The organism is Seonamhaeicola maritimus (genome assembly GCF_008056315.1).
GTDB lineage: Bacteria > Bacteroidota > Bacteroidia > Flavobacteriales > Flavobacteriaceae > Seonamhaeicola > Seonamhaeicola maritimus.
This window is the reverse complement of record NZ_VRKQ01000008.1, coordinates 519,045-576,149: the sequence shown is the minus strand read 5'-3', so window position 1 is coordinate 576,149 and position 57,105 is coordinate 519,045. Positions and strand designations below refer to the sequence as shown.

The following is a 57,105-nucleotide window of genomic DNA, read 5'->3' as shown; positions in this document are numbered from 1 at the left end:
TGTCCCGCGGATGGAGAAATTTATGGACAATTACCCAATTCATCATTAGAAGATGTAGAAAAGGCTTATAATGCCGCCGAAACCGCTTTTAAGGAGTGGTCTCAAAAGCCAATTGAAGAGCGTAGTAGAATACTAATAAAAATCTCAGAATTATTAGAAGTCAATTTAGACCGATTTGCAGAAGCCGAAAGTAAAGACAACGGTAAACCTATAAGTTTAGCGAAAGCTATTGATATACCCAGAGCCTCTAGTAACTTTCGGTTTTTTGGGAATGCCATCACCCAATTTAGCAGTGAGAGTCATGAAAGTATTGGTCTAGATGCGGTGAATTATACACTGCGTCAGTCCATTGGCGTAGTTGGTTGTATTTCTCCTTGGAATCTCCCACTCTATTTGTTTACCTGGAAAATTGCTCCTGCTATTGCAACTGGAAATTGTGTTGTTGCAAAACCGAGCGAAGTAACACCCATGACCGCCTTTCTTTTAGGAGAAATTTGTACTGAAGCAGGTTTGCCAAACGGTGTTTTAAATATTGTTCATGGTTTAGGAAATCTTACAGGGCAAGCTATTATAGAACATCCTAATATTAAAGCCATTTCATTTACTGGAGGAACCTCAACAGGTGCTCAAATTGCCAAAGTAGCTGCCCCCATGTTTAAAAAGCTGTCTTTAGAATTAGGTGGCAAAAACCCAAATATCATTTTTGCAGATTGTGATTATGATGATATGCTGAGTACCACTGTTCGTTCGTCATTCGCTAATCAAGGGCAAATATGTTTATGCGGAAGCAGAATATTTGTTGAGAAGTCCATTTACAAAAAATTCAAATCCGATTTTGTTGAAAAAGTAAAGGCATTAAAAATTGGACATCCTTCTAACTCAGATACCGATATTGGTGCTTTAGTATCAAAACCGCATCTGGAAAAAGTAAAAAGCTACATTAATATTACAAAAGATGAAGGAGGAACCATTCTATGTGGTGGAAAACAAGTAACCATTGATGGCTATGAAAACGGATATTATTTCGAACCAACTATTATTGAAGTTCCAAATAATGAATGCAGATTAAATCAGGAAGAAATTTTCGGACCTATAGTAACTATAATGCCTTTGGACAATGAAGACCATGCTTTACAAATGGCTAATGATATTAAGTACGGGTTATCAGCTACGATTTGGACTAACAACTTAAAGCGCACTATGAGAATGAGTAGTAAATTACAGGCAGGTATTGTTTGGGTAAATACTTGGATGCTTCGTGATTTACGGACACCTTTTGGTGGTGTAAAAGCAAGCGGCGTTGGTAGAGAAGGTGGCTTTGAAGCTTTACGCTTTTTTACAGAAACTAAAAATGTATGTATAAAATACTAACAATATGAACTTAAACTTAAATAATAAAAATGCACTGGTTTGTGGCAGCACACAAGGCATTGGTAAAGCAACCGCCATGTTACTTGCTGCAGAAGGTGTTAACGTAACCTTGGTTGCCAGAAATAGAGAGAAACTAAAAGCGGTATTAGCAGAGTTACCTCAACATAGAAACCACAGTTACATTGTAGCAGATTTTTCAAATCCAAGAGAGTTACAAGAACAAGTCATTAAATTCATTGATGACAACCACGGTTTTCATATTGTGGTGAACAATACTGGCGGCCCAAGAAGTGGTGATATTTTAACAGCTAGTTTAGACGAATTTGAAAACGCTTTTACCATGCATATTAAATGCAATCATGTATTGGCACAGGCTACCATTCCGTTTATGAAAGAAGAAGGTTTTGGAAGAATTGTAAATATAATTTCAACATCTGTTAAGGAGCCTATTCCTGGGTTAGGTGTTAGTAACACTACAAGAGGTGCGGTTGGTAATTGGAGTAAAACATTATCTACCGAAGTTGCTCCTTTTGGAATAACTGTGAATAATGTATTACCGGGATTCACAGAGACAGAACGATTGAATGAGATAATTAACATAAAGGCCAATATTGAAGGTAGAACACCAGAAGACATGGCTGAAATAATGAAAAACTATGCGCCTGCTAAACGTTTTGCTAGTGCTGAGGAAGTAGCAAACGCCATAGTGTTTTTAGCAAGTGAAGCTGCTAGTTATATTACCGGAATTAACGTTCCTGTTGATGGTGGAAGAACAAAAAGTTTGTAACTTTAAACATAGCAAATAAACGCGTGAAGGATTGAGATATTTGTTGGAGCTCCTTGAAAAGAGCGACTGCCGAAAGCCTGACCTGAAAGGGCACGCCCAAAACATTTAAAAAGATGGGTAAAAAGAAATTAGTATCACCTTTAAATTTTAAAGATTGGATTGATGAAAACAGACACCTTTTAAAACCACCAGTGGGTAATAAATGCGTTTGGAAAGATGGTGAATATATTGTTATGGTTGTGGGCGGGCCTAATAGTAGAAAGGACTATCATTACAATGAAACACCTGAATTTTTCTATCAGGTTGAAGGTGATATGGTTTTAAAAATAATACATAAGGGTAAACCTGAAGACGTGCATATTAAGGAGGGCGATATTTATTTATTACCGGCTAAAGTGCCACATTCACCACAAAGAAGTGCTGACACCGTTGGGTTGGTTATTGAATATCCGCGTTCTAAAAAAATGAAAGATGCACTTGAGTGGTATTGTGAAAACTGTGATAATTTATTATACAGAAAGAAGTTTAAACTTGATGATATTGAAACCGATATGCCAGTGATTTTTGACAAGTATTATAGCAGCGAAAAAAAGCGAACTTGTAAAAAATGTGGTGCTAAAATGGCACCTCCTAAAACCCTTTAAGTTATTAAATGAAAAGAAAACTTAGAATAAACGGGCACTCGCATTTGCTTCCTTATCCGGAAGAAATACCCGATTACATGCAAGAGAAAGGTATTTTTTGGGTGGATAAAGACAGGAAATTTATGCTTCAAAAAGATTGGAGCAGGCCAGTTACAGATTCCTCTTTCTTTTTACATGAAAAATTAGAATGGATGGAACGGAACAAACTGGACCATGCTGTTGTTCTAAATCTTTCGCAACTTTACGGGAATGGTTTGCGCGTTGAAGAAATGAAAAAGGCATTACGTTTTCAAAACGATTTTAATGCAAAAATTCAACATGAACACCCAAGTAAATTCACTTGTGGTTTTGTGGTTCATCCTGGGTTTTTACGAAGTGCTTGTTGGGAAATTGAACGTTGTGTTGAAGAACATGGCCTACAATTACTTTGTTTACCAACGCATTATATGGACACCATTGGCACTTGGCGCAGCATTTATGATGAAGAAAACGAACCTATTTTTGAATTAGCAAATAAATACAATTTAGCCGTTGAAATTCACCCTTATGATGGTGAAAAATTTATTAAGTTAGAAAACACTTCATGGCGGTTTCACCTAATTTGGATGCTAGCGCAATGTGCAGATGCCTATCATTTTTTAACCCTAAATGGCTATCAGGAGAAATACCCGAATATGCGAACTTGTTTTGCTCATGGTGGCCAACTAGCCCAAATAAATTTGGGCAGACGCATACAAGGTTTTGACGGTAGACCTGATTTGTTTGAAGGCAAACATCACCCGAGAAAGGCCGTAGGGCATAAAAATATCTTTTTTGATACTTTGGTCCATGATACAGGAGGATTAGAATTACTTATTCGAAACCATGGTACTAAACAAGTTATTATGGGACTTGATGACCCATACCCTCTTGGTGAGATGGAAAGCGACCAGCAATCATCTTATCCTGGTAAAATTTTAGACTTAGCTATGAAAAGAGACATTATAAACCAAAAAGAATATAATGCTATTTGGGAAGATAATGTTATACAATGGCTTTGTGGGAATGATGAAGCCGCCAAGGAAAAATTAATTAAAAGGATTTTAGCTTAATGCACTTTATACCCGAAACACTTGACAATTATGTGGTTGCACATTCTGAAGATGAACCAAAACTATTGCAACAACTAACAAGAGAAACCTATCAAAAAATACTACAACCAAGAATGCTCAGTGGGCATTATCAAGGTAGGGTTTTAAGCATTATTTCTAAATTGGCAAATCCAAAGAACATATTGGAGATTGGGACTTACACAGGGTACTCCGCATTATGTTTAGCAGAAGGTATACAAACATCTGGAGAATTACACACCATTGATATTAATGAGGAGCTGGTTAATTTTCAGCGAATGTATTTTGACAAATCTGCTTATGGAAATCAAATTATTCAGCATTTAGGTAATGCTTTAGAAATTATTCCTAAACTTGATAAAACCTTTGATCTTATTTTTATTGATGCTGATAAAGAAAATTACCCGAATTATTTCAAAGTAATTATTGATAAGCTCAAACCTGGAGGTATTATTTTATCTGACAATGTACTTTGGAGTGGTAAAGTTCTTGAAGATTTAAAACCTGACGATATGGACACTAAGGCGCTAATTGAATACAATAAGCTTCTTAAAGATGACCCAAGAATTGAAACGGTTATTTTACCAATTAGAGATGGGTTGACTATTAGCAGAAAAAGGAATTCTTAACTTTTAAAGACATGACTAAATCAAAATTTTATTTAGTGGCTATTTTAGTATTATTTACCAGTTTTGGATTGCTTAATGCACAATCCTCATCACTTTTTAGTTATGAGGAATACATAAATACTGAAGGAGACAGTTTAAAATACAGGCAATTAATATCTGATTTTGCTATAGAAACTAAATACCCGCTAGTTGTCTTTTTACATGGATCTGGTGAGCGAGGTAATGATAATGAAGCCCAATTAAAATGGGGTGTTAAAAATTTTGCAATTAGTGAAATCATGTCGCATTATCCATGTATTGTAATTGCACCACAATGTCCTGAGGGAATGTCTTGGGGGAATTTTTATAGGGATTCAACTAAAACAAAGTTACTTAAACCAGAACCATCAAAGCCTATGAAACTCTTAATAGAACTGATTGATAAAACTATTAAAAATTTACCTGTTGACACCAATAGAATTTATATTACAGGACTTTCAATGGGAGGTGCAGGAACCTTCGATGCTATTACAAGGCATCCTGATTTGTTTGCTGCTGCAGTACCTGTTTGTGGACTTGGTGATACAACAAAAGCGTCTGAGATATCACATATTCCTATTTGGATATTTCAAGGTGCTAAAGATAGCTCCGTAAATGCCGTTATATCACAACAGATGGTGAATGCATTAACACATGCTGGAGCTTATCCTGACTACACACAATACCCAGAGACTGGTCATTTTTCTTGGATTGCTACTTATAGTGACAAAATGATGATGAACTGGCTATTTAATCAACGAAATAAATGATTGTCGTGTTAGGGATTGAAGCTAGTTAACATATAACGCAGAAAGCCCGACCTGATAAGGAAACGCCAAAATATTAAAACTTACGTTTTACTGAACCAGTAAAGTCATCAATATCGTCCTTTACCTTATCTAATTCCTTTTTAACATCTTTAGTAATACTGGTATCAATACCATGATTTTCAGCACTTTTGGTTATTTCATGCTTAATATCATTGGTTGCATCTTTTAGTGTACGCATACCTTTCCCTAAACCACGAGCAATTTCAGGAAGTTTGTCGGCTCCAAAAACCATAATAGCAATAAAGAGAATAAAAGCTATTTCTCCGCCGCTAATAAATAAAAATGTGGGTTGATATATCACAGCACAAATATAGTGAGTTGTTTTTATTAAAGAAATAAAAAAGTCGGCATTAATGCCGACCTTTTAAGATTTTTAAAAATGGAGACTAGCCCTTTACTTTATTTTTGAATTTTTCAAAATCATTTTCCTTAACTTCTTTAGGCCATGAATTGTTAGAAGTATCAATATCTGCAGTTTCTAACTTTGGGTCAACTATAACATTAACAATCTCTTTTTCTGAGGCAATAGCTTTTGTTACTTCATTATCATTAAATCTCCAGATCTGTGCTGGATATGTTTCTGTTTTCTTCGTCCCGTCTGCATACGTATATTCAACTATAATTGGCATAACTAAACCACCTGGTTTTTCAAAAGTAATGTTATAGAAAAAGTTAGGTGATTTAATGGTTTTTTGCTCCTCTGGAGTAAAATTATCCATGATATAATCTTTAACTGGAACTGAATTCTCAAAAAGTGTAGATGTTTTCATGTCATCTTTAAAGTCCTCACTTCCTTCTTCTACCATATAAACCAATGGTGGTAAACTCTTTAAGTTAGCACCTCTTTCTTTGGCCATATCTTTAATAAAAGTATTTGGTTCTGATGACACATAAAACTTCTTAATGTCTTTTACACCAATATCAACCCAGTCGGTGGTATAAAACCATCCTCTCCAAAACCAATCTAAATCAAATGCTGAAGCATCTTCCATAGTTCTAAAGAAATCCTCAGGTGTTGGGTGTTTAAACATCCATCGTCTTGAATATTCTTTAAAGGCATAATCAAATAAATCTTTGCCCATTACAGTTTCGCGCAATATATTTAATGCTGTTGCCGGTTTTCCATAGGCGTTATTTCCAAACTGGTAAGTATTAAGTCCTTTAGTCATTATAGGTGCAATGAAATCTTGATTCCCTCCCATGTATGGAACAATCAATTTAGCAGGTCCTCTATCTGATGGGAAATTTTCATGCTGAGGCGATAAAGCATCCGGATATTTTTTTCCAAAATCCTGTTCCGCAACATATTGAACAAAAGTATTTAACCCTTCATCCATCCATGTCCATTGACGCTCATCACTATTAACAATCATTGGAAAAAAGTTATGACCTACTTCATGAATAATAACTCCCATCATACCATACTTTACACGATCGCTATAAGTACCATCTTCTTTAGGACGACCATAATTCCAACAAATCATAGGGTATTCCATACCCTGACTTTTAGCATGTACAGAAATGGCCTTATGATAAGGATAATCAAAGGTCATTCTTGAATAAGATTCTAAGGTACTAGCAACTGCTTTAGTAGACCATTCTTCCCAAAGTGGATTTCCCTCTTTCGGATATAAGGATACCGCCATAACATCTTTCCCTCCTATTTTGACGGCCATCATATCTAAAATGAATTTTCTAGAAGTAGCAAAACCAAAATCACGAACATTTTCTGCTCTAAGTTTCCAAGTTTTAGTTTTTTCAGAAAAACCTTTTTCAGCTTCTTCGGCCTCATCTTGACTTACAATAATAACTGGTTTATCGTAAGACCTTTTGGCAGATTCATAGCGTTGCATCATCTCCTTTGAAAAAACTTCCTTACGGTTAACTAATACCCCTGTACCATCCAAAATATGATCTGCAGGCACAGTAATATCCACTTCATAATCACCGAATGGTAATGCAAACTCATCACGTCCCCAAAACTGAGAGTTTTGCCAACCTTCAACATCACTATAAACAGCCATTCTCGGGAAAAACTGAGCTATTACATAAGCTCTATTTCCATCTTTTTCGAAGAATTCATAACCAGAACGTCCGTCTTCATCAACATGGTTATTTATGTTATACCACCATTTAATTGAAAAGGAAAACTTATCACCTGAAGCCATTGGTTTTGGTAATTCAACACGCATCATAGTTCTATTAATTGTATAGGATAGTGATTTACCATTAGTATCACTAACTTGTTGAATATTAAAACCTCTTTCTAAAGGTGTTTTCATGAACTTAGCGGCAAATTCTCCTGGTCTCATAACTGGACGTACACCACTACCTTCTATTAAAGGTGATTTAGAATCTTTTGCTCTTTTGTTTTGATCTAACTGAACCCAAAGATATTTTAACTCATCAGGAGAATTGTTAGTATAAGTAATAGTCTCGAATCCAGAAATTCTTGCATTTTTATCATCTAAAACAATATCCATTTTATAGTCTGCCTGCTGCTGATAGTAAGAACTCCCAGGAGCGCCTGAAGCTGCTCTATACATATTAGGTGTGGAAAACTCATCATACAACTGCTTAAACTTATTATTGTTTATATGGCCAGTTTTCACCTCTTCAATTTCATTTTCTTGAGCAGATACCGCTACCGAAATAAAAATTATAGAAAGGAAATAATACTTTAGTGTTTTCATTTTCAAATTTTAATTTTTATTGAATATAAGATTTCTAATTGAAATAATTTATGACTAATTATCCCAAAAAACGAACGAAAATAACCAATTTAGATAGGTTTATCTTATTTTTAATTAAAATTTAACATCGCCTTATCTTTTTGAGAGACTAGGATAAAGCTTTTTTGTTTAGAATTTATTTTGGTTTTAACAATGTTTTGTTGGTCATCAAACATGTCAAACAAAACCTTATTAGTAATTTCAAATGATTCTATAATTTCTACATCTTCAATTTCTAAGTAACACCTAACTACATCTAAATCATACTCTTTTCCTATGAAGACAAGTTCTGATTCTACACCGTTAATCTTAACTTTTATTTTATCACTGAGATATCTCTCAATATACATTTCTGTTGTACGAGATTCATTTTTATCATCTAGAGTAATAGACTCATCATAACGCTCTCTAAGTAAATTTTCAAAATCATCAACAAAAATTCTAGTAATTATTTGAACCGATTGTTTTTCTTGAATATACTCAATTTGAGTAACGCTGATGTAGTATTTATGAATCCCAGTAAATGAAATCAACGGAATTATTAAAAATAAGAATAGTGGTTTAATAAACTTCATTTACATTTTTTTGCTAAAGTAAATATATTTGAGATTTCAAAAAGCATTCCAAATGATTAATCATTAGATAATTGAAGGTTTTTCTTGTATTTTTGAAGTTTTTCTTTTAAAAATTCGAATATTTCTAAATCTGACATTCCGCTGCAACGTTCCTTAAAATCAGGAGCTTCTGCGCAGAAATAGAAAAAATCCGTTCTTAAGCCCTCCTCTAGGTCATTAACTCCAAAAAAATCATCTGATAAATCAGATTTAATTTTTCTTAATAATTCTTGCCTATGCTCTAATTCAACCCGTTCTTTAAGCATTTTGGTTCTTCCTGAAATGCCATTCAAAATAGGGTTTAGAGGAAGACCTCCTGTTAACAAGCCTAAAAACATTAGTGGCTTAAATTCACCTGCCTCACTTAATCGTCTTTCACTTTGCGTAGCTATTTTACCTTTATAACCAGGAATTCCAACATCATAAAAATTAATTGGCCTATCATCATCAGCATTTTTAATATCAGAAATTAAATTCCCCGAAAGCACTTTACCAACAATAACTTCTTCTAACTCATTCACTTGTTCATCTAGTTGTAATAACATAGTTCTTGAAGTAATTATATCTTTCGAAATTATGACATTTTTGACACCTTGCTGAATAGATGAGAACTGAAGTGTATCATTAACTTTAGCAGTTATTCTAAAAGCGCCTTCTCTATTAGTAACAGTGAAAGATTTTGCTGTTTTATTAATAACATGGATGTTCTCTACGTCTGTTTTACTAATCACTCTACCTAAAATTTCTACAGACTGAGAAAAATTGATATTTGTAAAGAGAAGAAAAAATATGAGTAGATAACTATTCCTTCTTATCATGCTGTTCTTTTAAAAACTCCTCACTTTTTTCATATAGAAATTGTAAACATTTAATCTCATTTCCTTTTTTAAGAAGTTCTTTATCTAAATCTTGTGTGTCAACATACGCGATAAAAGCATCTACAAGGTCTAAAGGAATTTGAAACATTTCACTTATATATTCAGAAGAATAAATATCTACAAGTTCAACTGGTTTTTCAATTGAAAAAAAATCAGGCCTTTTGTATTTCTTGTTCTTATCACCAAAAACAAGTTTAGAGATTTTTTTTAAATCGAAACCGTTATATAATTCACCTTTACTTATTCTAGATTTTAAATCACCCTGAACAACTTTTTCATCAAATGCCTTTTCGTCATAATATTCAAAATCCACATTCATGCTCCCCATATTTAAAATCGTAGGCTTTAAATACTTTACATTAGCCACATCTGTGATTATATTCCCTGTAAGCCCTGAAGACAGCAAAACAGCATCTAACTTATGAATTTGTTCAACCAAATGAATTTTGAATTTCTTTGATCTTACTACATCTTCATTAACCGTTATAAAAATAGCCATAAATTGGAGGGCAGATATATTGATAATATCATTAAGAGCTACCTCCAAAGTAAATTCTCCTTTTTCGTCTGTTATAGTTCCTTCGTTAGACGAAGTATTAAAAATGGTAACACTTTCAACATCATTAGAAGTGGCATAAATTTTACCTTGAACCCTTACCCTTTCAATTGTTTGCGCTTCCAAATTGAAAACCACAAATAAAATGCCGAATAAAAGAACTATTTTTTTCATTTAAAGTTGGTTTGAACTATAAATTACGGTTTTCTAATCTTAAATAAAAGGAAAAACCATTCTAAACTTTTGTTAAAACATTCATTTGGCTAATTTTACTCACAAAGTAATTCTTAGTGGTCTAAATTAAAACCTATGAAAAACATACTCATTGCCAGTACCTCAACCATTCATGGAAGTAGTTATCTAGAATATATTCTAGACGATTTAGCAACTTTTTTTAAAGATACTGAAGAAATTTTATTTATTCCATATGCAAGACCTGGAGGAATTTTTTATGACGATTATACAAAAACGGCTCAAAAAGCTTTTTCTAAAATAAATGTTCGAGTAAAAGGTATCCATACATTTGAAAATCCTATCGAGGCTATAAGAAATGCTAAAGGCATTTTTACTGGAGGTGGCAACACATTTATTTTAATCAATATGCTTTATAAAAATAATTTAGTTGAGGTATTAAGAGAAGTAGTAAACAATGGCACTCACTATTTAGGAACTAGCGCAGGAAGTAACATTTGTGGGTTAACTATTAGAACCACAAATGACATGCCCATTATTTACCCTCCAAGCTTTGATGCTTTAAAATTAGTGCCCTTTAATATTAATCCTCATTATTTAGATCCTGATATAAATAGTAAACATATGGGTGAAACCCGTGAAACCAGAATAAAGGAGTTTCATAATTTCAACACGCAACCAGTTATTGGTTTAAGAGAAGGCAGCTGGTTACATGTTAAAAATGATTCTATCTTATTGAAAGGTAAATTATCTGCCAGAGTATTTGAAGTAGAAAAAGCACCTTATGAAGTTGAATCTGGAACCGAACTAAATGGTTTAAAATAAAAAAAGACCTCATCTTTTGGATGAAGTCTTTTGAGCGGGAGACCAGGTTCGAACTGGCGACATTCAGCTTGGAAGGCTGACGCTCTACCAACTGAGCTACTCCCGCATTACGGTTGCAAATATATGCAATCTAATAACTGAAAAGCAAGAAAAAATTACAACTTTTTTAAAAAATGATACCCTAGTATTTTAAAGTCTTCATTGAAGTAAAACTTATGAGACTGATAGTTACTTACATAGGTGTTTAGTTCGATTGCTTCGTAACCTTTTTGTTTAGAATAATTATAAATCCAATCAAAAAACTGTCTGCCCAGTCCTTGCCCCCTATAGGCTTCATCTATGTAAACATGATCTGGTTCTACACTTTTACCAGAATAATGTCTTGTACAAAACCATAAGCCACTAACACCTATCAACTTATCATTATCATATATTACAGCGCATTCATAATTTTGTATAATCATTTCTGAGAAACGTTTACTCAAAACATTTTTAGTAATTCTCCCTTCATTAAGTTTATGTACCAGAGGAACTACTAAACTAATTTTTTCCTTCTCTAATATTTTAAATTCAAAAGACATACAAATCAAATTTAGGTGTATAACAAAAGTAAGTGACTTTTGTTAAAATAGGTGTCTAATTAATACTTTCAATAAGATTTAATATAATGATTAAGTATATTTTGTAAATTTAGTACACTAGTTTTAAAATTATGAGAGGAAGAAATCTTAAAGTCAGGTTATTAATAGGTGCTGCCATTGCTGTTTTTTTTATTTTAAAAAGATGTAGTCAACAAGAAGTAAATCCATACACAGGAAGAACACAAACAATTTCTATGACTCCTGATAAAGAAATTGCTATTGGATTACAGAGCGCTCCGCAAATGGCGCAACAACATGGAGGATTACACCCAAATACTCAGTATCAAGCATTAGTTGATAATGTTGGCAATAAACTAGTAAACAGTAGTATTGCAAAAAAAACACCGTATAATTACGAGTTTCACCTACTTGCTGACGAAAAAACCATAAATGCATTTGCACTTCCAGGAGGGCAAATATTTATTACTCAAGCCTTGTTTTCGAAGTTAGAGAATGAAGATCAGTTAGCAGGTGTTTTAGGGCATGAAATAGGACACGTTTTAGGAAGGCATAGTGCTGAACGAATTGCGGAAAGCGAATACTGGCAAGGTCTGGTTACTGCAGGTTCTGTTGGTGCAGACATGGGTGGTTTAGTTGGAGGTATTGGTCAACAAAAACTTTTAACAAATGGTAGAGATGATGAATTAGAAAGCGATGATCTTGGTGTTCTTTTTATGATAAAAGCTGGATACAACCCAGAAGAAATGATAGGTGTTATGGAAATTTTGAAAGCCGCCGCTGGACCAAATAGAGTTCCAGAATTTCAAAGTACACATCCTGACCCAGATAATAGAATAGAAAAAATTAAAGAAGCCATTAGAAAACATAAAAATCAATAACAAAAAAAAGCCTTTCAAAATGAAAGGCTTTTTTGAGTGACTAACTCAAAATAATTATTTTAACGTTATAATTACTTTTTCTTTTTCTTTTTTAATGTCTCTTTAATAATCGTTGCAGCGTCGTCTGCTCCATGTAACTCAGCATATTTTGCTGCAGTGTAACTTTTATTAGAACATCTTAACTTTAAATTAGCTCCTTTTGAAATTAAAAGATTCAAAATTTCCGTACGATTAAACTTTGCAGCGTACATTGCTGGTGTCATTCCGTTTGACCTCTCGTTAACATCTGCTCCTCTTTCAATTAATTTTTGAACAGTATCAAAATCGCCTTTGGCAATAGAAACACAAAATGAATTTACTTTAAAGAAATACTCTGATGTACTATTTTCAATAGTTGAAGTGGCTGGAGTAGCATTAACCGAAAAAACGGCAACGCACAAAGCAAGTGCTGTGGTAATGATTGTTTTTTTCATGATGAAAGATTTTAAGTTTGATTAAAATGATTTGTTTTTTGATATACTAAAGAGACGATATTTTTTTCAATCTGTTACACCAAAATTCACAAATAACACTTTTTTAACTTTTATTTCACAAAGTATTAACGAAAACGTTTTCTTTTATAAATATTCGAAAAAGCCTTAAAAAATAAGGTATTTCAGAGGTTTTTATAGGTTTCCTTTTAACAAACTTCTGTATCTTTGCCTTGTTTTAAAATTTAACAAAAAAATGAATAAAAAAGTTATTTTAATGATTCTTGATGGATGGGGAAATTCTCCTGATCCTAAAGTTTCTGCTATAGATCATGCCAATACTCCTTTTATAGATTCTCTTTATACAAAATACCCATATGCCACTTTAAGAACTGATGGTCTTCATGTTGGATTACCTGAAGGACAAATGGGAAATAGTGAAGTTGGACACATGAATCTTGGTGCTGGAAGAATTGTATATCAAGATTTGGTAAAAGTTAATTTAGCGGTTGAAAATAAAACGCTTAATAACGAAAAAGTATTAGTTGAAGCTTTTAACTATGCTAAAGAAAACAATAAAGATGTTCATTTTTTAGGTTTATTAAGTAACGGTGGTGTACACTCACATATTAATCATCTATTTGGTTTGTTAGATGCTGCCAATGAATTTGGTTTAACAAACACATATGTTCACGGATTTACTGATGGTAGAGATGTTGACCCAAAATCTGGATTAGGATTTGTAACAGATTTAGAAACCCATTTAGAAAAAACCAATGGTAAACTGGCTTCTGTTACTGGGCGTTATTATGCCATGGATAGAGATAAGCGTTGGGAACGTGTAAAATTAGCTTATGAAGCTATTGTTAATGGAGCAGGTGAAAAATCTACGAACATGGCAGAATCTATTCAAAATAGTTATGATGCCAATGTTACAGATGAGTTTATAAATCCTATTATTCAGGTTGATGAAAATAATGAACCTGTTGGAAAAGTAAAAGAAGGTGACGTTATAATATTTTTCAATTTTAGAACAGACCGAGGGAGAGAGTTAACAGAAACCTTATCTCAAAAAGATTTCCCTGAGTTTGACATGAAGAAACTAGACTTACATTATGTCACACTTACAAACTATGATGACACCTATGATAATGTCAACGTCATTTTCAATAAAGAAAACTTAACCGAAACGCTTGGTGAAGTTTTAGAAAAGAACAATAAAAAACAAATTAGAATTGCTGAAACTGAGAAATACCCTCATGTTACTTTCTTCTTTTCTGGTGGACGTGAAAAACCTTTCGATGGTGAACAGCGTATTTTAAGAAATTCTCCAAAAGTAGCAACCTACGACTTGAAGCCAGAAATGAGTGCTTATGAATTAAGAGATGCTTTAGTTCCTGAATTAGAAAAAGGTGAAGTTGATTTTGTATGCTTAAACTTCGCAAACGGAGATATGGTGGGTCATACAGGTGTTATGGAAGCTGCAATTAAAGCTTGTGAAGCTGTTGACGAATGTGTGAAAGACGTCATCTCTACAGCTTTAGAAAATAATTATTCTACTTTGTTAATTGCCGATCATGGAAACTGTGAAACTATGGTTAACCCAGATGGGTCTCCACACACAGCACATACAACTAATCCTGTTCCGGTTATCTTGATTGACAATAATTTAACCGAAATTAAAGATGGAATATTAGGAGATATGGCTCCAACCATTTTAGATCTTATGGGTGTTGAACAACCTGAAGCTATGACACGTCATTCACTGGTATAAAGACTTGTTAAATATAAACTATTAAGACCCCTACTTTATAAGTAGGGTTTTTGTTTTAATATAGCATCAGAAAAATAATGTACTTTTGTATAGATTCAAGTCCACTATCTAAATGAAATTTGACCAACACTTAATTATTGCTGTAGATTTTGATGGTACTATAGTTGAAGATGCTTACCCTAAAATTGGGAAGCCACAATTATTTGCCTTCGAAACATTAAAAAAATTACAAGATGAAGGCCATAGGTTAATTTTATGGACATACAGACATGGTTTAAAACTTCATGAGGCTGTTGCTTTTTGTAAAGAAAACGGTATTCATTTTTACGCAATAAACAGCAGTTTCCCTGAGGAACAATTCAAAAATGATGCTAGTAGAAAAATTAATGCAGACATATTTATTGATGATAGAAACTTTGGAGGATTCCCTGGCTGGGGTGAAATCTACCAAGAATTAACTAATACTGCTCCTCCTAAAATTGAAAAGAAAAAAGGTTTTTTCGGACTTTTTAAATAATTCTATATTAATTCAAAATATGCCTTATCTATAGATTCTCTATGATCAGGATGTGCAATATTTACTAGTGCTTTAACCCGTTCTTTAATTGTTTTTCCATATAGATTAGCCACTCCATATTCTGTAACAATATAGTGTACATGAGCACGTGTGGTTACAACTCCAGCCCCAGGTTTTAAGCAAGGTACTATTCTACTAATCCCTTTCCTAGTTATTGAAGGTAATGCAATAATGGCTTTTCCTCCTTCACTTAAAGATGCTCCCCTTATATAATCCATTTGTCCGCCTACACCTGAAAACATTTTAGACCCAATAGAGTCTGCACATACTTGTCCGGTAACATCAACTTCAATAGCAGAATTTATTGCCACCATTTTTGGGTTTTGTTTTATAATATAAACATCGTTCACAAAATCACATGCACGCATTTCAACAAAAGGGTTATCATCCACATAATCATATAAGCGCTTAGACCCAATAAGAAACGTAGTTAAGGCTCTACCTGGACTAATGTATTTATGGTTACCATTTATAACATCATTTAAAATTAAATCAATAACGCCATCAGAAAACATTTCAGTATGTAATCCCAATCCTTTGTGGTTTGTAAGGCAAGATAAAACAGCATTTGGAATACTACCTATGCCCATCTGCAAGGTACTATTGTCTTCTATCAAATTAGCAACATAGCTTCCTATTTTTGTCTCTGTTTCTGTAGGAGTTATAGCTTCATGAATAGGAATTGGTTCATCACATTCAACAAACAAATCTATTTCACTACAATGAATAATACCATCACCATGGGTTCTAGGCATTTGTTTATTTACTTGGGCAATTACAATTTTAGCATTGTCTATAGCCGCTAAGGAAGCCTCGACCGAAACACCTAATGAGCAATACCCATGTTTATCTGGTACAGAAACATGAATAAGTGCCACATCCAACGGTAAAATATTTCTTTTAAACAACAACGGTAATTCACTTAAAAAAACTGGCGTGTAGGAGCCATTACCTTCAGATAATGTATGACGTACATTCTTCCCAATAAAAAATGAATTTACATGAAAACTATCTCTATAATCTGGATTGGCATAAGGCGCTTCTCCTTCAACATGCAAATGACATACTTCAACATTTCTCAATTCATCATGTCTATTAGTCATAGCATTGATTAGTAATTGAGGGGCCGCAGCGGCAGCCTGAACATACACTCTGTCGTTACTTTTAATAACCTCAACTGCCTCATGAACATTTACAACTCTATACATAATATTTGGGTTTAATAGAGAAAGATAATCACATTAAAAATGAAAAAAAATGAAAAAAGTCATATAACCAATAATAAAGTAACAGTTATGAATTTTAAGTATCTTTGCCATTATTTTTTTGAAGCATGGTAGTAGTAAAAACGAGAGAAGAAATTGAATTAATGCGCGAAAGTGCTCTAATTGTATCTAAAACCTTAGGTGTTCTTGCAAAAGAAATTAAACCAGGGGTTACCACCTTACAATTAGACAAAATTGCCGAAGAACATATACGAGATCATGGTGCAGAACCTGGATTTTTAGGTTTATATGATTTTCCTAACACTCTTTGTATGAGCCCTAATGAACAAGTGGTTCATGGTATTCCTAATGGAACACCATTAGAAGAAGGTGATATTATATCTATTGATTGTGGTGCCTTAAAAAATGGTTTTTATGGAGATCATGCTTATACTTTTGCCATTGGAAATATAGATTCTGAAATAGAAAAATTACTTCAAATTACTAAAGAATCTCTTTATGTTGGTATAAGAGAGTTTAAAGCAAACAACCGGGTAGGAGATGTTGGCTATGCCATTCAGCATTATTGTGAAGCTCATGGTTATGGTGTTGTAAGAGAATTGGTTGGTCATGGATTAGGAAAAAAAATGCATGAAGACCCAGAGATGCCCAACTACGGAAGACGGGGTAAAGGCAAAAAGTTTGTGGAGGGTATGGTAGTTGCTATTGAACCTATGATTAATATGGGAACTCATAAAATTAAACAACATAGAGATGGTTGGACCATTACGACTTTAGATAAAAAACCGAGTGCTCACTTTGAACACGACGTGGCATTGGTAAATGGTAAACCAGAATTGCTTTCAACCTTTGCCTATATATACGAAGCATTGGGAATTGAAAGTAATGAGGAAGCAGAATTTCGTCAAGAAGCTCTTGTGCTTTAAATACAATGAAAAAACTTTTCAAGATTGTTCTAAACATCATCCCAAGGCCTTTACTTATTAGGTTAAGCTATGTGGTTAGACCAATTTTAGCATTCTTTCTAAAAGGAAATAAATTCACCGACCCAATTGATGGTAAAAGTTTTAAATCATTTTTACCGTATGGCTACGGTACACAGCGTAATAACGTACTATCGCCCTCTACCCTTTCTTTGGAAAGACATCGATTATTGTGGTTATATCTAAAAAATGAAACAGATTTGTTTTCAACAAGTTCAACTTTTAAGGTGCTTCATTTTGCTCCAGAACAAGCTTTTTATAAGCGATTTAGAAAGCTTCAACATTTAGATTATATAACGACAGATTTATATTCTCCTTTGGCTGATGTAAAAGCAGATATTTGTAACCTACCGTTTGATAATGATTCATTCGACATCATTTTATGCAATCATGTTTTAGAGCATATTCCAAATGACACTAAAGCCATGAAAGAATTGTACAGGGTGATGAAAACTGATGGTATGGGAATTTTTCAAATTCCTCAAGATTTGTCAAGAAAAACAACTTTTGAGGATGATTCTATTACTGACAAAAAGGAACGTGCTAAAATCTTTGGACAATACGATCATGTTCGCGTTTATGGGCGTGATTATTTTGATAAACTAAGAAACATTGGGTTTAATGTTGAAGAAGTTAATTATACAACTAACTTTTCAGAAGAAGAGATTGAAAGGTATTGTTTAGCTAAAGGAGAGATTATTCCTGTTGTTCGTAAATAACGTTAATAAATCATGTCACAAAACATTATAATTATAACAGGAGCCATATTTGGAATGTTATCTGTAATTTTTGGTGCATTTGGAGCACATGCCCTAAAGAAAACACTTTCAAATGAACAATTAAAAAGTTTTGAAACGGGGGTGAAATATCAAATGTATCACGCCATTGTTTTGCTAGTACTGGGTTTTAATTCGGAATATACTTCACAGTCAATTTATTGGTGTTTTAGTATAGGCATTTTATTATTCTCGTTTAGCATTTACGGATTAGTTTTGAGTGATGCTAAGGGAAAGAAAATACGTTTTTTAGGTCCTATTACACCTATAGGTGGTTTACTATTAATAGTAGGCTGGGTTTTAATTATTATCAATTCAATTTAGAATTATTCCTCAGGAAATCTGTTTAAAGAAAGGGTTTCAAATTCTTTCTTTTCATTTTCAAAAATCAAAAATACTTTTAGTTCTTGGTGTTGCTTTAAAAAAGCTTTCACCTTATCAATTCCCATAGCTTTAAAAGCAGTGGCATAGGCATCGGCAGTCATACAGTTATCAGCTATAACAGAAACACTTAATAAATTGGTTTTACTAGAATATCCGGTACTAGTATCAATAATATGTGAATAGCTGTTACCGTTTTCATCCACCTTAAACTTTCGGTATGTTCCAGAGGTTGCCATAGCGGCATCTTTCAATATAATAGCTTTTAAAATAGATTGCTTATCATCAAAATGTGGTTTTTCAACACCTACTTTCCATGGTGCTTTCTTTTCTTTATTCTTCCCTTTTACTCTAATTTCACCACCAATCTCAACCAAATAATTATTAATTCCTTTTTCTTCTAAAAATTCACCAATAACATCTACCCCATATCCTTTAGCTATTGCATTAAACTCCAAATAAATATTTGAGTGTTCTTTTATAACTTTTCCATTGCTTAAATGCGTTTTACTAAATCCAACAAATTGCATTAAACTTTCAATTTTCAAGCTATCTAACTCCTTGATTGCTTCATCTGCCCCAAAACTCCATGCGTTTACAACATTACCTATTGTAGGATCAAAAGCACCATCAGTAACCTCAAATATCTCTTTAGACTTAAGGTAAACTTTTTTAAAATGTTCATCGATTTCTACATATTCATTTCTGTTTAACTTTGAAATATCTGAATTCACCTGATAAGTAGACAATGATTTATTTAGCACATAAAACAAACTATCAAATTGTTTTTGATAATCTACCTCAGAATCATAAATAGCGGAATATGACGTTCCAAAAACAACACCGGAAAGCTTGGTATTTTTGATATCATTACTGCATCCAACAAGTAAAAGCGAAAAAAAACAGTAAAAAAAAGTATTCTTCATTCTAATTCAAATTAGTTTCAACAACCTGTATGCCATTATATTCTAAAAGATAATCCTTATCTAAATAAATTGGAAGTTGTTCACCATTGGGGTTTCCTAATCCCACACCCGCATATAGCACCTTGGCATCTTTTTCTCTGGCATGCTTTTTAAATGTCTCCATCCAAACTATATCATAATTATTAGGATTATCTGGCAATACTACGGCTTTGACAATCACAAAATAGTACTGTTTATTTTTGTCTATACATACAAACTGCGGATGTTTTTTAAGCTGACTATTTACTGCTATAAATTCAAAACCACGTTTTTCTAAATCTTTGCCAACATGGTTCATGGCTAAATTATGTAATTCCTGCTCTGAAAGTGCTTTACTCATGCTGCAAAAATAACACTTAAATACATCATAAAAAATTGCTTAACTTTAACTATTGGCAACCATTTTAAAAATAAATAGTTACCAAATCATTAATCAATCCAACTAATCAATGACTTTGTTTTTTAAAAGACTCAAAAGGGTGTATCTTCAATTAACTACCCTTATTCTAATTATCCTTCTTGCTTGTAGCTGTAAAAAACAAGAAAGCCAAAAAAGTTCAATAGATTTTGAAATTTCTCCAGATTCATTAGAGGTTCTATTCCCAAATGAAATTTCATCGCATTTAACCCAACGAGATTTTGCCTTATCTCCTGATAAAAATGAGGTTATTTACACCTTGGGAGATCAAAAAGAGACGAAACGAGTATTAGTTAGTATGATAAGAGAAAATGGTATATGGAGCAAGAAAACCATGCTACCCTTTTGCGGTAGTTATCAAGACATTGAACCTTCCTTTTCACCATATGGCTCATATTTATTCTTTGCGTCTACTAGACCCATTTACGGAGATTCTACAAGAACCGATTATAATATTTGGGTAAGTAAAAAGGAAAATAATGTATGGCAAGATCCTATTGCATTAGATTCAACAATTAATTCAAAGGGGCAAGAATATTTTCCTTCGGTTACGAATTCTGGCAATATATACTTTACAGCTTCTAGACCAGAAGGTTTAGGATTAGAAGACATCTATGTTAGCGAGTTTAAAAATGAGACCTATCAAAATCCGAAGGTGTTAGACTCTACTATAAACTCAAAATCCTATGAATTTAATGCTTTTGTAAATCCAGATGAAAATTTAATTATTTATAGCTCCTATGGAAGACCTGATGGTTTGGGTGGTGGTGATCTTTATTACAGCACAAAAAACTCTAAAGGCCATTGGAATCCTGCTAAAAACTTTGGAGAACCCATAAACTCTGACAAACTAGACTTTTGTCCATTTTATTATGCCCAAACAGGCACGTTATACTTTTCTAGTTTAAGAACTCATTACCCTGACACTATTAAATCGGTTGAGGAATTTATCTCACTTGCAGAACAGCCTGGAAATGGGTTAAGTAGTATTTACAGAATTACCGCAAAAGATATACTTGAATAATATGATTAAATTCTTTAGAAACATTCGTGAAAAATTACTTTATGAAGGTAAAACTTCAAAGTATCTTAAATACGCTATTGGTGAAATTGTTTTGGTAGTGATAGGGATTTTGATTGCGCTTCAAATAAATAATTTGAATGAAGAAAGAAATACGAAAAAAATAAAACAAGTGTATTATAAACAGTTATTGCAAGATTTTGAAGAGGACAAAAATCACATTAAAAAATGCAAAAAGTATATGACTCCAACAGGGTTAGGTTAGAAAAATATAAAGATCTTTTTAAGCAAACAAATTTGCCGCTTTCACAAATTAGAGAAGGCTTAGGTGATTTAGATTGGTCATTCCGTGGTATTTCATTTGAATCCAATACAATCGCAACACTACAAAGTACAGGGGACATTAAAATAATACCATCCCATATAAGAGATAAATTAATTCGTCATAAAAAGTTTCAAATTGAAACGAATCTTGCTTCAAAAACCAATAATGCCAATGGTTTGGAGTTAACCAATTATGCCTCAAGATTATTTGGAGGCTCCTCACTTCTTAATAGGATTACAAATCAACCTAAATTGGCAGAATATGTATCGGAGGAAAATAGATTAATCGAAATTATTTTAGCTTTAGAAGCAGCATATAAAAGAAAGGAATTGGCAGAAAATAATAGCCTGAGGAGCTTTGAAACCGTTTTATTTAATATAGATGAACTTACGGAACTAATAAACAAAGAACTTAAATGATATTGAATAGCTGTATACACCATTATTCACTTTATGACAAAGAATTTAGGATAATATCAAAATAACTAACCATGATTAAATTCTTTAGAAGAATACGTCAAAGTTTATTACAAGAAAACAGAATTACCAAATACTTAATTTATGCTTTTGGTGAAATTGTTTTGGTTGTTATAGGAATCCTGATAACGCTTCAAATTAACAACTGGAATGAGAACAGAAAACAAAACGAAGCACTTAAAATTGCTTTGTCTAATATTATATATGATTTGCAATCAGACCTAAAAACTTTGGATTGGGTAGAAAACACGTAAAGTTTCAGGTATCATTCCATGCAATACCTTTTAAAAATGTCTGGAAACGCTCTCTACGACCCTAGAGCAGATCAAACCTATATCCCCCCGTATGACATAACAAACTCACTATGGGAACAACCAATTCCAGAAACGTACAATAAAGAATTCATTCAACTAGCATTTATATGGTCTCATCGAGTAAGAGTAAGGAAGGCTAATAAAATGACCTTAGATGAACTTAAAAATACTGGGCAATATTCTTTAATTAACAGAACTATTAAACAGGAACTAATTAGCTACTACAAGGAATGGGATAATTATTACAAAGATATTGTTATAGATTTGGGAGAAAAATGGCAAATATCACTTGGAAGAGAGGGTTTACTCAACTCAGAAACTTATAAGCTTGAAGAACCTTTAAGCTTATTAAAATATAATACTATAAGAATTAACTTGTTTAAACGAATGATTAGAGAAGCTGAATGGCAGCTAAAAGGCATCCCAAAACTTAAAGAAAAAAACAACGATTTAATCACTGCTCTTAAAGATGAAATTGAGTTACTATAACTTCTCCTTAAACCTAACAAACTTAGAATTATAAAACGTGTAATTAGATACTGGAATAACGGCATCTTTTTTTAATTGATACCAGGGTGAGATTGTGTTGTCTTCCAAATTCTTAACCAGATGTACACTTTGTGCCGGGGTATTTCCTTGAAATAATAAATACAACTTGTCCCCATTTGCATTTACCACCTCATCGCAAATCATCACAATATGTCCGGGTGTTCCACCAATTATTAGCATATCGCCTATTTTTAAACTATTAACATTATTGATTTTGGGTAATTCATTATAAAGGGATAAGGTTCCAGAATAGGTGTAAATCAAATTTAAATACTTATAAAAATTAGATTTAGAATGGTCTTTAACAGCCGTTATATGAAAGTTTACTTTATTGCCATTTATTTTTGGCCTATAACCATCAGCATAATATTTCCATGAGCTATAATGCCCACTAGTAAAATTGAAACCTATTTCATTTTTACGGTTATTATCCCATAAATATTCACTTCTAACTCTTATTAAGGCATCAGCACATTGTTGCAATCCGTTTTTAGGAACAGGAATATCCAGAATACCAATATGTCCCATTTGCCAGTAATATTCAGAGCCATCATAATTAATAATTTTAGAACCAAAAGCTTTTAGTTTGTAGTTGCGTAAGTACTCTTGAAATGATCCTTTAAGGTATTCGATACGTTTGTACCCTTCAGGAACTTCCACCCTACTCTTAATAGTTAAGCCGTTTTTATTTAATAAATCAATTGGTTTTACAGTAGTGATAATAGCATTAGCTGTTCGTTTTACAGGTTTAATTTGAAGTGCGGCAAATACCACTAAGGCTAAAATAGATAGAGTTAAAATTAATTTTCGCATATAAAGAAAAACGAAAGAAGTAAGCCTTTTCGTATTTACAATAAAAAATATGTACATTTAAAACGCATCTGTAACATTTTAATTGGTGTTTATACAGATTATTAACCAACCCAACCTATCCTGCGCTAGCCTACTTGCTATTTAAGTTAGAATATGATTGCATTTTTTAGAAACCCTAAAAAACTTATTTATCTGTTTTTTCTATTTGCTTTTAGCCTTGGCTTTGGTCAAAATGATGATTTTCGTATTATTCCATCATTAACAGATTGGATTGAAGAAATAAATAATTGGCCAGATTCTGTTTATCGTCAAAGTAGAATAAAAATATATTTTGATTATGAAAAAGACAAAGATTTCATTGCTGTAAATGATGATTCAGTTCTAGATTCTATTACCGATTCTACAACAAGGAAAACAATAAATAAAAGAGTTGTAGTATCTGAAGTCCAGTTTCATAAAAACAATTATCTATATGAGCATGTAACACTTAAAAACATACATTTTAAGAACGAGTTTTTAGTTTACAATCTAAGAAATCATCGATTGGCTTATAAAAACTGTGTTTTTGATAAATTGCATCAAGTACGTGTTATACACACTCGTTTTTATTTAAGCTATTTAGATTGCGAATTCAATAACATGTTTCAGTTAAATAATCCTGATGAACCATTAGATTTAAATTTTATAAGATGCACTTTTAATGGTACGTTTCAATTATCAAGTGCAGATGGTGTTCCTAACATTGAATTTTCTGAAAGTGTTTTTAATCAAAATGTCCTTTTTGGGCCAAATAGTGAGTTTAATTCTTTAAAGGTTTATAATTCTATTTTCAATGCAAATTTTGTATTCAAGAACAATCAAATTAATAACGCTTCTGAAATTATTTCAAGTAAATTAAATTTATTTAATATTGATGGAAGTTCATTGCCACCTGCAAATACTTATATTCCATTTAACCAGATTAGTAATAAAGTTGCGCTTAGTTACCGAGATTTAGAAAATGACTATTTAGCGAACAAAGAAAATGATTTTAAAAACAGGGAAGATTATGATCGATTAATTGCATCTTATGCTAAATTACTTTCGGTATATAAAACGCGGTCAGAATCTGAAAGTTATAATGCCTGCTATGTTGAAATGCGAAAAAAGCAAACCGCATATTCAAAATACATTTTAAAAAATAATAGAACCTTTTCCAACTATACAGTTTATCAACTTAATAGGTTTATGGAGATATTTAGTGATTATGGAACTAAACCAACAAAGGCCATTATATTCTCTATATATGTTATTCTGCTTTTTGCACTTATATATCTTTTCTTTCCAAATACCTGGGACAAACATGGTAAAAATCGTATAATAAACCGCTATACCTTTTTCTTGAAATATATGAACAGAAAGGCAGGTATTCATGAAGTATATCTTGATGATAAAAAAGAAGATATAATGGCTTATGATGAATACAAAGAATTGGTTGAAAGTTCTCAAAAAACAGTCCCAAAATTCTTTGAAGCCACAGCACTCCCTTTATATAAATGGGCTATTTCTGGTACTAAAATTTCTGCTTCTATATTAAAACGCGTAGATATTATGAAAGGCACCTGGCAAGAAGTACCTCAAAAAAATCGCATTTGGAAATCTACCGTTTTAATTTGTGCTTTTGTTATAGCTGCCATTTATGATATTATTATCAAAATACTAAATGCATTAATGCTCTCTATAAACACATTTACCACCTTAGGTTTTGGCGAAATACCAATAAAAGGGTTACCTCGTTATTTGGCCATTATACAAGGCTTTATTGGTTGGTTTATGCTTACTATTTTTTCTGTCTCATTAATCTCTCAATTGCTGAATTAGTTATGATTAAATTCTTTAGAAAAATACGTCAAAAGCTGCTTGCTGAAAACAGGATTAGTAAATATATGGTTTATGCCATTGGTGAAATAGTTTTAGTTGTAATTGGTATTTTGATTGCTTTACAAATAAATAACTGGAATGAAAATAGGAAAGACAGGGATTTAGAAAAGTATTATTTAAATCAGCTTTTAATAGAGTTTCAAAACAATATTAAAGAGTCAGAATTCCTCAGAATATTTGGAGAATTCCAAAGCAAAAATATACAATTACTTCTTAAAAGCCTAAAACAACCCTTAGATAGTAGTGAAATAGAAATTTGGTTTTTTGCTGTTGAGCATTCATATTACCTCCCGCATGCTAACTACCATAAGAACGTTTGGAATGAGCTAAAATCGACTGGGAAAATGGAAATAATTGAAAACAAAGAATTAATAAATACCATTAGCAAGTTTTACTCTTCTGTTGACATCTTTGATAAATTATATGAAGATGAATGGAACAGTTATAGCATAAAGCATAGAGATAAAATAAATGACCTACTTCCGCCTGATTTAAGATTTACTATTAAAAAAAAATTAAGCCTTTCGAATATTAAGGAGCCTCTTGATTCTATCCCAAACTATTTTCCATATTTGAATAAATTAAAGAAGATTGAAGGAATAGATGGTGATTTAGTCGATATAGCTGATAGCAGAAGAGTTTCTCTTCGCTTTTCTAACAGCCTATCAAAAAAGGCGAACAACATTGTGAAAATTTTAAACAGTGAACTTAAAAAAACAAGTATTGAATGATTAAATTCTTTAGAAAAATACGTCAAAAACTCCTTGCTGAAAACAGTTTTAGCAAATACTTGCTATACGCCATTGGAGAGATTCTTCTGGTAATGATAGGTATTTTATTAGCATTACAAGTAAACCAATGGAACGATGAAAAAAAAGACCGGCAAATTGAAAACACTGCTCTCCTCAATTTAAGGAAAGAATTCGAAAAAAATATAATGAATATTAACAGGCTTGCAAAGACAAGACTTAAAAGAGAAGACGAATATAGAACTTATTTGACTGTTTTAGACAATGACACTATACCACCAGAGGAAAAAGTAAAAAGGCAATTACCCTATTTACCTAATGGCTATTTGAACCCCACCAACACAGCGCTTAAAAGTTTAATGAATACAGGTTACATTGATAAAATTAAAAACGACTCACTCAAAACCTTACTCATTAAGTGGACAAAGGACATCACAATGATATCTCTTAATGAACAACGTGTTCTTAAAGCATCTCAAGAGCAAAAAGAATATTTAAAAAAGCATATTTACCAACCTATTGTAAAACAAAAAAGGCGTGAATTTGACATGTGGCCGGGTACAAGTTTATCAAAAAACTCAGAAGATAAAAATAAGAATTCTAGGGCTTCTCTAATTCAAGATATTGTGTTTTTTAACACTTTAAGTAACTCACTGTCAGAACTATACCGCTTAAATTCATATACCAATTATATGAGAAACAAAGCTGAAATCATTCTTAAATTAATAGATAAAGAGTTAAAAACCAGAAAAGTGGCTATAGAAAATTAGCCAAAAAATTATGATTAAATTCTTCAGAAACATCCGTAAAAAACTTTTAAAAGAAGGCAAAACAGTTAAATATTTTAAATATGCCATTGGCGAAATAATATTGGTGGTTATTGGTATTTTAATTGCACTTCAAATAAATAACTGGAATGAAAATCAAAGGCTGCTCAAAAAAGAGCACTATATATTAGTTTCAGTAACTAAAGAACTAGAAGATAATCTAAAACAACTTAAGAATGGCATCAGTATTAACACCAATTATTTAAATTCTCTTAGCACCTATATAAAAAACCCAGCGATTAGGCATAATTTGGATTCAGAAATGTTTAAAAGTCTAATGTCTTACTTCCCAGCAACAATAAATAGTCCTATTTTAAATGATATTTTAGAAACTGATAAAGGTGAAATTATATCAAACAGTTTATACATGGGTAAGTTTCGAAAGCTCCGAATAAGTTATAACTTAATTGAAAAACAAGAGTTTTATCTGGATGAATTTTGGAATTCAAAGGCAACAGATTTTATGATTCAAGAAGAAGTGTCTTTGGACGATTTGGAATCAGAATCAGATATTGCGACCAAAAACAAAAAGTTGCAAAACTTAATCAATAGCCAAAAACTACTAACATTACTTTCAATAAAAAAAATATTACAAAGAGATTGGTTTAATAACCAAATGGAAGCTTTGACAAAATCAGAACATGTACTAGCCACCTTAAAGCATGAATTAGAAAAAGATTGATTTTTTTAAAAAACACCTAATGTCGTGTCGAGCGCAGTCGAGACATCTCACAATGAGATTTCTCAATCGAAACAATGTTTCTCATTTCGAAATGACAAAATACATTTAAGTTATGATTAAATTCTTTAGAAACATACGGCAAAAGCTTTTAGCTGAAGGCAATACTGGCAAGTACCTAAAATATGCAATTGGTGAAATTTTTCTTGTTGTTGTTGGTATTTTAATAGCGCTCCAAATAAATAACTGGAATGAAGACCATACTCTTAAAAATGAAATAAAAAAATATAAAATAGCCCTTATTTCTGATCTTGCAAAAGACACCCTCACCTTGAATAAAACCATAAATAACTTGGTTACCGACACAACTAAGTTGGGCGTATATTTTAAACGCATGTCTAATCCTGAAATTAATGTTGACACCCTAAAAAACATCTTCAAAGTTTATAATCCAACTATTTTTGGGAATATAGCATTCAACAAAAACACTGTAAATAGTTTAAAATCTACAGGTAAAATAACTGAACTAGAAGATTGGCTTCAAAAAGATTTAATTAAATTAAACGAACTTCAAGAGAACTATTATACATCATCAAAAGAGGATATTAGAAACTACGTTGATCTATTTGTTCTCAACAACACCAAGTTTGTCCAAATGGATCACCTGAACAACCAATATAATGACAAACTTTCAAAAATCATTTGGAGCGAAGTTGATTTTGCAGAGTTTGGAGGATTTCTTTACAAAGTCTTCAAACTAAAATATTTTGTTGAGGGCTACACTTTAAACACGCTAGAGAAAATTCAAATTGAGACCAAAGCACTACTTTACAAACTAAATACAGAAACATAACCATGATTAAATTCTTTAAAAACATTCGCAAAAAGCTTTTAGCCGAAGGCAACACTGGTAAATACTTCAAGTATGCTATTGGTGAGATTATTTTGGTAATGATTGGTATTTTACTTGCCTTACAAGTAAACACATGGAATAATACCCGCTTAGACCTTAAGGAAGAGCAAAAAATTATTATTAATTTAAAAAATGAGTTTGAGGGTAACCAAAACCTTTTAAAGGTAATGATGAGACATCATGATATGATGTATAATAGCGCTAAAGAATTTTCAGCTTTTTTTGGTCCGGAACAAGACCCTATTGATGCGACGAAGTTTAATCAATATATCTCTGCCTTAGGATGGACACCCAGTTATCATGGCCAAAAAGGTGTTATAAACTCGGTTATTTCATCTGGCAAATTATCTTTACTAAAAAATAGTACATTGGTTATTGCCTTATCATCTATTACCAATATAGAGAGCGAATATTATAGAATTATAGAACTATTGAATTTAAATAGCGAACAGCAGTTCGAAATTTTTTCAGACCATTATTCTTATATTAACATGAATACCGGAAGTTCATCCGCTTCGCGTACAAGCCTATTTAAGATTGATCAGAAAAGCATACTTCAAAACCGCAAAGCAGAAGGTATTGTAGACATTAAGCGCTTAACATCAAGTGAAGCAATTAAGTCCTCACAGAACCTATCTGAAGCACAAGAAAATATTTTAAACCTAATTAATTCAGAATTAAAACGATTTGAGTAAGTATGATGAAATTCTATTGAGAACACCCAATGTCATGTCGAGCGAAGTTGAGACATCGCATAATGAGATTTCTTATTAGAAACAATATTATTCATTTCGAAAAGACAAAACACATATAAGTTATGATTAAATTCTTTAGAAACATCCGTAAAAAGCTTTTAGCAGAGGGCAATACTGGTAAATACCTCAAGTATGCTATTGGTGAAATTGTACTGGTGGTTTTTGGTATTTTGATAGCTCTTCAAATAAATAATTGGAATGAAAATCGAAAAGAGCACAAAAAGAAGATAGAATTGACACATTCATTAATTCAAGATTTAGCAAAAGACACTTTAAAATTGAATCAAAGTATTGAAATCCTCAAAAGTTTTCAATCAAAAAACAAATCTCAAGTTAATAACCTCTTTGCTCCTCAAACAAACATAGACTCCCTAAAACAGCTTGCATTCTATGATTTCGTCCCCCATTTCTGGGGAATCATTACAGAGTTTAATATCGTTACATTTAATTCTTTACAGTCCACAGGTAATATTGAACTTTTCCACAAAGACATTAAAGAGGAAATAATTAAGCATTATAATTTTTTAGAAAATTTTAAACTTAATAATGATGATCGAGACTTATATTTTGAAATGAGAAATACTTATAACAATAAGTATCCCTATGAAATGGGAATCCAGCCCAAAGATAATTACACTAATCTGGTTAGAAAAGAAGTGTCTGACGAACATGAATTTGTTAATTTATTAACTAATATGGTTATGTTCAAAAATTATATTACAGATAAGTTTATAGAAAGCTATAATGCAATTAAAGAACAAACTATTTCATTAATCAATAAGCTTAAGGTATTATAATGATTAAATTCTTCAGAAACATCCGTAAAAAACTATTAAGTGAAGGCCACACTGGTAAATACCTCAAGTATGCTATTGGTGAAATAGTACTCGTAGTTATAGGAATATTGATTGCTCTTCAGATTAATAATTGGAACAATAACAGAATAGAGGCTAAAGAAGAAAAACACCTACTCATTAATTTAAAAAGTGAAATTATTGGCAATCATGAGCGTCTTCAGGAAATGATGAAATTTCATGAACATATAAACCGCCATATGGTGGAATTTTCAGAATACTTCGGTCCAGATCAACAACCAATTGAAGTTGAAAGCTTTGAAAATTATATAAGTGCTTTATCATGGACACCATACTATAGCCCACAAAAAGGTGTTTTTAATTCCTCTCTTTCTTCGGGAAAAATTGGCATTATAAAAAATGATAACTTAAGTTTTAAATTATCAAGTATTACAAGTTTAGAAAAAACTTACGGCAATATTCTAGACCATTTAAAAAACTTGTTATCGAACCATTTTACCGCTCATATTATTGATAAATATCCTTTAATTAATATGAGAACTGGTGATTTAACTGCTGCCAAAAGGAGTTCATTTCCTTTAGAACAAAAAAAAGTTCTACAAAGCATGGAGTTTGAAACTTTAGTTAACTTAAAAAGACTTAACACTAGTGATGCATTAGGACATGCTGAAGAACTTTATCAAGTACAAGACGAGATTATTGATTTAATTAATTCCGAATTAAAACGGTTTGAATAGTTATGATTAAATTTTTTAGAAATATTCGCAAACAACTATTGGGTGAAGGTAAAACAGGGCATTATCTTAAATATGCTATAGGTGAGATAGTACTTGTGGTAATTGGAATTCTTATTGCGCTACAAATTAATAATTGGAATGAAGAACGTAAAGACCGTAAAACAGAAATTCATTATTTGCATAGACTTCAAGAAGATTTCATTAAAAACCAAGAACAGTTAAATTATCAAATTTCTTTCAGTCAATTTCAATTAGACAATGTAAAACTTCTACTTAAAAGCTTTGATGATCCATTGCAAAATGACGAACTAATTTTATGGCCTTATGCCTTAGAACACGCTTATTTTTTAGCACAATTAACATTTGCCAATAATACTTGGAGTGAACTTAAGTCAACAGGGAATCTAGAGTTGATTTCCAATAATAAAATCTCTCAAAATGTAGCAAATTGTTATTCTAGCATCTCAGGTCTTCAACAATTGAATGACGAATGGAGTTTAACTCATTTGAGATACAAGGATAGAATAAATGATTTATTGAGCCCTAAATTGAGGAATAGAATAATGGATAATTTGCGTCCAACTCAAATTTTGAAACCCACAGATAGTATTTTAGATTTGGAAAACTACATTTTAAAATTCAAAAAAATAGATGGTGTTCAAGGAGACCTTGGAGATATATTGGCTTCAAAAAAAGTGGTATTAATGAATTACGACAAATTAAAAATTTCCGTTGAAAATATAATTCAAATTATTAAAGATGAATTAAAGACTAAAACAGGGTAGAATGATTAAATTCTTTAGAAACATCCGTAAAAAACTTTTAGCCGAAGGAAATACTGGTAAATACCTCAAATATGCTATTGGTGAAATTGTACTGGTGGTTTTTGGTATTTTGATAGCTCTTCAAATAAATAATTGGAATGAAAGTAGAAAAACGAAAAACATTGAACATATCTATCTAGAAAATATTAAAGCCGATTTAATCTTAAATCTTACTTCACTCAAGGTTTTTATTGCAGATAGAGAAAAGTCTATTAAATCTAGTGACAGCATATTAGAGTTCTTTAATAAAACTAAAGCATTAGATGTAGTTGCATTTAATAGACAAGGTTTAAATGTAATGATCTGGTATCCGTTCGAGCAACATAATAATACCTATCAAGAATTATTAAATTCAGGGAATCTATCCATAATTTCAAATAAATCTATTAAAGATGGCATTCAGAATATGCAAACCAGTTTTAAAAAGATTGCCTTTATAGAAAATGAAATGCAACAAGATTTTGAAAGATACTTATATGACCCCTTCTTCACCACCATAGATTTAGAAACATCATTAAAAGGTTTAGAAAATGAAAGAATTAAACTAGACGCCATTCAAGCAAATATGCTATTGAATAATATTGCATATAAAAATGGATTTATTCTTTCCTCATTTAACAGTGAATCATTAATTACCGAATATTCGAAAATCATGAAAACCACCAACCAGCTTATTCTTTTAATTAATTCAGAATTGACACAATGATTAAATTCTTTAGAAATATTCGCAAAAAGCTTTTATCAGAAGGTAACACAACTAAATACCTAAAATATGCTGTTGGTGAAATCTTGCTTGTGGTTATAGGTATTTTGATCGCTTTACAGATTAATAATTGGAATGAATTTAAAAAGGAACGTAAGCAAGAAAGAAAAGTGCTCACCGAATTATTGAGTTCTATGGAAAACAATTATAAAAGTATGATTACAGATTCTTTACTAAGAATTCGTTGGAATACCTCTAGTGACATTGTTATTAAATCACTCGAAAAAGGTATGCCTTATATTGATACTATGAATTATCATTATCAAAATGCTAGAATACCAGGAACAAACCTTTCACTTTCATATGCCGGCTATGAAAGCCTAAAAAACGTTGGTTATGAAATTATAAGCTCAGACACCTTAAGGAAAACCATTGTGGATTTATTTGAGCTAAAGCACAAACGTTTGTTAGAACAAATGGAATATTTTGAGTCTTTTCAATCAGACCGACAAATTAAAATTGACCAGCACTTCAGTTATGAAACGGATAAATTCAATGCGGATGACCCATTTCTTATTCCAATACGTCCTAATAATTATGATGAGCTGCAAAAGGATGGCACCTATCTTCCTATGATTAAATCAACAACTATGCACAGAAAAATGATTAGCACATTGGTTAATGATAATATGGAAGCCACCAGAAAAGTTATTGGCATGTTAAAGGATGAGTTAAACAAGAACACCGATGATTAAATTATTTTGTAACTTAATACTCTATGAAAACAACACCACGTTTTGAAGCTGCTATAAAAAAGCTATATACTGCTTTTCACAACAACACTCTTTACCCAGAGTGTTGCAAGCAATGTGCTGTTGGTAATATTTTAGATAATACCGATAGTTGGAAACACATATCAGATTTTCATGGCTCCCTTAAACTAAATTATGTTGGGAAAATACACCAAAGTTTTGGTAGAAAATTTAATGGATATTCGCCTTTAGAGCTATTACAAATTGAAGCTGCGTTTTTAAAAGCTTGTGGTTTTGAGCTACCGCTTCATTATAAAAACAAAAAACCTAAAAATCCAACCAATAAAAATGTCTTATTCAACGGGCTTTCTAAAGTTATTGAACTGTTATGTGTATTAGATAACATAGCTAACGTAATGGATTATCAACAGCTATTTGAATTTGAAAAGGCTAACGTTCTAGCATAAAAAAACCAACTCATATTGAGTTGGTTTTTTGTTTTATATGAGACCCTTCGACTACGCTCAGGGTGACATTCTTAGTTAATTATCGATTAGCGACCTATCCTCCAAAGTCATCAAATCTAATATTCTCATCGGCAAGACCAAAGTCTTCACCCATTTTCTGAACCGCTTTATTCATTAATGGTGGTCCACAAAAATATAATTCTATATCTTCAGGAGAATCGTGATGCGCTAAGTAATTATCTATTACACAATTGTGAATAAACCCAACAAAACCATCACCTTCAGTATCATTAATATCTTTCTTCACTTTCCAGTTATCTGCCTCTAATGGGTCTGATAAAGCGATGTAGAATTTAAAATTCGGGAAATCTTTTTCTAATGCTTTAAAGTGGTCTAAATAAAACAATTCTGCCTTAGAACGTCCACCGTACCAATAGGTAACTTTTCTACCAGTTTTTATCGTTCTGAATAAATGATATAAATGTGAACGCATTGGTGCCATACCAGCACCACCACCTACGTATAACATTTCAGCTTCAGACTCATTAATAAAGAACTCACCATAAGGTCCTGAGATGGTACACTTATCACCTTTCTTTAAATTAAAGATATAAGATGATGCTACACCAGGATTTACATCCATCCAACCGTTTTTAGCTCTATCCCATGGTGGCGTTGCAATACGAACGTTTAACATAATCTCACGTCCTTCTGCTGGGTAAGAAGCCATAGAATATGCACGCTCTACCAACTCATCATTCTTCATTACTAATGGCCAAAGACCAAATTTATCCCATTCTGCTTTAAACTTATCTGGCGTTTCATGCTCTTCAGGATGCGCTGTAATATCCATATCTGAATATTTCACTTCACATGGTGGAATTTCAATTTGAATATACCCCCCTGCTTTGTAACCCATATCCTCAGGAATTTCAACAACAAACTCCTTAATAAATGATGCTACGTTGTAGTTACGTACTACAACAGCATCCCATTTCTTAATTCCGAAAATCTCTTCAGGAATAGAAATATCCATATCCTGCTTTACTTTAACCTGACATGCTAAACGCACACCATGTTGAAGTTCTTTTCTACTAAAGTGAGGTGTTTCTGTTGGCAAGGCTTCACCTCCACCAGAATTAACGTGACACTCGCACTGAATACAAGTTCCACCTCCACCACAAGCAGATGGCAAGAAGATTTTTTCGTTTCCTAAAGTAGATAATAAAGTACCTCCAGAAGCTACTTCAATTTCTTTTTCACCATTAATGGTAATCTTTACAGGTCCTGATGGTGATAATTTTTGTTTTACAAATAATAACAACCCAACCAATGCAAGTGTTAACACTAAAAAGGCTGCTACAGTCGCTATAATTGTTCCTAATGTACTAGCTAATAATATCATGTTACTCTACTACTTTAATTGTGTTATCAGCGATGTCTTTCTTGATGTCGTTCTCTTCAATCTGCTCCTCTATCAATGCTGTCTTTTCTTCTTTAGGTTCTTCATCACCACCAGTTAACATTCCTCCAAAACTCATAAAACCAATAGCCATTAAACCTGTAATGATAAACGTAATACCTAAACCTCTTAATGCAGGTGGTACATTTGAATATCTTATCTTTTCACGAATAGCTGCAATAGCCAAAATAGCTAAGAACCAACCAATTCCAGAACCTAATCCGTAAACTGTTGCTAAACCTATTGTTGGAATTTCACGAGATTGCATAAATAAAGAACCTCCTAAAATTGCACAGTTTACAGCAATCAGTGGTAAGAAAATACCAAGTGAATTATATAAAGATGGAGAGAACTTCTCTACTACTATTTCTACCAATTGTACCATGGTTGCAATAGTTGCAATAAACATGATAAATGATAAGAAACTTAAGTCATATGATGCAAAGTCTTCACCTAACCATTTTCCTAAAGCACCTGGTTGTAAAATATACTGATCTAATAACCAGTTTAAAGGAACTGTTACCAATAATACGAAGATTACCGCGGCTCCTAGACCAACTGCTGTTGCTACTTTTTTAGATACTGCTAGGTAAGAACACATTCCTAAGAACGTGGCAAACACCATGTTATCTATAAATATTGATTTAAAAAATAATTCTAAATATTCCATGTGTATATCTTCTTTCTAGTGGTCTTCTATTAATGCTTTATTTCTAGAGCGTTGTACCCATATAATAATTCCAACTACAATTAATGCCATTGGAGCTAATAACATAAATCCGTTATTCTCGTAACCTGTAGCATATAATCCTGTTTTCGCAATTGGATCACCTAAAACTTTAAATCCTAATAAAGTACCAGATCCTAATAATTCTCTAAAGAATCCTACTATTATTAATATGATTCCATATCCTAATGCATTACCAACACCATCAAGGAAAGATTTCCAAGGACCATTTCCTAAAGCAAAGGCTTCAAAACGTCCCATGATGATACAGTTAGTAATAATAAGTCCAATAAAAGCTCCTAACTCTTTACTTAATTGATAAGAGAAAGCTTTTAATACCTGATCTACAATAATTACTAAAGCAGCAACTACTGTTAACTGTACAATAATTCTAATCTTAGATGGAATAATATTTCTAATTAAAGAAATAACTACGTTACCTAATCCTAATACAAAGATTACAGAAATAGTCATTACAATTGAAGCTTTCAATTGCGCTGTAATTGCTAACGCAGAACAAATACCAAGTACTTGAATAGTAATTGGGTTATCATCTGCTAAAGGATCTAATATTAACTTTGCGTCTTTTTTTGATAATAGTCCCATAGATTAGTTATTTAAAGTTTTAAAATAAGGCACATACAACTTAAGCTCAGACTTAATCATTGCAGCAACACCATCACCAGTAATAGTTGCTCCGGCAATAGCATCAACCTCATTATCAGTTTTTTCTTCATTTAAAGGATCTCCATTACTTTTAGAAATTGCAATTCCAGCAAAATTTCCAGAAGCATCTTTTAAGTGCTCTCCAATAAAATCGTCCATAAAGAAACGTTCTTTAATATTAGCACCTAAACCTGCTGTTTCACCTTTATGATCAAAATAAGCTCCTTGAACCACCATATTGTTATCCATGGCAACATAAGCCCAAACAGCATCCCAAAGCCCTTTTCCTCTTATAGGGGCTACGTAAAAAGTATTTCCATCTTTCTCACCTACAAATAGTGGTAATCGTCTTTCTATACCTTCTTTAGCATTTGACTGCTCTTTCTTAATATCAATTAAATAAGCTTGTTCATCTTCAACAGCATTTGTTCCTTCAGTAATCACTAATTGTTTAGTAATGTACTTTTTGAACTCTTCTCCTACCACATTATCTGCAACAAAAACCGCACTACTCTCGTCGTTTTCATTTACACCCATGGCATATAGGATGTTTTGCTGCTTTTCAATACGCTTATTTTCATCAATTTTTGGCCTTAATGACGAAGCTACAAACGCCAACAAAGCTCCTACAACTACCACCATTCCTATGGCGAATAGTACTGTATATACATTTGAATCTGTTTTATTACTCATAGCTTAAGCAGTTTTAGCTTTTAAACGTTTCATTCTTTTCTTAACATTTCCTTGAACCACATAATGATCAATAGTTGGAGCAAATACGTTCATTAATAGTATTGCTAACATCACACCTTCTGGATACGCAGGGTTAAATACGCGAATCATTATTGAGATAAACCCAACTAAGAAACCGTAAATCCATTTTCCTTTATTAGTTTGAGAAGCAGTTACTGGATCTGTAGCCATAAACACAGTACCAAAGGCAAAACCACCAATAAGTAAGTGATGCCACCATGTTGTGCTCATTAACCCATAAAACTTGCTGCTTTCTGTTATAACACCAGCATCAACAACCCAGTTGAAGATTAAGCCCATAACTATTGCTCCTAAAGCAGAAGACAACATGATTCTCCAACTTCCTATTTTAGCGAAGATTAAGAATAAACCTCCTAATAATATTAATAAGGTAGAAGTCTCTCCAACCGATCCTGGAATAAATCCGTAGAACATATCCATGATACTATGAGTCACTTCATTATTTTGAGCTAAACTACCAAGTATAGTTTCACCAGAAATAGCATCTGGAGTTCCAGCTCTTTCAACAGCACCATGAACCCAAACTTTATCACCACTCATCCAAGTAGGATACGCAAAGAATAAAAAGGCTCTAATAGTTAAGGCTGGGTTTAGAATATTCATTCCTGTACCACCAAATACTTCTTTACCAATAACAACACCAAACGCAACTGCTACTGCTAACATCCACAACGGAATATCAACTGGAACAATTAATGGCACTAACATACCAGTTACCAAGTATCCTTCTTCAACCTCATGTCCTTTTATAATGGCAAATAAGAATTCAATTCCTAAACCAACACCATAAGAAATAATTACCAATGGTAATATTTTCCAGAATCCAACAAAGAAATTATCAAATGTCCAAAACTCAGCTCCAAAGAAACCACCTGTAAGCGCTTGAATATCTCCTATTGCTAAATGGTGCTGATAACCGGCATTAAACATACCAAAAATCAAACATGGTACCATAGCCAAAATAACGGTATTCATGGTACGCTTTAAATCGTCAGCTGCTTTTATATGTGTACCATTATGAGTAGTCTCATCTGGTAAAAATAAAAACGTGTGTATTGCAGAAAATGCAGGCAACCATTTTTTGCCTTTATTTTTTACTTTAAATTTATGTAATTTACTTTTTAAACTCATTATCCTATCTCTTTAAGCATTAAGTCTAAACCTTCTCTTATAATTTTTTGATGTGGTTGCTTAGACACACAAACAAATTCTGTTAAGGCAAAATCTTCAGGTGCTACTTCATACATTCCTAAAGCTTCCATTTCATCTAAATCCTTATACATGCAAGCTTTTAAAATTTGCATAGGAAAAATATCTAATGGAAATACTTCTTCATAAGTTCCTGTAGTTACAAAAGCACGATGTTCACCATTTGTATTGGTATTTAAATCGTATGCTTTCTTTGGGTTTAACCAAGAAAAAGTTAAAGCTCTTGACGTAGATATTTTATTAAAAATAGGCTTAGTCCATCCAAAGAATTCGTAATCGTCACCTTCAGGAATCACAGAAACAACATTACTGTAATAATCTAAAGCACCATCTGGTTGTACATGCTTTCCGCTAAGAACATCACCAGAAATAATTCTAACATTGGCATCTTTAGAAATACCCTTATCATATACCATAGTTGATACTTCACTACCTATTTTAGTAGTAAAATATCTTGGTTTTTCTACTGAAGAACCAACTAAAGCAACAACACGTTCTGCGTTAAATTTACCTGTTAATAATAACTCACCAATAATTACTAAGTCTTGAGGACTAACTGTCCAAACCACTTCTCCCTTATTTACTGGATCAATTTTGTTGATTTGAGTTCCAACATTTCCTGATGGATGCGGACCAGACACTTTATGAATGGTTGCTCCTGAAACAGATGCTAAAGGCGAATTAGAATTTTTACCTACAGAAACATGTACCGTTCCTTCAGTAAGCTTTCCAAGTGCAGTAATTGCAGCTTGTAATTCTGCTTCCTTCCCTTGTAATGTAAAATCTAAGTCTGCTGCAAGAGGTGCACTGGCATAACCAGAAACAAAAATTGCTTTAGGTGCTTTATCAGGTTTTGCTATCACGTCATACGGACGTTGTTTTACAAACGGCCAACAACCAGAGTTTAGTAATTTACCCAACACTTCTTCCTGTGTTGCTGAATCTACATCTAGCTTACCGTTGTCTTGATAAACTTGCTCTTTGTCTGCTTGAATTTTAATTGCTAAAATTCGTCTTTTTTCACCACGTGCAATTTCAATTATTTCACCAGAAACTGGAGAAACAAATTTTACATTTTCGTTAGATTTATCATAAAAAACAGTGTCTCCTGCTTTTAATTTAGCTCCAACTTTTAAATTCAATTTTGGAATGACGCCGTGGAAATCTTCAGGTCTAATGGTACAAAAATTACTAACAATTGCCATTTCTAACGTTTGTTCAGCTGCACCTTTAAGATTAATGTCTAGACCTTTTTTAATACGAATGTCGTTTGACATATTTTTTTTATTGAGATTAGTTGTCTAAAAATCGGTGCAAAAGTACAAATTTAATATACAGTTTTCATAAAAAATATGTAGAATTTCGCTAACATCTCTAGTCGCCCATTTTTAGGCATAAAATTTGTTTATCTTTACATAAACTATTTCAATACATGCCCTTAAAACTCAATTCGCTTTTATTTTTTTACTTAATATCTTACTTAGGATACGGTCAAATTAAAGAGATAAACCCTCCAGACTTTATTAAAACTATAAATTTTAAAGGAAACACACCTGAAACACAATTACTCGTGCTAAGGCTTGGAGACCCTTTAGTATTAGAATTTGATGCCCTTAACGGAAATGAAGATGATTATTACTATAAAATACAACATTACAATTTTGACTGGGAACCATCAATTTTAGCAAAATCCGAATATTTAGATGGCTTTGACAATCAACGAATTAGAAATTACGAAAATTCATATAATACGCTTCAAATTTATTCAAATTATAAACTCACAATTCCTAATCAATTTACTAGACGATTGAAGAAATCTGGCAATTACCTAATTAGTATTTACAATGATGACGATGAGTTAGTGTTTTCAAGAAAGTTTATGATTTATGAAGACAGAGCCAATGTTGGAATTAGCATAAAACGCTCTAGAGACATTCAATATATTGAAGGAAAACAACGTGTTGAAATAATAATTGCACCTAGAAACATGCAATTAAACAACCCAATGCAAACCCTAAAAACATTGGTAGTGCAAAACAATAATTTAAACACGGCAATATCAAATTTAAAACCGCAATATACTGTTGGCAATCAATTAATCTACAAATATGACACCGAGTCTAGCTTTTGGGGAGGTAACGAATATTTATATTTTGAAAACAAAGATGTAAGAGCTGCAAGTAACGGTGTCTTACGTATTGATTTACAAGATTTGTATCACAACTATTTATACACCAGTATTCAACGCAGCAACAGACCCTACACCTATAATCCAGATATTAACGGTAATTACCTAATTACTAATGTTGATGGTGGAGACCCAAGCATTGAGTCTGATTATGTTTGGATGCATTTTTCATTAAGACCAAACCCCGATTTTGACACAAATACTTCTGTCTTTATTTATGGTAATTATAATAATTATACCCTAAATGAAAGTAACAAAATGACATTCGATACTTCTCGAAATATTTATACAGGATCCCTTCTATTAAAACAAGGTTTTTACAATTATAAATTTGTTACTCTTAATAGTGATACTGTTAACGAAGGTGCTATTAGCGGAAACTTCTACCAAACCGAAAACAATTATAAAGTTTTAGTGTATTACAGAGATTTAGGGGGACGTTATGATAAAATTATTGGACTAGGAGAAGCAAGTTCTGTTAATATTAGCAATTAAAACAGGTATTTTAACTATTTTTTTAATGGTAGGGTTTAAAAAATGCTATTTTTGCTGTTTAAACCTATTGTCTATCAGTAATTAACATGGTACAACAAGTAACCAAAGGCATAAAAATTTCAGTCGAAACCACTTTCGAGGGCTCGTTTTATAGAAATTATAAAATACAGTATGCTTTTGGATATAAGGTGACTATTGAAAATCAGAGCAAAGATTCTGTACAGTTATACGCACGTCACTGGGAAATTCTAGACGCCTTAAATAATGAAGAAATTGTGGATGGTGAAGGTGTTATTGGTAAAAAACCTGTTATCAAACCAGGTGAATCTCACACCTATACATCTGGCTGCCTACTTACCTCTCCGTTTGGAGCTATGCAAGGGTATTACAGTATGGTAAACTTTACTACCACTAAAAAATTCAATGTAGATATCCCGCCTTTTAAACTAAGTGCTACGTTTGCAATAAATTAGGGCGTTACCCTTCGGGTCGGGCTTTTCGCTATATCTTTTTCTCGATACTCAAAAAAGGATGCCGCTGCAATCCCTAACGCGGAAGTCAATTGCGGTCTAAAATTTCATTAATTTACTTTTGTCTAGAAATTATTAATATTTAGATAAGGTTTCAATCAACCTTTCACAACCGCCATTTTTTATGAAACTTGTATGGTCTTGAATACTTTTAAATTCCCTTCCTATAATTTCAGAGCATAAAATCTTAGAGTTTGTTGCTTTATAAAAAATATCTAGAGAATTCTTTGAATAAGGATTAGTCATTGATGTTTTTTTAGCAACTTCCCTACACCATTTAAGAGATTTCATCCAAACTGCTGCTGCTAATGCGCCACATGCTGCTCCACATAAACCTAGCCCACCTGCAAAACCAGATACCATTACTACCTCCTCTTTACTTGCTCCCATTTTTTCAGCAACTTCGCTAGCACAACTTATACACATTTCAGAATCATTTTTTTGAATACCGGACAATCCATCCATGGCAGATTTCACTGCTTCAGGCGCCCACTTTTCAGCTAAATAAAAACAATGTAAAAATCTTCCTGAAAAAAAATATTTAGCCATACTTAGTTTACTTGAAAAATTACAACGAGTAATTTCTCTGCAATTAATAGTGTGTTCTCGGTTAGAAAATGACACCATTACTTTTTGTGTTGCATTTATAGCAACCTTTATAGCCTGATTTTGATCTTTGCATTTCCGATACGCTTCTGCACCAACAGCTAAAGAAGCTCCCCACAACATACCACATTGGTGCCCTTGTTGCATTATTCCGCCTGCTAAGGTGTCTGAAGCACGTTCCTCAAGTTCTTTGAGATAACCAAATTCCCTATTTAAAATATAAAAAAAAGTACGTGAGCAAGTTCCTAACTTTCTAAAAACCTTTTTACCATCCTTAGGACCATCTACAATATTTTTAACATCATAATTCATCGTACAGCCGTTTCTATAATTTAGAAATTTACCAACAACAAAAATATAATCCTATGACATTCATCATTTTACATAAATAACTTAAGCAATTTACCGGTCATTTCAGAATCAAGTAAAAATAAAAACCTTAAAGATTGGAATCTTAAGGATAGTATTAATAAAACTAATGGGGTTTACTTCTAAATATCTTGCTTTTAAGAAGGACAAATACTCTAGGCTTTTCTTTCAAACCTAAAAACCCTTTCATTCTGTTTTACATGAAAGAATTTGCAATTGGAATAATGCACAAACTGAAAGGTTTCTTTATAAACAAACCCGTTATCTTCAACTCTAAATATAGTATCTACATCAATATTACCATAAGGAGACAAACGCCTAAAACGATATTCCAATTCATTTTCTGTTTGGTGTAACTCAAACCAAGCTCCTGCAGCAATTCCAGATAACCACTGGCCCTTTTCATGAACTTCATCATTGTGCTTCGGCTCTAAAGTGCCTACCAAATTAACTTTATGCTCTTTGAGTTTATCTAAAAAGCATCGTAAGTTTTCACTTTTTTGCGAGCCTGTAAACTCAGAAATTACTCCAGTTTCAGACACCTCATAAACCTGATTTTCAGTATCAGCTAACAATACGTTGCCAACGGTGCTAGGTGTAAACCACTTAGATTTTACAAGTCGTTTTTTAATAGTCTTATCAGTAACAGAAGCAATTAAACTATCAGTCACAAAACGGGCACAATTACAGGCGTCTTTTATAAAAGCAGCATACCTTATAAAATGCTTTTCCTGCATCAAAGTTATATGAGCTCTAGCTTTTTTGTAATCTACTGCATTACAAACCGAGGCCACCAACTTTCCATCACCATGTGTTAGTTTAGGGTGCGTACCTAAAAACTCGAGAATATCATTTAGGTTTTTTATCTCTTCATTTTCAATCTCAGCTTTTAAGGGAAAATGCAGTTCATTGTCAGTATCTCTTCCACGTACGCGTCCCGTAGGTTCTGGTGTTATATAACGTCCAAAATCATGGTATTCTAAAATACCTGTAGACTTATCAATAAGTACCAAAGCGGCATGACCTGCACGTAAATAATTCTTTTTACCAACGCCCAAATAGCGTAAAAAAGGAGAAAACCATTCCTCAGATACCATAACAATAGTATCGGGATACGCTAGTGTTAAAATAATTCCGGTATTATTCATTAACTTTTTGAGGTAAACTAATGGTTTTATTAGCTATGGTTCCGTCTTGTAGGTTTTCATAAGACATTTCTAAATCATCACCATGTTTTTCAACTTGGGTAATACTCGTAGTTTTTACAAAATGTCTATCCATTATAACGCCATAATCGGTATTATCTCCTCCAGCCTGGGAATGAAATTGCATTAAAGTATGCGCATTCAATTCATTATTAATCTTAAAATCCTTAAACCATTGTTGGCGTTCAGCTTTCATGTCTTCATTATACAAGGTAGAAGATGACCATAACTTTGGTTCTAGCGGCAATTCTGAAATGTGTTTATCAATACCATCCCAAACCAATTCAAAAAACTTTACATCTGTATTCCAATCAGCAATTACCATGGTAAATGGTTCAATATCTTCTAAATCATAAGCCTTTATTAAATCAAGTAAATCCTCAGCAATCAAAACATCCTTAGCAACCAAGCCTCTACTCTTTCTGTATTCAGCCTTACGTTCATGAATAACAAATCCACCATTTAACACACAAATCAATCTGTTTTTGTCACTTACACCTATCCAAGTACCATCAGATAATTCATCTTTAGGAAATAGCGTTTTCACACCTTCAATACTATAAAACTCAGGAGATAAAGAAACCCGATTAGGTGCTTCGTCTCTATTAGAAGTTAAAACAAAATCATTGTTTCCTTTCGGAATAATTGTAACAGTACACATGAAAATTGTAGTCTTAATACCGTGAAGCAACTTACAAAAAATAAACTTTAAATAATACTATATAGCACTTTTGAATTCCATAAGAACGGTGCCACACGCCAACCTATTCTCATTATCAACGCCACTAAACACGCCTTCTTGAGATTTCTGATTGTTGTTTAAATAATATGTTTTTAAGTAAACATCCACTCTATCTAAAACAATTAATCCAGCAAACTTAAAACTAAAATGAAGTATCGATCCTTTATTCAAAAGTTTAAAATCATCTTCCTCTAAATATATCTCTTCGTTTAATAACTTCATTTTGTAATCTGAACTTGAAATTTCTAATTTCAATTCTTGTTGACTATCAGTGTTTGTAATAAAAGTAAAGAAATAAACACCAGGTATTCTTTTATAGATAGCAGCATAAGGTGCATCTGCAGATAATTCATGATAGTGTTTAGCCACTATATTTTTAGCAACAATTCTACTATTTCTGAGTTCTTGTGCTATATAAGCGGGGATATGGATGTCTTTAGACTGTGCTTCCATTTCCTCCTTAGTACTACATTTTTCAAAAATACTTTTTCCTGCTACTGGCTGCGTATAAATATCAAATGTTGAATATGTGCCAACTAAATAATTTGTATTTGCGGGATCGTTATGCCCTATATAATAAATTTCACTACCGCCTTCTACTAGTTTACCATCCAACAATGTCTTGGTATTAATATGTAAAGTGTCTTCACGCCTTACAATTGACCCATAATTATAATGTGTTTTATAAGATCCGTCGTCTTGTGGATATACATAGGTATGTTGAATCTTTCTAAATCCTTCAGAAATAATAGTCTGACCCTTTAATAGACTATTATCCTCGCCAAAATAGTAACTAATATAATAATAAGTTTTAGTGCTGTCTTCATTATAAAGTAAAGCCAATTGCTCTTTGGTTATACTTAAATCTTTTTTATGGGCGTCAAAAAATTCCTTAATATTATCATAACCCAAATACAACAAAACAATTGACTTATAATATCTATTCAATTTTATAATGGGCCTTCCTTTATGCGCCTGCCGTGTTTTATCATACAAATATTTTCCATTTATAAATTCTGTTCCAACATCCTCAAAATCTGTCTTTAATGAAGGTTTAGATTCATCAAAGTCTCCATAACCATATAATTGATAATTCTTCGGAAGCTTTTTAAGATTATGTCTTTTTAAAAATGAATTATGAATATCTTCAATTAAAAGCTTGAAAAATTCAGAGGTTAGAGTCAACGCATAATCTTCTATTTTTTTCATAATATTATTATTTGTACATTAAAATTATTAAAAATATTATTATTAATTAAAATTAATGATAATAAATTTTTGTTACTATAATTTTACGCTGTAACAAAAAAAACTATTACACAATGAAACGCATTCTATTTTTATTGATTTTTCTTCCTGCTTTTGGCTGGAGTCAAAACTTAATTGTTTCAGGAAAAGTATCTGATGTTAATAATGCAATTCCAGGGGCAAATATTATTGAAAAAGGAACTTCTAACGGAACTACATCTGACTTTAATGGTAACTTCGAAATATCGGTATCATCCAATAATGCAGTTTTAGTATTTTCTTTTATAGGCTATACCTCTCAAGAAATTACTGTAAATAAACAATCATCTATTAACGTGGTACTACAAGAAGATACAGAAGCTTTAGAAACAGTTGTTGTTCAAGGTTTTTCCGGAGTTATTGGTAAAGCCAGAAAACGTACAGGCTCTATTCAAACCACACCAGAATCGGTAACCGCTTTAAATGCTGAAGGCATTGAAAGTGCCGGAATAACAGATATAAGTTCTTTTTCAACATTAGTTCCAAACTTGAAGTTCAATTCTGCTCAAGCCATAGGTTTAAACTTTATCACTGTAAGAGGTATTCCTCAAGTTAGAGGCGGAGACGCTCCTTTGGCTTTCGTTATTGATGGTGTTACCATACCAGACCCTAGTTTATTAAGCCAAGAGTTATATGATTTGGCTTTGGTAGAAGTAGTAAAAGGTCCGCAAGGTGCCTTATATGGTAAAAATGCAATTGGTGGTGCAGTTAATATTTACACCAAAGACCCAACAAATAAAGCTTCTAATCGCATTAAACTAGGAATGGGTAATGGTGGTAGTTTTCAAACACAGTTTATTTCATCTGGTGCTATAGCCAAAGACAAGGTGTTTTATAGATTTTCTTCTCAATACAAAAATTTTGATGGCCTACTTACAAACGACATTTTAAATGAAAATGTTGATTTCATGAAAGATATTAATATTAGAGGTCAAATTAAAGCAAATTTATCTAATAGAATTACTTTATCAGCTACCTATCAGCATTTTAAACTAGATGGCGGAGCTACATATTATTCTGTAAATCCAACTGGTTTTGAGGGTGAATTTCCAGGTGGAATTCTTAATCCTAATCCAAAAGATGGAAACAATATTATAGCTTCCGATGTTTTAGGAACGTCTGATATGATAAACAACTATGGAAACCTAAAAGTGGATTTTAAATTAGGAAAAGTTAAGCTACAGAGTATTACTTCATTAAATAAAGTAGAAAGATCAACATTTGGTGATTTAGATTTTATTGATTTGGATATATTCACTCAAGGAGAAGAAGCTATTACAAAAACATTTAATCAAGAAATTAGAATCAACAACACCAATTCAGACACTAATTTTGATTGGAGCTTTGGTGGTTTTTATCAAAAAATTGAAAAGGATATTTATCAAAACGGCACTGAAGGAGTAGATGCTGAATTTGGACCAGCAGAATACGATGTAGCCGATTTTATAAATGAAACCAAGACCATTGCCTTATTTGGATTTGCTGACTATAAACTCTCGGACAAACTTACCGCATCAGCTGGCTTTAGATATGATATTGACAAATTCAATCAAGAAGATTTTTTATTTGTAACAAAATCCGACAGAGATAATAATGAGTTTCAACCTAAAATTTCCTTATCATACGAGCCATCAAAAAATGTATTGTTCTATGCAAACTATGGTAGAGGCTATAGAAATGGTGGATTTAATGCTGATGCTACGGACCTTTTCAACAGAAGTTTTGATGATGAAACATCTGATAATTATGAATTTGGATTTAAGACCACTACATGGGAAAACCGCTTTATTTTCAACGGCTCTATTTTTAGTTCTAAATTAGATAATCAACAACAGTATATTTTAGACCTAAACACTTTTATTGCTGGTGTATATAATTATAAAGAAACAAAGGTATTTGGATTTGAATTAGATACTCGAGCAAGGTTATCAAACTATTTAGATGTATTTGCAAGCTTTGGTATATCAGATGCAGAAATTATTGATGGTGGAACAACTGGTGGTACAAACGGAAATACTACAGATAACTCTAATTATAATGGAAATAAAGTTCCTTTTGTTCCTGTAAGTACTTTTGGAATTGGTTTAGAATCATCGTTCAATATTACAGACGACTTGAAATTTAATGGATTCCTAAATCTAGACAGAACTGGAAAAACATATTGGCATGAAAGTAATAGAACTGAGCATACTACAGATGCCTATGCACTATTAAATGCTAGAATGGGTTTTTCATTTAAAAATTGGAGACTTGATGTTTGGGGTAAAAATTTAACCGACAAACAATACTACCAAGAATTTTCACCAGGGGAATTTGTAGGAAGTCCTGATGATGTAGCATGGAGAGGTCAACCATTAGCAATTGGCACTTCACTGGCATTAAAATTTTAATATAAAACCCTATTTAATGCGGTGCATAAACCAAATGGAATCCTGGTTCTTTCATTAAACAAACAATTAATAGTATGATAGCTGATTATTTTTTAGAACACACAAAAATATCTAAAGTCTTAATTGAAGATATGTTTCAGGTTAAACCTGGTGAAACAATTGCTATTACAGGAGATTCTGGTTCTGATAGAGATTTGGCGGACGCCTTGGCAGAGGCGGTATTTTCGGTTGGAGGAAAACCTTTAATATTATGGACCCCAAAGGCAGCACATGATGGACATGCTGGCGAAATTGATTTACCTGCAAAAGCCCTAACAGCAGCACTCTGTAAAGTAGATGCTTGGATAGAAATTGGCTCATCAGTTATGCTTTATTCTCATATTTGGGAAACAGCTTTTTCAAAAAACAAAAAATTAAGATACTTGGTATTAGGCAATTCTTCTGTTCAATCTTTAATGAGAACTTTTGTAGGTTTTGATGTTGATGTGTTAAATAGCTTTCTTTTAAAAGTGAAAGCAATGACTGAAAAATCAAAAACTATTAGAATTGTTAGTGATAATGGCACAGACGTATCATACGAAACAGATGCAAATTATATGTTTGACATTGATAGTGGAGATTACTCTAAGCCCATTTTTGGAACAGCCCCTGGTTATGTTAATGTAGTGCCAAAAACAGGTAGTATGAACGGCACCATTGTATTTGATTTGTTAATGAACACCAATGTTTATGATACTAAAAACTCTGTAGAGTTTAAAATGAAAAATGGTACTATTGAAACCATAAATGGCGGTGAAGAAGCAGAAAATTTCAAAAGTTATATAGCATCATTTCATGACCCAAATATGTATAAAATTTCACATAATATGTTTGGATTCAATCCAGGAGTTAGAGCTTTAAGTGGTGAAATAGTTGAAGATGAACGCATTTGGGGAGGTGTTGATTTTGGATTTGGACATACTAGTCCAATGGACATGCCCCCATACGGTCAACCTGCGAAATCACATTTTGATGGCGTTGTTGAAAAAGTAAGTATCTTTTTAGACGACATACAAATTGTTGACAATGGTGAGGTATGTCACCCGATACTTAAACCATTGGCCGAAAAATTACTTAATAACTAATAAATCATGGAGCCATCCAACCAATATACAAATACTAAGGTTCAACCTAAAGACTTTACTTCCGGATGGCTAATAGCACTAATTATTGCAGGTACAGGACTATCACTTCCAACACTTTATCTAGGTTCTGAAATTGCCTTGAACCTAGGTTTAAAAAATGCATTAGTAGCTTTTGGTATTGCAACACTTGTTTTAACGCTTATGTGTATGGCAACAACTGTGATAGGTAACCGTTCAAGATTATCAACGTATATGATATTACATTTTAGTTTTGGTGAAAACGGAGCTAAAGTTGTAAATACTATTTTCGGAATCACTTTAATAGGATGGTTTTCCGTGGCTTTGGAATTATTAGCTATAGCAATAAAAGATGCCGCATTCGATGCATTTGAAATAACAATTTCTAAGTGGGCAATCATTATTTTAGCAAGCTTATTTATAACAATCACTACGATTTTCGGAATTAAAAGTTTAGAGAAGTTGGCCAACATAGTCATACCAATACTAACTTTATTTTTAGGATTTGTAGTTTACAAATCCATTGGAGAACTAGAATCGCTTCAAAAGCTATTTCATAATCATAACCAAGATTCTAACATGACTTTGTTTGATGCCACCTCAATATTAGTTGGTTCTGCCATTCTTTTCCCCGTATTAATGGCAGATTTCTCCAGATTCATAAAAAATGACAGACACAGTTTAATAGCTGTCTTAGGCATCACCATAGGTTTTCCTGTTGCACTAACTTTTAGTGCCATACCATCTTTACAAACGGGTGAAGTTGATATAATTAAAATCATGAGAGAAATTAACTTGGTAATTCCTGCCATAATTTTGTTGTTTATATCCACTTGGGTTACAAACGCCACAAACTTGTACTCTGCTGTCTTAACATTTTCAACCATTAAACAAAAATGGTCTTTTAAAAAAATGTCTATAGTAGCCAGTATTATAGGAACAACCTTATCTATTCTTGGGTTTTCAGATTACCTTTTCGAATTTTTAGAATTTCTAGGAATTTTGGCTCCATCAATTTCTACCATATATATTATTAATTTCTTTTGGGTAAAAAAACAGGAATACCTTTTAAAAGATATTACCAAATGGGAATCTTCGGCCCTTATTAGTTGGATTTTAAGTTCAACAATAGCCCTTTTAACATATTTAGAAATATTTCAATTAACAGGCGCATATTTTGTGGATTCATTTATTTTGGGAGGCTTGTTTTACTTCATATATAAAAGAAAAGAGATTTTAAAATAATTTAAAATTATGCAAGAGGTATTAATAAAATCTAAAGTATTTATTAAAAAGGAAGCGCAATACGGAGCACACAATTACCAGCCGTTACCTATTGTTTTTGAAAAAGGCGAAGGTGTTTTCGTTTGGGATCCAGAAGGAAATAAATATTATGATTTTCTATCTGCATATTCTGCAGTAAATCAAGGACATTGTCACCCAAAAATAATAAATGCATTAATTCATCAAGCTCAAAAACTCACCTTGTCTTCAAGAGCATTTTTTAATAGTAAGTTGGGAGACTATGAGGAATTTATAACATCTTTATTTGGTTTTGACAAAGTTCTACCTATGAATACAGGAGCAGAAGCTGTTGAAACAGCCATTAAAATTTGCAGAAAATGGGCGTATGAAAAAAAAAGAGTTCCATATAATTGTGCAGAAATTGTTGTTTGTAAAGGCAATTTTCACGGTAGAACAACTACGATAACTTCATTTTCTACAGATGGAAATGCTCGTAATAATTTTGGACCTTATACTCCAGGTTTTATTACTATTCCATATAATAATTTAGAAGCACTTGAAAACGTGCTAAAAAATAACACCAATATTTCTGGGTTCCTTGTAGAACCAATTCAAGGGGAAGCTGGAGTTTTTGTTCCATCCGAAGGCTATTTATCGGGTGCTAAAAAAATATGTCAAAAATATAACGTCTTGTTCATAGCCGATGAAATTCAAACGGGAATTGCCAGAACTGGAAAAATGCTTGCTATAGACCATGAAAATGTAAGAGCTGACATACTTATTTTAGGAAAAGCTATATCTGGTGGAGTATATCCGGTTTCAGCAGTCTTGGCCAGCAACGAAATTATGAAAGTCATACAACCCGGGCAACATGGCTCCACATTTGGAGGGAATCCTTTGGCTTGTGCAGTAGCAAAAGCTGCCCTTAAAGTAATTATTGATGAAAATCTTCAAAGTAATGCACTAGTACTAGGGAAGGTTTTCAGAAAAAAGATGCAGAAAACCGTCGAAACCTTAGATATTGTGACCGAAGTCCGAGGCAAAGGATTACTAAATGCAATTGTTATAAATACAGATGAAATGTCAACTCTTGCGTGGGATATATGTTTAAAATTAAAAGAGAACGGATTACTAGCTAAACCCACCCATGGTAACAAAATTAGGTTTGCCCCACCTTTGGTGATAACAAAAACTCAGCTTGATGAATGTATTGAAATTATTGAAACCACATTAATGTCATTCTCATGAAAAACATTAAAATAATAAAAAACCGTTCAGACATTGGGGCTGGAACGAGGGGAGCTGACCTAGGAATTGATGCTATGGAAATTGCTGCAATAAACATGAATAATGACTTTTTTAATCATATTCCTTTTGTTGATGTAAAAACCCATAATGAAACCATTTATAATAAAGTAAATTCCAGTTCTGCCAAACGTATTAAATTTGTTGAAGAACAATGCCAACGTGTTTCAGATGCTGTAAAAGAGACCTTACTAAATAATGAAACGCCTATAGTACTATCTGGTGACCATTCTTCGGCTTTAGGCTCCATTTCTGGTATAAAAGCCGCTATGCCAAAGTCTCGTCTGGGTGTTATTTGGATAGACGCTCATGCAGATTTGAATTCTCCCTACACTACTCCATCAGGAAACATTCATGGCATGCCTTTGGCCGCAGCCTTGCATCAAGATAACACTGAAATGCAAAATAATAGACCAAATGACGAAACTATCAGCTATTGGAATAAGCTGAAAAACTTAGGTACCAATTTTCCGAAATTCGAGCCAGAAGATTTAATATTTTTTGGGGTTCGAGATACCGAAGAGGCAGAAGATGTACTTATTAAAAGATTAAATATTAAAAACTATACCGTTCCAGAAGTTAGGTTTAGAGGAATAAGCACATGTATTAAAGAAGCCATTGAAAGACTCTGGAATTGTGACAAATTCTACATTACATTTGATGTTGATAGTCTAGATTGTGATTTTGTATCTAAAGGCACTGGGACCCCAGTATCATTTGGTTTTAGTCCAGATGAAGCGAAACAACTTATTACCGGCTTTTTAAGAACCGAAAAAGTTGTTTGCCTTGAGGTATCTGAGGTAAATCCTCTGCTAGATAACAAAGGAAACAAAATGGCTGAAACTGCTTTTGGTGTTTTAGATTATACTTTAAAGCAAAAAACATAATAAAATGGAAATATTAACGCTATTTTATGCAATTAACTCATAAATTATCATTTAAATATTCTTAGATTTGCAGCCTATTCACTGAATATTTTTTATTAAAAACAGACAAATTATGGGAAAAGGCTTTTTTAATGTACCAATTGCGGTTAATGAACCCGTAAAAGGTTATGCTCCAGGATCTCCTGAGCGTAAAGCAGTTTTGCAAGCTTACAAAGACATGTTTAACAGTAAAATAGATGTGCCTTTATATATAAACGGTAATGATGTTGAAACTGGAAATACCAGAACCATGTCGCCACCACACGATCATCAACATGTTGTTGGCACCTATCATTTAGCAGAACAAGCTCATATTGATGACGCCATTGCAACCGCTTTAGAAGCTAGAAAATCATGGTCTCAGATGCCTTGGGAACAGCGTGCTGGAATATTTTTACGCGCTGCAGAATTAATAGCTGGCCCTTATAGAGCAAAGATTAATGCTGCTACCATGATAGCACAGTCTAAAACTATTCACCAAGCAGAAATTGATTCGGCTTGTGAATTGATAGATTTTTTACGTTTCAACGTGCAATTCATGACAGATATTTATGCTGAACAACCTGAAAGCACAAGTGATGCATGGAACCGAATTGAATACAGACCTTTAGAAGGATTTACATATGCAGTAACACCATTTAACTTTACTGCTATTGCGGGTAATCTTCCTGCTTGTATGGCATTAATGGGTAATGTAGTGGTTTGGAAACCTAGTGATAGCCAAATATATTCTGCTAAGGTTATTATGGATGTATTCAAAGAAGCTGGTGTTCCGGCCGGTGTTATAAATGTTGTTTTTGGAGATCCGGTAATGATTACCAATACCGTTATGGCAAGTCCTGATTTTTCTGGTTTACATTTTACTGGTTCTACATTCATCTTTAAAGAACTTTGGAAACAAATTGGAAACAATATCCATAACTATAAAACTTACCCAAGAATTGTTGGTGAAACGGGAGGAAAAGATTTTATAGTAGCTCATAAATCTGCGAATGCAAAACAAGTGGCAACAGCTATTGTAAGAGGTGCTTTTGAGTTCCAAGGTCAAAAATGTAGTGCCGCTTCTAGAGCATATATTCCTGAAAGTTTATGGAAAGATGTTAAGAGTTATGTGATTGAAGATGTGAACTCTTTTAAAATAGGCTCTCCTGAAGATATGAGTAACTTTATTACTGCAGTAATTCATGAAGGTTCTTTTGATAAATTAGCTAAATATATTGATCAGGCTAAATCTGATACCGATGCAGAAATTCTTGTTGGTGGCGGATATGATAAGAGTAAAGGATACTTTATTGAGCCGACTGTTATTGTAACATCCAATCCTAAATACACTACTATGTGTACTGAATTATTTGGACCTGTTATCACCATTTATGTTTATGAAGATGATACCTATGCTGAAACTTTAAAGCTTGTGGATGAGACTAGCGAATATGCTTTGACAGGTGCTATTCTTTCTACAGACAGATACGCAGCAACTCAAGCTACAGAGGCATTACAAAATGCAGCCGGAAATTTCTATATTAACGATAAACCTACAGGAGCTGTTGTTGGACAACAACCTTTTGGAGGTGCAAGAGCCTCAGGAACTAACGACAAAGCTGGAAGTGCTCAAAACTTATTGCGTTGGGTTTCACCTAGAATGATTAAAGAAACATTTGTTACGCCTTCTGATTATAGGTATCCGTTTTTAGGAGAATAGTACATAATTAAATATATATCAAAAAAGCAATTAGAATTTTCTAATTGCTTTTTATATTTTGAATAAAATTTATTTATCTTTCCAATAAAATTACGGCATATTATTTGTGGTTTTGGTTGACTTATGAAAAAGCTTTTACTCATTTTAATAATTATTTCACCAATTCTTTCTTTTGGTCAAGCCAATAAGTTTTATCGAAAAGCAATAAGAACAGTTGATATAGAAGAAAGAATTAATCTTCTCAATCAAGCTATTGCTTTAGAACCAAACCACCTAGACGCTTACTTTTACAGAGCCCTCGCAAAGAATGAACTCGGAGACTATAGTGGAGCTATTGTTGATTATTCTAAAATAATTATAACTAATCCAGACGCAGACTCCTATTTTAACAGAGGGAATTCAAGATTTAGCCTAAAGAATCTTGAGGGTGCCAAATTTGATTATGCTAAAGCCTATGAACTAGACCCTAATTTCATTGATGCCCTGTTTAGTTTAGCATGTGTTAAATTTGATTTAGAAGATTATAAAGGAGCTATTGAAGATTTTAACAAAGTTTTGAAAATTGCACCAGATTTCTCTAAAGTATATTTACTTAGAGCATCTTGCTACAAAGAACTAAAAGACTACAAAAAAGCTTTAGCAGATTATACTTTAGCCGTTATAATTTCTCCAGATGCCAACACCTACTACAATAGAGGTGTATTTCTAATGGACATAAATTATTATGCCAAGGCTAATCAGGACCTCACCAAATCATTACGCTTAAATAGTAATAATACGTTTGCTCATTTTTACAGAGGAGCTTCTCATTTACTTTTAGGAAAGTATGATAAAGCCATTCAAGATTTCTCGAATGCTTTGGAATTAGATTCTATGGACTTTGATGCCCACTTTGGTCTTGCATTCACTTACTTTAAAATGAAAGATTATAAAAATGCTAAACTTCATTTACAAAAGGCAAAAGGGATTCTTAATCTCGATAATACTTCAAATGGTTCTGAGCAATATGAAAACACGTATTGGCACCAGAGTCAGTACTATTTCTTTGTAAACAACCTTAATGAAATTTCTAAACTATAATAGCCTTTTTTAAAGAGCAATTATCTTACTAATCACACCGTTTTCGGTTGAAACATTGAGAATATAAACCCCTGAACCTACTTTTAATGTAAATGTAGATGGTGTAGCTTCAGTTATAATATATTCCACCTTTAGTCCGTCAAAATTATATAAATTAACATCTTTTATTTGATATTCGTTTGTTTTACTTAAAACCTTCAGTTCTGAAGTATTTGCATAATAGAACGTAGCCAAAACATCATCATTTACATCTTCATCACTTTTTACAACTTGCTCACTTGGTTGAAATACTAATTTAAACCTATTATTGTAAATTCCTGCAGTTAAAGCTATATCAAAAGAGGTTTCATTTATTAAAAATGTCTGGTTTGTTTCAGTATCAAGAATAAACATATCCATACTTGAATCTAGGTTTTCTGTACCATCAACTTTAATGGAAATTAACCCATCTTGACTCAAGTTGATACCAAGATCAAACTCTTTTGACTTATTAAAGCTTGATACACCTTGTATCACAAACTCTTCTTCATTCAATAGCCAGTACATATCATCCTTATTAACATCTGCCATTGGTGCATCATAGCCGAAATTAAAATCATCAGAAGCTTTTTCATCAGCTCCAATTAGTAATTGCCTTTTAAAACCGGTTGCCGATAGAAATTCTAATCTTATTTTGGACCTTTTATCTTTATCAACATTTGAAACAGCAGCTTTTGCCTTACCAGCAGATTTAAAAAACATTGAACCATCATTAATCCCAGTAAACCCTTCACGCACAAAAACACGCTGACTGTTTTTAAACACAATGGTTCCTCCATCTACAGCAGACGTTGTACCGCTAATTCCAGATGGCAGTTCAGTACTAACAAAAAAACCTTGACCTACAGGTATATACTTTTCAGGAATTTTACCCCCACCAACTTCCGGTGATGAGTTATCAATAAGATTATGGGTAGAATAAGCCTCTGTGCCTCCCATTAATGTGTAAGTTGCATAACCTCCAATATAATCTGACATATAATGAGAATCTACATCTCCAAAGTGGTGCCAAAAGTACAAGGCACCGTTAATTACATTTGCTGAGTTTCTTCCGGTTTCTCCATTTATGGTTTCGGTTGTTTTAATATTATCAAGTATAAACTCGTCTGCATCAATTGCTGAGGGGTAAGGGTTTCCTATGA

61 protein-coding genes and 1 tRNA gene (2 of these 62 running past the window's edge) are annotated in these 57,105 nt (G+C 32.7%); 39 read left to right on the top strand and 23 right to left on the bottom strand.

From position 1 onward, the window contains the following. From FUA22_RS02355 to FUA22_RS02330, 6 genes are all read left to right on the top strand, one after another. Positions 1–1,371 carry the 3' portion of an aldehyde dehydrogenase gene (locus FUA22_RS02355; RefSeq protein WP_147766212.1) on the top strand. Its footprint begins 69 nt before the window's first position, so the window shows 1,371 of its 1,440 coding nt (coding positions 70–1,440); its start codon lies off the left edge, out of view; the stop codon is at positions 1,369–1,371. 4 nt (positions 1,372–1,375) lie between these two features. Further along, a complete protein-coding gene (locus FUA22_RS02350) occupies positions 1,376–2,158 on the top strand; it encodes an SDR family oxidoreductase (RefSeq protein ID WP_147766210.1) in 783 nt (260 codons plus the stop codon). A 113-nt stretch (positions 2,159–2,271) separates the two neighbouring features. Beyond that, positions 2,272–2,802 (top strand): 3-hydroxyanthranilate 3,4-dioxygenase, encoded by a 531-nt coding sequence (locus tag FUA22_RS02345; protein WP_147766208.1) that lies wholly within the window; start codon positions 2,272–2,274, stop codon positions 2,800–2,802. Between the two features lie 8 nt (positions 2,803–2,810). Next, the gene (locus tag FUA22_RS02340; RefSeq protein WP_147766206.1) at positions 2,811–3,893 is read left to right on the top strand and encodes an amidohydrolase family protein; all 1,083 of its coding nucleotides are present in this window, start codon (positions 2,811–2,813) and stop codon (positions 3,891–3,893) included. After that, a complete protein-coding gene (locus FUA22_RS02335) occupies positions 3,893–4,540 on the top strand; it encodes an O-methyltransferase (protein WP_147766204.1) in 648 nt (215 codons plus the stop codon). Before FUA22_RS02340 ends, FUA22_RS02335 begins: the two co-directional genes overlap by 1 nt. A gap of 11 nt (positions 4,541–4,551) precedes the next feature. After that, positions 4,552–5,328, top strand: a complete 777-nt coding sequence (locus FUA22_RS02330; RefSeq protein WP_147766202.1) for a carboxylesterase family protein — start codon at positions 4,552–4,554, stop codon at positions 5,326–5,328. A 73-nt stretch (positions 5,329–5,401) separates the two neighbouring features. Here the strand turns inward: FUA22_RS02330 and FUA22_RS02325 are convergent, their stop codons facing one another. The 5 genes from FUA22_RS02325 to FUA22_RS02305 form a co-directional block, all read right to left on the bottom strand. Beyond that, the gene (locus FUA22_RS02325; protein ID WP_147766200.1) at positions 5,402–5,689 is read right to left on the bottom strand and encodes a Sec-independent protein translocase subunit TatA/TatB; all 288 of its coding nucleotides are present in this window, start codon (positions 5,687–5,689) and stop codon (positions 5,402–5,404) included. Between the two features lie 85 nt (positions 5,690–5,774). Continuing rightward, positions 5,775–8,081 (bottom strand): M1 family metallopeptidase, encoded by a 2,307-nt coding sequence (locus FUA22_RS02320; RefSeq protein WP_147766198.1) that lies wholly within the window; start codon positions 8,079–8,081, stop codon positions 5,775–5,777. 110 nt (positions 8,082–8,191) lie between these two features. Continuing rightward, positions 8,192–8,695 carry a DUF6702 family protein gene (locus tag FUA22_RS02315; protein WP_147766196.1) on the bottom strand — a complete coding sequence of 168 codons (504 nt, stop codon included), beginning with the start codon at positions 8,693–8,695 and terminating at the stop codon, positions 8,192–8,194. Between the two features lie 56 nt (positions 8,696–8,751). Beyond that, positions 8,752–9,552, bottom strand: a complete 801-nt coding sequence (locus tag FUA22_RS02310) for a carboxypeptidase-like regulatory domain-containing protein (protein WP_241664735.1) — start codon at positions 9,550–9,552, stop codon at positions 8,752–8,754. Continuing rightward, on the bottom strand, positions 9,536–10,342 hold the full coding sequence (locus FUA22_RS02305; RefSeq protein WP_147766194.1) for a hypothetical protein: 807 nt from the start codon (positions 10,340–10,342) through the stop codon (positions 9,536–9,538). Before FUA22_RS02305 ends, FUA22_RS02310 begins: the two co-directional genes overlap by 17 nt. A 135-nt stretch (positions 10,343–10,477) precedes the next feature. On the opposite strand from FUA22_RS02305, the gene pepE reads away from it, so the two are divergent. Continuing rightward, positions 10,478–11,185 carry a dipeptidase PepE gene (gene pepE, locus FUA22_RS02300; protein WP_147766192.1) on the top strand — a complete coding sequence of 236 codons (708 nt, stop codon included), beginning with the start codon at positions 10,478–10,480 and terminating at the stop codon, positions 11,183–11,185. A gap of 33 nt (positions 11,186–11,218) precedes the next feature. On the opposite strand, the gene FUA22_RS02295 is transcribed toward pepE, so the two are convergent. Next, positions 11,219–11,291, bottom strand: a tRNA-Gly gene (locus FUA22_RS02295). A 49-nt stretch (positions 11,292–11,340) separates the two neighbouring features. After that, positions 11,341–11,766 carry a GNAT family N-acetyltransferase gene (locus FUA22_RS02290; RefSeq protein WP_147766189.1) on the bottom strand — a complete coding sequence of 142 codons (426 nt, stop codon included), beginning with the start codon at positions 11,764–11,766 and terminating at the stop codon, positions 11,341–11,343. A gap of 131 nt (positions 11,767–11,897) precedes the next feature. On the opposite strand from FUA22_RS02290, the gene FUA22_RS02285 reads away from it, so the two are divergent. Beyond that, on the top strand, positions 11,898–12,665 hold the full coding sequence (locus FUA22_RS02285) for a M48 family metalloprotease (RefSeq protein ID WP_147766187.1): 768 nt from the start codon (positions 11,898–11,900) through the stop codon (positions 12,663–12,665). A 71-nt stretch (positions 12,666–12,736) separates the two neighbouring features. Here the strand turns inward: FUA22_RS02285 and FUA22_RS02280 are convergent, their stop codons facing one another. Further along, positions 12,737–13,138 (bottom strand): ankyrin repeat domain-containing protein, encoded by a 402-nt coding sequence (locus tag FUA22_RS02280; RefSeq protein WP_147766185.1) that lies wholly within the window; start codon positions 13,136–13,138, stop codon positions 12,737–12,739. Positions 13,139–13,391: 253 nt separating this feature from the next. On the opposite strand from FUA22_RS02280, the gene gpmI reads away from it, so the two are divergent. Both gpmI and FUA22_RS02270 read left to right on the top strand, forming a co-directional pair. Then, positions 13,392–14,909 carry a 2,3-bisphosphoglycerate-independent phosphoglycerate mutase gene (gene gpmI / locus FUA22_RS02275; RefSeq protein WP_147766182.1) on the top strand — a complete coding sequence of 506 codons (1,518 nt, stop codon included), beginning with the start codon at positions 13,392–13,394 and terminating at the stop codon, positions 14,907–14,909. 112 nt (positions 14,910–15,021) lie between these two features. After that, entirely contained in the window at positions 15,022–15,426 is a 405-nt protein-coding gene (locus FUA22_RS02270; protein WP_147766180.1) for a BT0820 family HAD-type phosphatase, read from the top strand. Between the two features lie 2 nt (positions 15,427–15,428). On the opposite strand, the gene FUA22_RS02265 is transcribed toward FUA22_RS02270, so the two are convergent. Further along, positions 15,429–16,694: an acetyl-CoA hydrolase/transferase family protein gene (locus FUA22_RS02265; protein WP_147766178.1), complete on the bottom strand. Its 1,266-nt coding sequence runs from the start codon at positions 16,692–16,694 to the stop codon at positions 15,429–15,431. Between the two features lie 125 nt (positions 16,695–16,819). Between FUA22_RS02265 and map the strand changes: the two genes are divergently transcribed. Genes map through FUA22_RS02250 form a run of 3 tightly spaced genes read left to right on the top strand, consistent with a single transcriptional unit; the run spans position 16,820 to position 18,795 of the window. Continuing rightward, positions 16,820–17,638: a type I methionyl aminopeptidase gene (gene map / locus FUA22_RS02260; RefSeq protein WP_147766176.1), complete on the top strand. Its 819-nt coding sequence runs from the start codon at positions 16,820–16,822 to the stop codon at positions 17,636–17,638. A 5-nt stretch (positions 17,639–17,643) separates the two neighbouring features. Next, entirely contained in the window at positions 17,644–18,414 is a 771-nt protein-coding gene (locus FUA22_RS02255; protein ID WP_147766174.1) for a class I SAM-dependent methyltransferase, read from the top strand. Positions 18,415–18,426: 12 nt separating this feature from the next. Continuing rightward, positions 18,427–18,795, top strand: coding sequence for a DUF423 domain-containing protein (locus tag FUA22_RS02250; RefSeq protein ID WP_147766171.1), 369 nt, complete (start codon positions 18,427–18,429; stop codon positions 18,793–18,795). Positions 18,796–18,797: 2 nt separating this feature from the next. Here FUA22_RS02250 and FUA22_RS02245 read toward each other — a convergent pair whose 3' ends face one another. Both FUA22_RS02245 and FUA22_RS02240 read right to left on the bottom strand, forming a co-directional pair. Next, the gene (locus tag FUA22_RS02245) at positions 18,798–19,778 is read right to left on the bottom strand and encodes an FAD:protein FMN transferase (protein WP_147766169.1); all 981 of its coding nucleotides are present in this window, start codon (positions 19,776–19,778) and stop codon (positions 18,798–18,800) included. A gap of 1 nt (position 19,779) precedes the next feature. Next, positions 19,780–20,157, bottom strand: a complete 378-nt coding sequence (locus FUA22_RS02240; protein WP_147766167.1) for a Na(+)-translocating NADH-quinone reductase subunit F — start codon at positions 20,155–20,157, stop codon at positions 19,780–19,782. A gap of 109 nt (positions 20,158–20,266) precedes the next feature. Here FUA22_RS02240 and FUA22_RS02235 point away from each other — a divergent pair, with 109 nt between their 5' ends. The 5 genes from FUA22_RS02235 (at position 20,267) to FUA22_RS02215 (ending at position 22,860) form a co-directional block, all read left to right on the top strand. Further along, positions 20,267–21,259 (top strand): TolB-like translocation protein, encoded by a 993-nt coding sequence (locus FUA22_RS02235; RefSeq protein WP_147766165.1) that lies wholly within the window; start codon positions 20,267–20,269, stop codon positions 21,257–21,259. 1 nt (position 21,260) lies between these two features. Then, entirely contained in the window at positions 21,261–21,521 is a 261-nt protein-coding gene (locus FUA22_RS02230) for a DUF6090 family protein (RefSeq protein WP_147766163.1), read from the top strand. Then, a complete protein-coding gene (locus FUA22_RS02225; RefSeq protein ID WP_147766160.1) occupies positions 21,485–22,000 on the top strand; it encodes a hypothetical protein in 516 nt (171 codons plus the stop codon). The genes FUA22_RS02230 and FUA22_RS02225 overlap by 37 nt, the downstream gene beginning before the upstream one ends. A 71-nt stretch (positions 22,001–22,071) precedes the next feature. Further along, positions 22,072–22,311 carry a DUF6090 family protein gene (locus FUA22_RS02220; protein ID WP_147766158.1) on the top strand — a complete coding sequence of 80 codons (240 nt, stop codon included), beginning with the start codon at positions 22,072–22,074 and terminating at the stop codon, positions 22,309–22,311. A 36-nt stretch (positions 22,312–22,347) separates the two neighbouring features. Beyond that, positions 22,348–22,860 (top strand): hypothetical protein, encoded by a 513-nt coding sequence (locus FUA22_RS02215; protein ID WP_147766156.1) that lies wholly within the window; start codon positions 22,348–22,350, stop codon positions 22,858–22,860. Here the strand turns inward: FUA22_RS02215 and FUA22_RS02210 are convergent. Beyond that, positions 22,855–23,733, bottom strand: coding sequence for a DUF4846 domain-containing protein (locus tag FUA22_RS02210; protein ID WP_147766154.1), 879 nt, complete (start codon positions 23,731–23,733; stop codon positions 22,855–22,857). The two genes, FUA22_RS02215 and FUA22_RS02210, sit on opposite strands and share 6 nt — an antisense overlap. A 153-nt stretch (positions 23,734–23,886) precedes the next feature. On the opposite strand from FUA22_RS02210, the gene FUA22_RS02205 reads away from it, so the two are divergent. From FUA22_RS02205 to FUA22_RS02150, 12 genes are all read left to right on the top strand, one after another. Continuing rightward, complete coding sequence (locus FUA22_RS02205) at positions 23,887–25,593, top strand: potassium channel family protein (RefSeq protein ID WP_147766152.1); 1,707 nt, start codon at positions 23,887–23,889, stop codon at positions 25,591–25,593. Between the two features lie 2 nt (positions 25,594–25,595). Further along, a complete protein-coding gene (locus tag FUA22_RS02200; RefSeq protein WP_147766149.1) occupies positions 25,596–26,384 on the top strand; it encodes a DUF6090 family protein in 789 nt (262 codons plus the stop codon). Beyond that, positions 26,381–27,172, top strand: a complete 792-nt coding sequence (locus FUA22_RS02195) for a hypothetical protein (protein ID WP_147766147.1) — start codon at positions 26,381–26,383, stop codon at positions 27,170–27,172. Before FUA22_RS02200 ends, FUA22_RS02195 begins: the two co-directional genes overlap by 4 nt. 10 nt (positions 27,173–27,182) lie before the next feature. Further along, positions 27,183–27,911 (top strand): DUF6090 family protein, encoded by a 729-nt coding sequence (locus FUA22_RS02190; protein WP_147766145.1) that lies wholly within the window; start codon positions 27,183–27,185, stop codon positions 27,909–27,911. Between the two features lie 112 nt (positions 27,912–28,023). Further along, complete coding sequence (locus FUA22_RS02185) at positions 28,024–28,761, top strand: hypothetical protein (RefSeq protein WP_147766143.1); 738 nt, start codon at positions 28,024–28,026, stop codon at positions 28,759–28,761. Between the two features lie 2 nt (positions 28,762–28,763). Beyond that, on the top strand, positions 28,764–29,516 hold the full coding sequence (locus FUA22_RS02180; RefSeq protein ID WP_147766141.1) for a DUF6090 family protein: 753 nt from the start codon (positions 28,764–28,766) through the stop codon (positions 29,514–29,516). Between the two features lie 122 nt (positions 29,517–29,638). Next, the gene (locus FUA22_RS02175; protein ID WP_147766139.1) at positions 29,639–30,373 is read left to right on the top strand and encodes a DUF6090 family protein; all 735 of its coding nucleotides are present in this window, start codon (positions 29,639–29,641) and stop codon (positions 30,371–30,373) included. Continuing rightward, the gene (locus tag FUA22_RS02170) at positions 30,373–31,128 is read left to right on the top strand and encodes a DUF6090 family protein (RefSeq protein WP_147766137.1); all 756 of its coding nucleotides are present in this window, start codon (positions 30,373–30,375) and stop codon (positions 31,126–31,128) included. The genes FUA22_RS02175 and FUA22_RS02170 overlap by 1 nt, the downstream gene beginning before the upstream one ends. 2 nt (positions 31,129–31,130) lie before the next feature. After that, positions 31,131–31,913 (top strand): DUF6090 family protein, encoded by a 783-nt coding sequence (locus FUA22_RS02165; protein WP_147766135.1) that lies wholly within the window; start codon positions 31,131–31,133, stop codon positions 31,911–31,913. Position 31,914: 1 nt separating this feature from the next. After that, positions 31,915–32,658 carry a DUF6090 family protein gene (locus FUA22_RS02160; RefSeq protein WP_147766133.1) on the top strand — a complete coding sequence of 248 codons (744 nt, stop codon included), beginning with the start codon at positions 31,915–31,917 and terminating at the stop codon, positions 32,656–32,658. Then, complete coding sequence (locus tag FUA22_RS02155; RefSeq protein ID WP_147766131.1) at positions 32,655–33,410, top strand: DUF6090 family protein; 756 nt, start codon at positions 32,655–32,657, stop codon at positions 33,408–33,410. The genes FUA22_RS02160 and FUA22_RS02155 overlap by 4 nt, the downstream gene beginning before the upstream one ends. A gap of 23 nt (positions 33,411–33,433) precedes the next feature. Then, positions 33,434–33,874 (top strand): Na(+)-translocating NADH-quinone reductase subunit F, encoded by a 441-nt coding sequence (locus FUA22_RS02150; RefSeq protein WP_147766129.1) that lies wholly within the window; start codon positions 33,434–33,436, stop codon positions 33,872–33,874. Between the two features lie 94 nt (positions 33,875–33,968). On the opposite strand, the gene nqrF is transcribed toward FUA22_RS02150, so the two are convergent. The 6 genes from nqrF to FUA22_RS02120 are packed head-to-tail and all read right to left on the bottom strand — an operon-like array spanning position 33,969 to position 39,989. Next, complete coding sequence (gene nqrF / locus FUA22_RS02145; protein ID WP_147766127.1) at positions 33,969–35,279, bottom strand: NADH:ubiquinone reductase (Na(+)-transporting) subunit F; 1,311 nt, start codon at positions 35,277–35,279, stop codon at positions 33,969–33,971. Position 35,280: 1 nt separating this feature from the next. Then, entirely contained in the window at positions 35,281–36,006 is a 726-nt protein-coding gene (gene nqrE / locus FUA22_RS02140) for an NADH:ubiquinone reductase (Na(+)-transporting) subunit E (RefSeq protein ID WP_147766125.1), read from the bottom strand. Between the two features lie 15 nt (positions 36,007–36,021). Then, positions 36,022–36,669, bottom strand: coding sequence for an NADH:ubiquinone reductase (Na(+)-transporting) subunit D (locus FUA22_RS02135; RefSeq protein ID WP_147766123.1), 648 nt, complete (start codon positions 36,667–36,669; stop codon positions 36,022–36,024). Positions 36,670–36,672: 3 nt separating this feature from the next. Further along, positions 36,673–37,422, bottom strand: a complete 750-nt coding sequence (locus tag FUA22_RS02130; protein WP_147766121.1) for a Na(+)-translocating NADH-quinone reductase subunit C — start codon at positions 37,420–37,422, stop codon at positions 36,673–36,675. Positions 37,423–37,425: 3 nt separating this feature from the next. After that, on the bottom strand, positions 37,426–38,634 hold the full coding sequence (locus FUA22_RS02125) for an NADH:ubiquinone reductase (Na(+)-transporting) subunit B (RefSeq protein WP_147766119.1): 1,209 nt from the start codon (positions 38,632–38,634) through the stop codon (positions 37,426–37,428). After that, positions 38,634–39,989, bottom strand: coding sequence for a Na(+)-translocating NADH-quinone reductase subunit A (locus FUA22_RS02120; RefSeq protein ID WP_147766116.1), 1,356 nt, complete (start codon positions 39,987–39,989; stop codon positions 38,634–38,636). The genes FUA22_RS02125 and FUA22_RS02120 overlap by 1 nt, the downstream gene beginning before the upstream one ends. Before the next feature lie 155 nt (positions 39,990–40,144). Between FUA22_RS02120 and FUA22_RS02115 the strand changes: the two genes are divergently transcribed. Both FUA22_RS02115 and apaG read left to right on the top strand, forming a co-directional pair. Beyond that, positions 40,145–41,395 (top strand): type IX secretion system plug protein, encoded by a 1,251-nt coding sequence (locus FUA22_RS02115; protein WP_147766114.1) that lies wholly within the window; start codon positions 40,145–40,147, stop codon positions 41,393–41,395. Positions 41,396–41,481: 86 nt separating this feature from the next. Then, positions 41,482–41,868 (top strand): Co2+/Mg2+ efflux protein ApaG, encoded by a 387-nt coding sequence (gene apaG, locus FUA22_RS02110; protein WP_147766112.1) that lies wholly within the window; start codon positions 41,482–41,484, stop codon positions 41,866–41,868. Between the two features lie 132 nt (positions 41,869–42,000). On the opposite strand, the gene FUA22_RS02105 is transcribed toward apaG, so the two are convergent. From FUA22_RS02105 to FUA22_RS02090, 4 genes are all read right to left on the bottom strand, one after another. Continuing rightward, entirely contained in the window at positions 42,001–42,843 is an 843-nt protein-coding gene (locus tag FUA22_RS02105; RefSeq protein WP_147766110.1) for a C-GCAxxG-C-C family protein, read from the bottom strand. A gap of 212 nt (positions 42,844–43,055) precedes the next feature. Then, positions 43,056–44,048 carry a DUF6695 family protein gene (locus FUA22_RS02100; RefSeq protein WP_147766108.1) on the bottom strand — a complete coding sequence of 331 codons (993 nt, stop codon included), beginning with the start codon at positions 44,046–44,048 and terminating at the stop codon, positions 43,056–43,058. Next, complete coding sequence (locus FUA22_RS02095) at positions 44,041–44,766, bottom strand: NRDE family protein (protein WP_147766106.1); 726 nt, start codon at positions 44,764–44,766, stop codon at positions 44,041–44,043. The genes FUA22_RS02100 and FUA22_RS02095 overlap by 8 nt, the downstream gene beginning before the upstream one ends. Before the next feature lie 57 nt (positions 44,767–44,823). Continuing rightward, positions 44,824–46,056: a hypothetical protein gene (locus FUA22_RS02090; RefSeq protein WP_147766104.1), complete on the bottom strand. Its 1,233-nt coding sequence runs from the start codon at positions 46,054–46,056 to the stop codon at positions 44,824–44,826. A 113-nt stretch (positions 46,057–46,169) separates the two neighbouring features. On the opposite strand from FUA22_RS02090, the gene FUA22_RS02085 reads away from it, so the two are divergent. The 7 genes from FUA22_RS02085 to FUA22_RS02055 all read left to right on the top strand — a co-directional run bounded on the left by FUA22_RS02085 (position 46,170) and on the right by FUA22_RS02055 (position 55,924). Continuing rightward, positions 46,170–48,524, top strand: a complete 2,355-nt coding sequence (locus FUA22_RS02085; RefSeq protein WP_147766102.1) for a TonB-dependent receptor — start codon at positions 46,170–46,172, stop codon at positions 48,522–48,524. A gap of 74 nt (positions 48,525–48,598) precedes the next feature. Further along, positions 48,599–49,648 carry a M29 family metallopeptidase gene (locus FUA22_RS02080; protein WP_147766100.1) on the top strand — a complete coding sequence of 350 codons (1,050 nt, stop codon included), beginning with the start codon at positions 48,599–48,601 and terminating at the stop codon, positions 49,646–49,648. A 6-nt stretch (positions 49,649–49,654) separates the two neighbouring features. Next, entirely contained in the window at positions 49,655–50,911 is a 1,257-nt protein-coding gene (locus FUA22_RS02075) for a purine-cytosine permease family protein (protein WP_147766098.1), read from the top strand. 9 nt (positions 50,912–50,920) lie between these two features. Beyond that, positions 50,921–52,159, top strand: a complete 1,239-nt coding sequence (gene rocD / locus FUA22_RS02070; RefSeq protein ID WP_147766096.1) for an ornithine--oxo-acid transaminase — start codon at positions 50,921–50,923, stop codon at positions 52,157–52,159. Continuing rightward, positions 52,156–53,103 (top strand): arginase, encoded by a 948-nt coding sequence (locus FUA22_RS02065; protein ID WP_147766094.1) that lies wholly within the window; start codon positions 52,156–52,158, stop codon positions 53,101–53,103. The genes rocD and FUA22_RS02065 overlap by 4 nt, the downstream gene beginning before the upstream one ends. Positions 53,104–53,215: 112 nt before the next feature. Then, positions 53,216–54,844 carry an L-glutamate gamma-semialdehyde dehydrogenase gene (pruA, locus tag FUA22_RS02060; protein ID WP_147766092.1) on the top strand — a complete coding sequence of 543 codons (1,629 nt, stop codon included), beginning with the start codon at positions 53,216–53,218 and terminating at the stop codon, positions 54,842–54,844. A gap of 123 nt (positions 54,845–54,967) precedes the next feature. Then, positions 54,968–55,924 (top strand): tetratricopeptide repeat protein, encoded by a 957-nt coding sequence (locus tag FUA22_RS02055; RefSeq protein WP_147766090.1) that lies wholly within the window; start codon positions 54,968–54,970, stop codon positions 55,922–55,924. Positions 55,925–55,933: 9 nt separating this feature from the next. On the opposite strand, the gene FUA22_RS02050 is transcribed toward FUA22_RS02055, so the two are convergent. Then, on the bottom strand, positions 55,934–57,105 hold the 3' portion of the coding sequence (locus FUA22_RS02050; protein WP_147766088.1) for a LamG-like jellyroll fold domain-containing protein. 3,748 nt of this gene lie beyond the right edge of the window; only the last 1,172 of its 4,920 coding nucleotides appear in the window; its start codon lies beyond the right edge, outside the window — the gene reads right to left on this strand; its stop codon occupies positions 55,934–55,936.

What these genes read in the sequence shown, in the direction of transcription:
- gpmI (WP_147766182.1), top strand. Translation starts at nt 13,392, where the DNA reads ATGAATAAAAAAGTTATTTTAATGATTCTTGATGGATGGGGAAATTCT.
- FUA22_RS02095 (WP_147766106.1), bottom strand. Translation starts at nt 44,766, where the DNA reads ATGTGTACTGTTACAATTATTCCGAAAGGAAACAATGATTTTGTTTTA.
- FUA22_RS02230 (WP_147766163.1), top strand. Translation starts at nt 21,261, where the DNA reads ATGATTAAATTCTTTAGAAACATTCGTGAAAAATTACTTTATGAAGGT.
- FUA22_RS02055 (WP_147766090.1), top strand. Translation starts at nt 54,968, where the DNA reads ATGAAAAAGCTTTTACTCATTTTAATAATTATTTCACCAATTCTTTCT.
- FUA22_RS02175 (WP_147766139.1), top strand. Translation starts at nt 29,639, where the DNA reads ATGATTAAATTCTTTAGAAACATCCGTAAAAAGCTTTTAGCAGAGGGC.
- FUA22_RS02270 (WP_147766180.1), top strand. Translation starts at nt 15,022, where the DNA reads ATGAAATTTGACCAACACTTAATTATTGCTGTAGATTTTGATGGTACT.
- FUA22_RS02315 (WP_147766196.1), bottom strand. Translation starts at nt 8,695, where the DNA reads ATGAAGTTTATTAAACCACTATTCTTATTTTTAATAATTCCGTTGATT.
- FUA22_RS02205 (WP_147766152.1), top strand. Translation starts at nt 23,887, where the DNA reads ATGATTGCATTTTTTAGAAACCCTAAAAAACTTATTTATCTGTTTTTT.
- FUA22_RS02350 (WP_147766210.1), top strand. Translation starts at nt 1,376, where the DNA reads ATGAACTTAAACTTAAATAATAAAAATGCACTGGTTTGTGGCAGCACA.
- nqrF (WP_147766127.1), bottom strand. Translation starts at nt 35,279, where the DNA reads ATGATATTATTAGCTAGTACATTAGGAACAATTATAGCGACTGTAGCA.
- FUA22_RS02165 (WP_147766135.1), top strand. Translation starts at nt 31,131, where the DNA reads ATGATTAAATTTTTTAGAAATATTCGCAAACAACTATTGGGTGAAGGT.
- FUA22_RS02065 (WP_147766094.1), top strand. Translation starts at nt 52,156, where the DNA reads ATGAAAAACATTAAAATAATAAAAAACCGTTCAGACATTGGGGCTGGA.
- FUA22_RS02240 (WP_147766167.1), bottom strand. Translation starts at nt 20,157, where the DNA reads ATGAGTAAAGCACTTTCAGAGCAGGAATTACATAATTTAGCCATGAAC.
- FUA22_RS02245 (WP_147766169.1), bottom strand. Translation starts at nt 19,778, where the DNA reads ATGAAGAATACTTTTTTTTACTGTTTTTTTTCGCTTTTACTTGTTGGA.
- FUA22_RS02195 (WP_147766147.1), top strand. Translation starts at nt 26,381, where the DNA reads ATGATTAAATTCTTTAGAAAAATACGTCAAAAACTCCTTGCTGAAAAC.
- FUA22_RS02100 (WP_147766108.1), bottom strand. Translation starts at nt 44,048, where the DNA reads ATGAATAATACCGGAATTATTTTAACACTAGCGTATCCCGATACTATT.
- FUA22_RS02190 (WP_147766145.1), top strand. Translation starts at nt 27,183, where the DNA reads ATGATTAAATTCTTCAGAAACATCCGTAAAAAACTTTTAAAAGAAGGC.
- map (WP_147766176.1), top strand. Translation starts at nt 16,820, where the DNA reads ATGGTAGTAGTAAAAACGAGAGAAGAAATTGAATTAATGCGCGAAAGT.
- FUA22_RS02105 (WP_147766110.1), bottom strand. Translation starts at nt 42,843, where the DNA reads ATGAATTATGATGTTAAAAATATTGTAGATGGTCCTAAGGATGGTAAA.
- FUA22_RS02340 (WP_147766206.1), top strand. Translation starts at nt 2,811, where the DNA reads ATGAAAAGAAAACTTAGAATAAACGGGCACTCGCATTTGCTTCCTTAT.
- FUA22_RS02225 (WP_147766160.1), top strand. Translation starts at nt 21,485, where the DNA reads ATGCAAAAAGTATATGACTCCAACAGGGTTAGGTTAGAAAAATATAAA.
- FUA22_RS02085 (WP_147766102.1), top strand. Translation starts at nt 46,170, where the DNA reads ATGAAACGCATTCTATTTTTATTGATTTTTCTTCCTGCTTTTGGCTGG.
- FUA22_RS02180 (WP_147766141.1), top strand. Translation starts at nt 28,764, where the DNA reads ATGATTAAATTCTTTAAAAACATTCGCAAAAAGCTTTTAGCCGAAGGC.
- FUA22_RS02345 (WP_147766208.1), top strand. Translation starts at nt 2,272, where the DNA reads ATGGGTAAAAAGAAATTAGTATCACCTTTAAATTTTAAAGATTGGATT.
- FUA22_RS02210 (WP_147766154.1), bottom strand. Translation starts at nt 23,733, where the DNA reads ATGCGAAAATTAATTTTAACTCTATCTATTTTAGCCTTAGTGGTATTT.
- FUA22_RS02215 (WP_147766156.1), top strand. Translation starts at nt 22,348, where the DNA reads ATGTCTGGAAACGCTCTCTACGACCCTAGAGCAGATCAAACCTATATC.
- FUA22_RS02285 (WP_147766187.1), top strand. Translation starts at nt 11,898, where the DNA reads ATGAGAGGAAGAAATCTTAAAGTCAGGTTATTAATAGGTGCTGCCATT.
- FUA22_RS02155 (WP_147766131.1), top strand. Translation starts at nt 32,655, where the DNA reads ATGATTAAATTCTTTAGAAATATTCGCAAAAAGCTTTTATCAGAAGGT.
- FUA22_RS02130 (WP_147766121.1), bottom strand. Translation starts at nt 37,422, where the DNA reads ATGAGTAATAAAACAGATTCAAATGTATATACAGTACTATTCGCCATA.
- apaG (WP_147766112.1), top strand. Translation starts at nt 41,482, where the DNA reads ATGGTACAACAAGTAACCAAAGGCATAAAAATTTCAGTCGAAACCACT.
- FUA22_RS02135 (WP_147766123.1), bottom strand. Translation starts at nt 36,669, where the DNA reads ATGGGACTATTATCAAAAAAAGACGCAAAGTTAATATTAGATCCTTTA.
- FUA22_RS02080 (WP_147766100.1), top strand. Translation starts at nt 48,599, where the DNA reads ATGATAGCTGATTATTTTTTAGAACACACAAAAATATCTAAAGTCTTA.
- pruA (WP_147766092.1), top strand. Translation starts at nt 53,216, where the DNA reads ATGGGAAAAGGCTTTTTTAATGTACCAATTGCGGTTAATGAACCCGTA.
- FUA22_RS02290 (WP_147766189.1), bottom strand. Translation starts at nt 11,766, where the DNA reads ATGTCTTTTGAATTTAAAATATTAGAGAAGGAAAAAATTAGTTTAGTA.
- FUA22_RS02220 (WP_147766158.1), top strand. Translation starts at nt 22,072, where the DNA reads ATGATTAAATTCTTTAGAAGAATACGTCAAAGTTTATTACAAGAAAAC.
- FUA22_RS02255 (WP_147766174.1), top strand. Translation starts at nt 17,644, where the DNA reads ATGAAAAAACTTTTCAAGATTGTTCTAAACATCATCCCAAGGCCTTTA.
- FUA22_RS02075 (WP_147766098.1), top strand. Translation starts at nt 49,655, where the DNA reads ATGGAGCCATCCAACCAATATACAAATACTAAGGTTCAACCTAAAGAC.
- nqrE (WP_147766125.1), bottom strand. Translation starts at nt 36,006, where the DNA reads ATGGAATATTTAGAATTATTTTTTAAATCAATATTTATAGATAACATG.
- FUA22_RS02115 (WP_147766114.1), top strand. Translation starts at nt 40,145, where the DNA reads ATGCCCTTAAAACTCAATTCGCTTTTATTTTTTTACTTAATATCTTAC.
- FUA22_RS02335 (WP_147766204.1), top strand. Translation starts at nt 3,893, where the DNA reads ATGCACTTTATACCCGAAACACTTGACAATTATGTGGTTGCACATTCT.
- FUA22_RS02320 (WP_147766198.1), bottom strand. Translation starts at nt 8,081, where the DNA reads ATGAAAACACTAAAGTATTATTTCCTTTCTATAATTTTTATTTCGGTA.
- FUA22_RS02125 (WP_147766119.1), bottom strand. Translation starts at nt 38,634, where the DNA reads ATGAGTTTAAAAAGTAAATTACATAAATTTAAAGTAAAAAATAAAGGC.
- FUA22_RS02160 (WP_147766133.1), top strand. Translation starts at nt 31,915, where the DNA reads ATGATTAAATTCTTTAGAAACATCCGTAAAAAACTTTTAGCCGAAGGA.
- FUA22_RS02185 (WP_147766143.1), top strand. Translation starts at nt 28,024, where the DNA reads ATGATTAAATTCTTTAGAAACATACGGCAAAAGCTTTTAGCTGAAGGC.
- FUA22_RS02235 (WP_147766165.1), top strand. Translation starts at nt 20,267, where the DNA reads ATGACTTTGTTTTTTAAAAGACTCAAAAGGGTGTATCTTCAATTAACT.
- FUA22_RS02250 (WP_147766171.1), top strand. Translation starts at nt 18,427, where the DNA reads ATGTCACAAAACATTATAATTATAACAGGAGCCATATTTGGAATGTTA.
- pepE (WP_147766192.1), top strand. Translation starts at nt 10,478, where the DNA reads ATGAAAAACATACTCATTGCCAGTACCTCAACCATTCATGGAAGTAGT.
- rocD (WP_147766096.1), top strand. Translation starts at nt 50,921, where the DNA reads ATGCAAGAGGTATTAATAAAATCTAAAGTATTTATTAAAAAGGAAGCG.
- FUA22_RS02200 (WP_147766149.1), top strand. Translation starts at nt 25,596, where the DNA reads ATGATTAAATTCTTTAGAAAAATACGTCAAAAGCTGCTTGCTGAAAAC.
- FUA22_RS02170 (WP_147766137.1), top strand. Translation starts at nt 30,373, where the DNA reads ATGATTAAATTCTTCAGAAACATCCGTAAAAAACTATTAAGTGAAGGC.
- FUA22_RS02330 (WP_147766202.1), top strand. Translation starts at nt 4,552, where the DNA reads ATGACTAAATCAAAATTTTATTTAGTGGCTATTTTAGTATTATTTACC.
- FUA22_RS02265 (WP_147766178.1), bottom strand. Translation starts at nt 16,694, where the DNA reads ATGTATAGAGTTGTAAATGTTCATGAGGCAGTTGAGGTTATTAAAAGT.
- FUA22_RS02310 (WP_241664735.1), bottom strand. Translation starts at nt 9,552, where the DNA reads ATGATAAGAAGGAATAGTTATCTACTCATATTTTTTCTTCTCTTTACA.
- FUA22_RS02090 (WP_147766104.1), bottom strand. Translation starts at nt 46,056, where the DNA reads ATGAAAAAAATAGAAGATTATGCGTTGACTCTAACCTCTGAATTTTTC.
- FUA22_RS02280 (WP_147766185.1), bottom strand. Translation starts at nt 13,138, where the DNA reads ATGAAAAAAACAATCATTACCACAGCACTTGCTTTGTGCGTTGCCGTT.
- FUA22_RS02120 (WP_147766116.1), bottom strand. Translation starts at nt 39,989, where the DNA reads ATGTCAAACGACATTCGTATTAAAAAAGGTCTAGACATTAATCTTAAA.
- FUA22_RS02305 (WP_147766194.1), bottom strand. Translation starts at nt 10,342, where the DNA reads ATGAAAAAAATAGTTCTTTTATTCGGCATTTTATTTGTGGTTTTCAAT.
- FUA22_RS02150 (WP_147766129.1), top strand. Translation starts at nt 33,434, where the DNA reads ATGAAAACAACACCACGTTTTGAAGCTGCTATAAAAAAGCTATATACT.